Raw genomic sequence first — 56,796 nt, 5'->3', positions numbered from 1 at the left:
GGGATGCAATCAGCGACGCCAGGGTGCGTAGGTAGGGATGAGGGTGCTTGACGCCAAGGGGGTTGCCCCTCTGGGGAGACAGGTCATGGACGCGATGAAGCGGTGCTCGGGATGCGCGGAGGAGATGAGGGCGGAAGCGGCGAAGTGCCCTCGCTGCGGGACGCGAGGGGAGCGGCTTCACCGGGGTGTGGAAGGACGGGCGCTGACGGGCGTGTGCGCGATGCTGGCTCGCGAGCTGGGCATCGACGTGGCGCTGGTCCGCGTGGCGCTCGTCATCGCCACCCTGTTCTCCGGCGGCACGCTGCCCCTCGTCTATCTGCTCCTCTGGGGCTTCACTCCTTCGTCTCCGGTGGGGCAGGCCCCGCTGCAGCGCACGATGGAGTGGCTGTCGGGACTCGGGCAGTCGGAAGCTTCTCGGGTCGAGCGCCGGGTTTGAGGGCGCGGATTCACGGGCCCGCGGCCACGGTAGACACGGCTCGCGGGCCCCTCGGCTCGGCGCGGGTCCCCCCGTCAGCGGACGGGGCCCCCCACGCCGGCCGTCCCGCTCCCTTGCGGCACATGGCGCTGGTGCACACCCTTCGGCTCATTTCGGTCCGCACCGAAACGTTCGTCCTCGGGGACCCGTAGAAGCTCCTCACCGCTTCGCACTCCATCCCGGAATGCACGGCGGTTCGAGGACTCCGGATGTCACCCCCTCTGGACCCCATCGCCGCCGCGACCCACCCGGACCCGTACCCCTTCTACGCGGACCTCGTCTCCCGACGACCCCTGTACTGGGATGACTCCCTTCGCCTGTGGATCGCCTCCAGCTCCGAGGCCGTTCAGGCGGTGCTCACCCACCCCTCCTGTCGCGTCCGTCCTGTCTCCGAACCGGTTCCTCGCGCCCTGCTCGGGTCGGCTCCCGGCGAGGTGTTCCGACGCCTTGCTCGCATGAACGACGGCTCCTCTCACGCCTTCGCACGGCGCGCCCTCGTCGCGCTGCTGCGCACGTGGGCGCCGCCTCGGGTCATCGAGGTCTCCGGGCGCTGGACCCGACAGCTTTCGCTTTCGGCTCCGAGTCACACGCTGACCTTTCTGCTCCCGGTGTACGTGCTCGGTGAGCTGCTGGGGCTTTCCTCCGAGTCGCTCCCCCAGGTCGCCTCCTGGACGCGGGACTTCGTGCGCTGCATCGTTCCCGGCGCCCACCCGGACACCCTGGGGCCCGCGACCTTGGCCGCGCGGTCTCTGCTCTCGGTGTTTCGCTCCGCGCTGGAGGCCCAGCTCGCACCGGGCTCGTCCGGCGGCCCCCTGGCTGTGCTGGCCCATGAGACGGCCTCGCTGGGGCCCCAGGACTCCTCGGAGGTGGTGGTCGCCAATGCCATCGGTCTGCTCTTGCAGACGCATGACGCCACGGCGGGGTTGCTGGGGCAGGCCCTTCGCGCCCTGTTCACGGACTCCTCGCTGCTCATGGAGGTGCGGGACGACGTGTCGCTGCTTCCTTCGTTTCTCGACGAGGTGCTCCGGTTCGAATCCCCCGTCCAGAACACCCGACGGTTCCTGGCCGATGACGCCGTTGTCGCCGGACAGGCCATGGCCTCCGGGGATGCCGTGCTCGTCGTCCTCGCCGCCGCCAACCGTGACCCCGCCCTTCATCCGGAACCGCAGCGGTTCGACCTCCACCGGACACATCCCCGGGCGCTTGCTTTCGGCGCGGGCGCTCATGCCTGCCCTGGTGATGGGCTCGCGAAGTCCATGGCTCATGGCGCCCTCCTGACGCTGCTCTCTTCGGACCTTCGCGCGCTTCGGGCGGCCGTCCTCGGGGCTGCGTGGATGCCCTCGCTCAACTCTCGCATCCCCGTGTTCGCCGCTGCTGTCCTCCCGGAGGCTCAACCATGATTGCCGTCATCTTCGAGGCCCGGCTCAGCGCTGACGGACAGCGTGAGTACCTGGACCTGGCCGACCAGCTCCGGCCGCTGCTGGCTCGCATCGACGGCTTCATCTCCATCGAGCGCTTCCAGAGTCTGTCCTCGCCAGACCGGCTGCTCTCCCTCTCGTTCTGGCGGGACGAGGCCGCCGTCCAGCAATGGCGACAGCTCGAGGCCCACCGCGCCGCCCAGGCCCGGGGCCGGGAGTCCGTCTTCGCCGACTACCGCCTGCGCGTCGCCACGGTCCTTCGCGACTACGGACCCCACGAGCGCGAGCAGGCCCCCGACGACAGCCGACGGGCTCACGGCTGACACCCGGATTGCTCACGGAGCGACGGTCCACACACCTTCCGGGTGCCAACGGCTCCAGCCTGTTATTCGTGGGCTCACGGACACTTTTCGCCAGGAGCCCCGCGCGTGAGCACCCAGAACGTTCGCATCGAGAAGGACACCTTCGGCCCCATCGAAGTCCCCGCCGACCGCCTCTGGGGCGCGCAGACCCAGCGCAGCCTCCAGAACTTCGCCATCTCCACCGAGCGCATGCCCCCCGGCCTCATCCGCGCGCTCGTCCTCGTCAAGAAGGCCGCGGCCCTCGTCAACGTGGAGAACGGCGGCCTGGCTCGCGAGAAGGGCGATGCCATCGTCCGCGCCGCCGATGAAGTCCTCGACGGCAAACACGACGCCGAGTTCCCCTTGTCCGTCTGGCAGACCGGCAGCGGCACCCAGACGAACATGAACACCAACGAGGTGCTCGCCAACCGCGCCTCGGAGCTGCTCGGCGGAGAGCGCGGCGAGGGCCGCAAGGTCCACGCCAACGACGACGTCAACAAGGGCCAGAGCTCCAACGACGTCTTCCCCACCGCCATGAGCGTGGCCGCCGCCACCTCCATCGTCGAGTACGTCCTCCCCGAACTGAAGGCCCTGCGCGATGTCCTCGCCGACAAGTCCCGCGCCTTCATGGACGTCGTGAAGATTGGCCGCACCCACCTCCAGGACGCCACGCCCCTCACCCTGGGCCAGGAGCTGAGCGGCTACGTCGCCCAGCTGGACCTCGCGCGCTCGCACCTGGAGCGGACGCTGCCGCACCTGCATGAGCTCGCGCTGGGTGGCACCGCCGTCGGCACGGGCCTCAACGCTCCCAAGGGTTATGCCGAGCGCGTCGCGAAGGAGATTGCCCGCCTCACCGGCCTCGGCTTCGTCACCGCCCCCAACAAGTTCGAGGCGCTGGCCGCCAACGACGCGCTCGTCCAGGCCCACGGCGCCCTCAAGGGCCTGGCCGCCGTCCTCTTCAAGGTCGCCAACGACATCCGCTGGCTGTCCTCGGGCCCCCGCTCCGGCCTGGGCGAAATCACCATCCCGGAGAACGAGCCGGGCAGCTCCATCATGCCGGGCAAGGTGAACCCCACCCAGAGCGAAGCCCTCACCATGCTCTGCGCCCAGGTCATGGGCAACGACGTCGCCGTCTCCATCGGCGGCGCCTCCGGCAACTTCGAGCTCAACGTCTTCAAGCCCCTCATCATCCACAACGTCCTGCAGAGCTGCCGGCTGCTCGCGGACGGCATGCGCAGCTTCCGGCTCAACTGCGCCGTCGGCATCGAACCCAACCGCGCCCGCATCCAGGAGAACCTGGAGCGCAGCCTCATGCTCGTCACCGCCCTCAACCCGCACATCGGCTACGACAACGCCGCGAAAATCGCCAAGCAGGCCCACAAGGAAGGCAAGACGCTCAAGGAGGTCGCCGTGGCGCTGGGCCTGCTCACCTCCGAGCAGTTCGACCAATGGGTCCGCCCGGAGAAGATGACCGGCCTGTAGGCCGCCCGTGTCCTACACCCCGCCTGGACGCCCCACCGAGGGGCATCCGGGGGGCCATCCCCGTCCCAACCGTGGGCCAGCTCACGCTGCGGGAAGAACGAGCGGGCGCGAGGGCGACAGGACGATTAGGGTAGGAAAGCCATGAACGTCCCTTTCGTCATTGAGACCACGCACCGCGGCGAGCGGGCGTATGACCTGTACAGCCGGCTCCTCAAGGACCGCATCATCATGCTGGGCACGCCCGTCAACGACGACGTGGCCAACATCATCGTCGCCCAGCTGCTCTTCCTCGAGTCCGAGGACCCCGACAAGGGCATCAACCTCTACATCAACTCGCCCGGTGGCTCCGTCACGGCCGGCCTCGCCATCTATGACACCATGCAGTACGTGAAGTGTCCGGTGTCCACCATCTGCGTGGGACAGGCCGCCTCCATGGGCGCCCTCCTGCTGCTGGCCGGTGCCAAGGGCAAGCGCTACGCCCTGCCCAACAGCCGCATCATGATTCACCAGCCGCTCGGCGGCGCTCAGGGCCAGGCCACGGACATCGACATCCAGGCCAAGGAAATCCTCCGCCTGCGCAGCTACATCAACGGCCTCATCGTCAAGCACACGGGCCACACCGTCGAGCGCATCGAGAAGGACACCGAGCGCGACTACTTCATGAGCGCCGAGGATGCCCGGCAGTACGGCCTCATCGACGAAGTCGTGGAGAAGCAGCGCATCATCTCTCCGTCCCCGTCCGCGAAGTAGCGTCGCACCGCCCCCGCTCTCATGGCGGAGCGGGGGCCGGGTGGGTGCTTCGAGCCCGCCCGTTGATTCCGCCCCCCGCCGCGCGCAGGTCCTCCGCTGGTGCACCGAGCAGGCGCGAAACCCGCGCGCCGCCGTGCCCGCTCCCTTGGCTGCGAGTGTCCTGGCCGATGCCCAAACTTGGACACATGTCCTGGCCCTGCTCGCGCACCCTCCGTCGACTCCTGCTGCCCGCCGCCATCCTGCTTGGAGTGGGCTGCGTGGGGCCCACCGGTCGCCCGCCCGTTCCCCCCTCCTCGGCCTCCGTGCAGGCGGAGCTGGGCGAGCGCGACGTCATCCAGGCCGGTGAGGAATACGCCCGCAACAACAGCTTCGTCCTGGCCCAGGCCGGCGAGGCCGTGGAGATCCGCCCCAACCTCTGGCGCATCCGCTTCGGCTTGAAGGACAAGCCCGGCCGGGGCGTGGAGCTGGAGTTCGACGAGATTGCCCGCCGGGTGACGCGCGCCCAGGAGATTGAAATCCTCCCGGGTTCCACCACCACCCCCGACAACGTCCCCGGACGGGGAGAGGACGTGCCCTCCGGCGGTCAGGGGCGAGGACCCGTCCCCTGACGCGGCCGGAGCCGGCCGCTACGGCAGCGCGGTGATGCGATTCAACGCCGGGGCGGGCAAGGGGCTCGCCGCGCTGCTGTGCGCCTTCAGGTAGGCCTCCATCGCGTCGCTGTCCACGGCGCCACCCAGCCGGTTCGTCCCCTCGGGGAGCACCTCGACGCCATCACCCCCACTCGCGAGGTAGTTGTTCGCGGTGACGCGGTACTCCGCCGTCAGGCTCACTGGCACGCCGTTGATCCGGATGGACGCCGGGTCGACGCGGTTTCCGATGGGCGCCGACGCGCTGAACGCATAGGTGAAGCCCGCCGACGGAAGCAGCATGATGGTGGCTCCCGACGGCTGCCACTGCCCCTCCAGCAGTTGCTCGATTTGCGCGCCCGTCAGCGTCAGGGTGACCAGGCTGTTGCCGAACGGCTGCGTGGTGAAGGCCTCGCCGTAGGTGACCTCTCCCTGGCCGATGTCCGCGCGCAGGCCGCCCGAGTTCATGAAGGCCACCTGCGCCCCACCCAGGTTCGCGGGCTTCGTCGCCTCCAACTGAGAGTCCGCGACGACGAAGCCCAGGGTGGACTGGCCCGCGGAGTCCGTCTGTGACCTGAGCGTCTGCGCCACCCAGCCGATGACCCGGTTGGCCCGCTGCTCGACGAGCCCCTGGTACTTCGTCACCAGCTCCTTCACCGCGCCGACCTCCTGCACGTCGCGAGTGACGATGACGTTGTTCGCTCGCGCCCCCACGACGTCGCCCGTCGCCTTGCTCAACGTCAGGTCGATGTCCGTGACGAGCCGCCCCATCGACGAGGCGCTCGTGACGACCTTGCCATCGATGACGCAGTTGTAGGCCTGATGCGTGTGGCCGCTGACGATGACATCCACCGCGTCGTTGAGGCCCTTGGCGATGCCCACGATGGCACCTGAGATGAGGCCGTCCGCACCCGCGCCCTTGCATTCGTTCACCAGCGAGCCCGGGGCCGGATTGCCGCCCTGGTGCACCACCACGATGATGGCTTCGATGCCCTGCTGCCGCAGCTCCGGCACCAGCGCGTTCACCGTCTGCACTTCGTCCTTGAAGGTGAGCCCCGCCACGCCCGTGGGGATGACGGCTTCCGGCGTGTTCTCCAACGTCATGCCGATGAAGGCCACCTTCACGCCCTCGAACTCGCGCACGTCGTAGCGGGGGAACAGCGTGCGGTCCACGCCCGTGGCCACGTTGGCCGCCAGGTACTTGAACTTCGCGCCCGGGAAGCCATCCCCGTCCAGGCAGCCATCCACCGGGTGGCAGCCGCCCGACTGCATGCGCAACAGCTCCGTGCTGCCCTCGTCGAACTCGTGGTTGCCCACCGCGACCAGGTCCAGGCCAATCAGGTTCATCGCCTCGATGGTGGGCTCGTCGTGGAAGAGCGCCGACACCAGCGGCGAGGCGCCGATGAGGTCTCCCGCCGCCACCACCACCGTGTTCGGATTGGTGGCCCGCAGGGCCGCGATGTGCCGGGCGAAGTACGTCACGCCGCCCGCGTTCACCCGCACCGGCCCACCGTCGGGGGCCACGCCCGCCAGAATCTGGCTCGCGGGCTCCTCGAGCTGCCCGTGGAAGTCATTGAACGCGAGCACCTGCACGCTCACCGTGGTGGGACCCGCGTCGAGCTTCCCCGCGTCGGGCGTCCCCGCGTCGGACGTCCCCGCATCGGACGTCCCCGCGTCGGATGTCCCCGCGTCGGATGTCCCCGCGTCGGGTGTCCCCGCGTCCGGAGGCGGCTGCAGGACGGGGTGCTGCTCGCAGCGCTTGTCGTCGCAGACCCACTCCTTTCCCTCGGCCGGTGTGCCGTTGTCTTCACGGCAGTCGGCGGCGTCCTGGCACTCGTCACCTCCGCAGCCGCCATGGGCGAAGAGGAACATGCCGGTGACAAACGCTCCGGCGAGCAGGAAGACGCTGGGGCGCGCTCCCGGAAGTGACGAGCGCGGTGTGGCTTGAGGCATCGACGGAACTCCAACGAACGGGGAGGGGGAGCCTACTCAGGTTCGTGGAGGATGGCGCGCCCTTCATGGCGGCACGGTGAAGCTCGCGCCTCGACTTCGTCTCGACACGGGGTTGCGACTCATCGCCCTGCTTCAAGGAGCGGGTGGCGGCGCCTCGCCGCCGCACAGCAGCAACTCCGCGGGCCCCCCGGTGCGGCCCACGAGGACGGCGACCTGTCCGTGGGCGCGGCCGAAGCGCTCCGCCTCCGCGCGGGGCAGGCCCGGCACGAAGAGGCTCTGCTCGGACCAGCTCCCGTCCTCCGCCTCACCGATGGCGGGCGCCACCACCCAGCCGCCCGCGATGAGCTGGGAGGTCAGCCGCTCCTGCGCGCGCTGGTTCTCGTCCTTGCCCCGAGGGCGCGAACCCGGATTCCAGGCTGTCAGGAAGGCCCACTCCCGATGCCCCCGTGCCGCCAGGGCGGCGTCGAGGGCGGGGTGCAGCCTTCCAACTCGCAGCACCTGCTCCACGCCTTCCGTGGAACCATGGGGGCGAATGACATACCGCGTCGCCCGGTAGGCTCCCAGCAACCGCTCCTGGTCGAGCTGTCTCATCGCCTCATTCTCGCGTTGCCGACACCCCGCTGTCAGCCCCGGGGGCGACAGGTTCTGGCAAAAAGGTGTCTGGATATTCCCGGTGAATGTTCAGAACCCCTCAACGTCGGGAGCCCTCGCAACGTTCCAATGAGGGGGCGTTTGGACGTGGGGCGGATCCAGATGATGCGTCGTGCCGTGGTCGTCGCCGCGCTGTGCGGGGGCTTGGGGGGGACCGGCTGTGTTTCGGTGAGTCATGTCCAGACAGCCGACACGCTGGGCGCGGGCAAGTTCCAGTTCGCCATCGAGCCGGGCGTCGGGGGCGCCGCCGTCATTGGTGAGAGCGGGGCGGCTGGCGTCTACTATCCACACATCGACCTCGCGGCGCGCTTCGGCGTGACGGAGCGCTTGGACCTGGGCGTGCGCTTCGGCTCGTCGCTGGCCGAACTCCAGTCGAAGTTCCTGCTCACCACCCCCGATGACCCGAACCTGGCCATCTCCCTGGCGCCCTCGGTGATGGGCGTCTTCCTGGGGAACGTCGACGACGCCATTGGCAGCTACGTCAACGTGGCGGTGCCCCTGCTGGTGGGCTTCAAGACGGCGGGTGGCTCGGAGCTGGTGCTGGGGCCTCGCGTGTCCGCGACGCGAATCGCCGCGGGCAGCTCCACCGAAAACGCGGCGGTAAATCTCCTGAGCGTGGGGGCCTCGGTGGGCTACGCGCTGCGCGTCACCGAGGGTTTCCGCCTGATGCCCGAGGTGGGCATCTCCGTCCCCATCGTCGGTGAGTTCAACACCACGGATTCCAGCTCGGAGCTGGGCGCGGGCTTCGAGGGAGGCTTTGTCCAGTTCAAGCTGGGCTTCCTCTTCGGCCGGGGTCGTTCCATCCGGCGCGACGTGCGGGACTACAACACCGCCGACTCGAGCGACGTCGACATCTGACGTGGCTTCCCTTCGGGCCCGGGCAACGGCTGTCCTGGGCTCGGCGGGTGGATGATGGTCCTTGTCTCTGGGTGTGGGGCGCGCGCCCGTCCCTCTTCCGCTAACCTGCCCGACTCCGGGCGTGCAGGGTCCGGTCAGAAAGAGGCTCGACATGGACTCGGTGGATGCGCGGCTGGAGCGACTGGAGCGCCGCTGTCGGCGGTTGCAGGGACTCACCTTCTCGGCGCTCGCGCTGGCGGGGGTGGGGCTGGGCACCGCGGCGTTGAAGCCCGCGCCGACGCTGGGGGGAGAGCTGGTGGCCTCGCGCCTGGTGCTCAACGATGCCCAGGGCCAGCGCCGGGCCTCGCTGGGGCTGGATGACTCGGGTGCTGCGGGGCTGGTGCTCCATGACGGCGCGGGACGTCCGCGCGCCTTGCTGGGCGTGGCGGTGGATGGCTCGCCCCGGCTGCGCTTCTCCACGGCCGGCGGCGAGTCCCTGGCCGAACTCACCGTGTACTCGGATGAAGCGCCGCGCCTGACGCTGTCCAAGCCCGGTGGCGTGGACCTGTTCGCGGTGGGGCTCCAGGTGGACGGCTCCTCGCGGCTGGAGCTGGCGGACGCGGACGGGCGGCCTCGCGCGATTCTGGGCGCGGATGAGCACGGCTCGCCGGGGCTGATGCTGGTGGACCGCCGGGGTCAGCCTCGCGTGGAGCTGAAGGTGAGCCCCGCCGACGGCGCCAGCCTGCGCGTGGAGGGCCGCGACGGCGAGGTCTTCCAGGCGCCCGCCGTCCTGCAGTGACGCCACGTCACTGCTGGGGCGGAACGATTCTGTAGCCGCGTTGCAGGAGCGGGGCGAGGCGGTCGGAGATGTCCCAGGACTCCACCACCTTGCCGTCGCGCATCCGGTAGAGCGAGTGGCCGTTCAGCGCGAGGGGACGGGGCTTGCCCGTGTCGTCCGGGTGCTTCACGTCCGTGCCCTCGGCCTTCCAGTGCACCAGCACCATGTCTCCGTCCGCCACCACGTGGAGGACGTCGAAGCGCAGGTCCGGGAAGGCCTGGAACGTTGCCTCGGCCTGCTGGCGCACGGCGGCCGGGCCCACCACGTCCGTGGGCGCTCCCGTGGAGTGGTCCACGTAGTCCTCGGAGAACAGCTCCGCGACGCGGTCCAGCTTGCGCAGGTTGTAGAGCTCCTCGGTGAGCCGTCGCGCCTGCTGGCGGTTCTGCTCCTCCAGCGCGGCGGCGCGCTCCACCGGAGACACGGACGCACACGCGGACAGCATTCCGAGCACGCAGAGCCACATCGTCGTCGCGGGGCTTTTCATGGCCTGGGAAGCTGCGCAGCGCCGCCCAGGCCGTCAGCCCCCCGAGGTCCCCGAGTGTTCACCGCACGTCAGGGCGACAGGTGCCCCAGGCCGATGGGCGAGGCGAGGCAGCTGTCCGGAATGCCGAAGGCATCCACCAGCGCCACCGCGTCCGGACGCAGCTCCGTGCAGAGCTTCACGACCTCCTTGCGGATGGCCAGGGCCTTGTTGCCCTCCATGAGCCCGTTCTCCTGGAACCAGCCGCTCGACGACTCCAGGCACGACAGGCCATAGAGGTCGCACAGCCGTCCCAGGACGACCTTGAGCCCCTCGTCCTTCACCGCCGCCACGCCGTGGAGGAACTGCTCCAGCACCACCCGCTCGATGTGCGCGTGCGCCAGCGCGACCAGGTGTGCCTGGACCTGGTTGAAGGCGCTGAACGCCTCCACGCCCGCGGACATCCGCTTGCGCAGCCGCTTCGCCACCGAGGCCAGCAGGTCCTCCTCGCGGTAGCGCAGGAGCCGGAGCTGGAAGTCGCCGTCGCGCAGGTGCTCGCTGCCGGTGCGCCGCGTCGCGATGGGGTTTCGGTCCGCCACCGACGTCGCCCTGTCGGCGATGAGCTTGAGCACCGCGAAGACGCGGTCATCCTCGAAGCGCTGCCGGTAGTCCGTCAGCAGGCTCTTGGCGACCAGTTGCATCAGCACCGTGTTGTCGCCCTCGAACGTCGTGAAGATGTCCGTGTCCGCCTTCAATCCTGGCAGCCGGTTGGCTTCCAGATAACCCTGGCCTCCGCACGCCTCGCGCGCCTCCTGGAGCACCGCCGTCACGTTCCACGAGGCATACGCCTTGAGACCCGCCGCCAGGGCCTCCACCTCCATGGAATCCTCCTCCGTGCGCTTCACGTAGCGCTCCACCAGGTACTCCAGCGCGAAGTCGAGCGCGTACGTCTTCGCCAGCGGCCTCAGCAGGCGCAGCTGGTGCGTCTGGTGGTCGAGCAGCCGGACTTCCGTTGCGCCCGGAGGACCGAACTGCCGGCGCAAGTCCGCGTAGCGCACGGCGATGGTCAGCCCGCTCTTGGCCCCGCTCAGCGACGCGCACGCCACGCTCACCCGCCCCGCGACGAGCGTGCCCAGCATGGTGAAGAAGCGACGCCCGTCGCTGGAGATGGAGCTGGTGTACTCGCCGTCGGCGCTCACCTGGCCGAAGCGGTCCAGCAGGTTCTCCCGAGGCACCCGCACGTGGTCGAACCAGATGCGGCCGTTGTCCACGCCGTTGAGCCCCATCTTCCGGCCGCAGTCCTCGATGCGCACTCCGGGAAGCAGCCTGCCGCGCTCATCGCGCAGGGGCACCAGGAGGGCGTGAACGCCCAGGCCCTTGCCGCCCACCTCCAACTGCGCGAACACCGTGGCGATGCGGCCGTGGACCGCGGCGTTGCCAATCCACTCCTTGCGCGCGGAGTCCGACGGCGTGTGGACGAGGAAGTTCCCGGCCTCCGCGTCGTAGCGCGCCACCGTCTCCACGTCGCGCACGTTGGAGCCGTGGCCCAGCTCGCTCATGGCGAAGCAGCCGGGCAATTCCAGCGTGGCGACCTTCGGCAGGTACTCGCGGTGGTGCCGCTCCGTGCCGAGGAAGAGGATGCTCGCGCCGAACAGGCCGAAGTGGACACCCGCCTTCACCACGAGGCTCATGTCGAAGAACGCCAGCGTCTCGAACGCGGCGATGAAGGCGCCCAGGTCCGCGCCCGCCTCGTCACCTTCCGGGAAGGCGATGCGGCCCAGTCCCTCGTCCGCCAGTTGCTTGAGCCAGTCGAAGACCTGCTCGCGCTGCTTCGCCGTGTCCTGCGTGGGCTGCTGGCGGAAGGCCGGGTCCTCCAGCCACGTGCGCACCTTCGAGCGGACCTCTGGGTACTTGCGGTCCAGCACCGCGCGCAGTGCCTCCGGGGCGAAGGACGTGGGCTCCGTGGGGCCGACGCGGCGTGGCTCGTGCGCGGCGGAGGGGACGAGGGCGCGCACGGCGTCCCGGCTGGAGACACCCAGCACCGCCTCCACGGAGGCCAGCGCGCGCACCAGTTCGGGGACGGACGGGGGCAGCTCCTTCGTGCCGGAGACCAGCTCGGCCAGCTTCGCGCCCAGCTCCGCGAGGCTGTCCTGGGGACTGAGGGCCAGTCGCGTGGCGGCGGCGCGGATGTGCTCGCGCACCAGCGCCAGCTCGTTGGAGGTGGGCGGCAGCAGCGGGTCCAACCAGCGCGCGAGCACGGAGGTGGAGCGCAGGTCCAGCCAGGGCTGGGCGCGGGCCGCGTTGCCGAGCATCCGTATCTCCGCGGGTGTCAGCTCTCCGTCCGTCCAGGCCACGTACAGCATGGGCACCAGCGGCGCGAGGCGCGGCAGCGACAGCAGCTCCTTCGCGGTTGGACGAATCTCTTCCACCATAAGTCGACACTCCAGCAGGCGAGGGAACGGGCGCAGTGTGGACAGCATGGCGCCGGGCGGCAATGGGAGAGAGCACTCGGCTGTCGGGCAGGTGGGCGGGCCCTGCATGCCGGGGCCGGAGAGTGTCCCTAGCTTGCCACGTCATGGACGAGCCCCAGGACCTCACGGAGACGGAGATTCTGCCCCAGCCGGGCGCCCACGGCTTTGACGGCGCCAGGGAGCGCGGCAGGCACGAGATGCATGGCCCCTTCGTGCTGCCCCCCGGGTCCCAGGGCTTCTCGTTCTCCCTGTATCAGTCCACCGGCGCCGCGTTGATGCCGGGGCACCGGCTGGAGTTGCTCGACAACGGCGCGGTGTTCGACCGGATGCTGGAGGACATCCGCGCGGCGCGGGAGAGTGTCCACATCCTCGTCTACATCTGGCGGCCGTGTGACGTGTCGGACCGCATCATCGAGGCGCTGGTGGAGCGCTCCCGCGCGGGTGTCGCGTGCCGCGTGGTGGTGGACCCGGTGGGCAGCGAGGAGCTCAGCGGCGACAAGGACTTCGACCAGAAGGTGGAGAAGGTGCTCAGCGAGGCTGGGGTGGAGGTTCACTACTACCGGCTGCTCGCGGGCAAGGTGATGGGGCGCCTGTTGGGGCGCACGCACCAGAAGCTGGTCATCATCGACGGACGCATCGCGTACACGGGTGGCTTCGGCTTCTGGAAGGTCTGGGAGGGCAACGGTCAGTCGCCCGAGGAGTGGCGCGACACGAGCGTCCGTGTCGAGGGCCCCGCCGCGCGCGAGATGCAGCTCTCCTTCTCGCGTTACTGGCAGGAGTCGGGCGGCGGACTGCTGCCTCCGAGCACCTTCCCGGAGCCCGCGCTGGTGGGTGACTCCGAGGCGTGCTTCGTGGAGAGCTCGGGCAAGCTGGGCATCACGGATGCGGAGCGCATGGTGCGCATGGTCATCGCCGCCGCGCGTGAGCGCCTGTGGATCGCCAACGCGTACTTCTCTCCGCCCAACGAGATTCTGGAGCAGTTGGAGGAGAAGTGCCGACAGGGCGTGGAGCTTCGCATCCTGGGTCCCGGACCCATCCATGACGTGAAGGTCATCCGTGCCTCGCAGCGCTCCACGTACGAGCGACTGCTGGACGCGGGCGCGCGCATCTACGAGTACCAACCGTCGATGATGCACGCGAAGACGATGCTCGTGGATGACTGGCTCGCCGTGGTGGGCTCCACCAACATGGACTCGCTGTCGCTCAACAAGTTGGGCGAGGGCTCGCTCGTCATCAACGACGCGGAGTTCGTGCGCAAGATGGAGCGCTGCTGGGCGAAGGACCTGCGTGTCTCCAAGGAAATCTCGCTGGAGAACGGGGGCCGCACCAACCCGTGGCGACGGTTGGCTCGCAGGGCCACGCAGCTCGTGGGCCATGACCGCTGACGGTCAGCGCGGGTTCGTCACGCCGACCTGACGACAGGACTCGAGCACCGGACAGGTGGAGCACCGGGGCCGCGAGCCGGTGCACACGTGTTTTCCGAAGGGCACCAGCAGGCGATTGAGCTCCACCCAGTACCTGCGCGGGAGCTGCGTCTCCAGGGCCGCCATCGTCGCCTCGGGTGAGTTGGCCTTCACGTAGCCCCAGCGGTTCGTCACGCGGTGCACGTGGATGTCCACGCTGATGGCTTCGTGGCCGCATGCGATGCCGAGCGCCAGGTGCGCGCACTTGGGGCCCACACCCTTGAAGGACTGGAGCACCTGGGCGTCACAGGGCAGCTTTCCGCCGAACTCGTCCCGGGTGCGCACGGCGATGGCGTGGAGCTGGTGTGCCTTGGCCTCGTGGAAGGTGACGGGGCGGATGAGGGCGTCGAGGTCGTCGGGGCGCATGCTCGCGAGCGCTTCGGGGGTGGAGGCGCGCTGGAGCAACGCGAGCGCGGCGGGCAGGCTCACTTCATCGAGGGTGCGGATGGAGAGGATGCAGGCGACGAGCTGCTCGAAGAGGCTGTCGTGGCCGCGTGCCGCGAGCGCGAACATCGCCGCGTCAGCGAAGCCGCGCACCGCTTCGCGCACTCGCGCCAGCACGTCGTCGATGTCGAAGGGAACTTTGTCGGCGCGCGGCTCGGGTTCGGTGACCACGCCTGTGTTGTCCGGACGTGCTCGCACGGTTCGCGTGCTGGTCTGGGACGGGGCCTGACGGCTTGTCGCGCGGCGATTCCGGGGTGTCGTCGCCATCCCTCTCCTCCCTGGGTTTCGAGGGAAGATGAGGACCTTCACGGGAGCGGGTCCGCGGGTGCCTCCTGCCCGGTGGCAGGGCAGGGGAGCGCGTCAGCCGGGCGGCTTCGTCAGGTCCAGCGCGTACCAGTGGTCGCAGCCGAAGTGCCCGGTTCTTCCCAGGGGCGCGCACAGCGGAGTGAAGCCCAGGCGCCGGTAGAGCTTCTGGGCCTGGGTCATCGAGGCGAGGGTCTCCAGGTAGCAGCGGTGGAAGAACGCCTCGCGCGCGAAGTCGAGGCAGCGGCGCACCATGCGCTCGCCCACTCCCAAGCCCCGGGCCTCGGGCAGGAAGTACATCTTGCGCAGCTCGCACACGCTGGGGTCGCCGCCTTCCAGTGGCGCGATGCCACCTCCTCCCAGGATGCGGCCCGCTCGCTCCACCACGAAGTAGGCGTGGCGGGGGTGCGCGTAGGCGGCGGACATGGTGTCGACCTCCGCGTCATGCAGCGCGAAGCCGGGGCCATCCGCGCCGAACTCCGGCATCACCGCGCGGATGATGGAGGCGATGTGCTTGTCGTCCTGGGGCTGAATGGGGCGCAGTCGCAGTTCGTCAGTACTCATGCGGGGCACACGGTTTCATGGATGCGGACCAAGGGCCAGAGAGACCCAGGGGGCTGACGGGTGCGTCGGGGTGCACGCACCTGTTGTGCACCCGGCTGCACAGGTGGCACACAGCCGGCGCACCCTGAAGTGGGGCCCCGGTTTCCTCCCCTGGGAGAACCCAGGCATTCTGGGTGGCATGTCCGTTGTAGAGGGGGAACCTCATGTACTGCCCTGACTGCCGACAGGAGCGCCTGGGTCAATTCAGCCGGTGCGCCTTGTGCGGTACGGCGATGACCTCGCGCCCCCGTTCCGAGCTGGAAGCGGAGCTTGCTCACGTCCACTTCCTCCTGTCCGAGCTGACTCGCTGGGATTCCTCCGAGGTTCCCTCCAACGTCCGGCGCTTCCTCTCCGAACGCTACGAGCGGCAGTCTCGAATCCTCCTATCCGTGCTCGCTGAGTCGCCCGCGCCTGTCGCGGGGACCGAGGCGCGTGCCGCTCGGGTGGAGGGCGTCGCGGACACTGGCGAGGCGCGGACGGTCGTGATGGCTTCGCCGGAGATGGCGGGCACGGGCGAGGCGGCTGCGCGGGCGAGCGCGATGCGCCACGCGGCTTCGGGCGAGGACGCGGTGCGGGCGGGCGTGGTGCGCCACACGGATGCGGACGTGGCGCATGCGGGTGTGAAGGGCTTCGCGACTTCGGGCGATGACGCGGCGCACGCAGGCGTGATGCGCCACACGGATGCGGATGTTGCGCAGGCGGGTGTGACGAGCTTCGCGGCTTCGGGCGAGGATGCGGTGCGGGCGGGCGTGGTGCGCCACTCGGATGCGGACGCGCTGCACTCAGGTGCGACGGGCTTCGCTGCATCAGGTGACGACGCGGCACGGGCGGGCGTGGTGCGCCACACGGGTGCGGACGCGCTGCAGTCAGGTGCGACGGGCTTCGCTGCACCGGGTGACGACGCGGCACGGCCGGGCGTGATGCGCCACTCGGGTGCGGATGTGGTGCAGGCGGGTGTGGTGCGCCACTCGGATGCGGATGTGGTGCCGTCAGGTGTGACCGGCTTCGCGGCTTCGGGTGATGACGCGGTGCGGACGGGCCTGGTGCGCCACGCGGATGCGGACGCGGTGCAGTCAGGTGTGACAGGGCTCACGGCTTCGGATGTGGCGCAGGCGAATGCGACGCGCCAGGCGGCTTCGGGCGAGGACGTGGCTCTGGCGGATGGGTTGCACCTCGCGGCCTCGGCGCTCTCGGATGAGGAACTGGCGCGTGCGGATGCGACGCCCCGCGCGACTTCGGATGCCGTGGAGTCCTCTGTCGCCTCTCCGCGGGACCCGGCTCGACTTCCTTCGGTGGTTTCGAGGGACGCCGCGGCGCGAGAGGCCGCAGCCGCCGCGAGTGCCGCGCGTGCGGCCTCGGGAGCCTCGGTGGTTTCGGGTGAGGAAGCGGCGCGGTTGCTGGCTGCTTCCGTGGAGGCGGCTCGTGCCTCGCGACGTGATGCGACGTCGGCGCCTCGCAACCAGGCTTCGGCCGCGCAGCAGGCCCGTCCCGGTGCTCCGAATCGGGTGAAGCCTCCAACGCAGCGAGAGCCCGGGGCGGAAGAGCTCCCTCTGCCCGAGAACCCCTCACAGCCTTCGTTCGAGGCGCCTCCGCCCCGGAGTGCGACGGCGCGACTCGTCGAGGAAACCTCCACGTGGAATCGCGTGTGGAGGCCGTTCCTCTACGAGAGCATCATGTGGTTCGTCGGTGCCTTCCTCATCCTCTCGGGTACCCTCTACTTCGTCTTCGAGAGCTGGGCCGGAATGTCTTCCGTCACCCGCTCGCTCACCGTCTTCGGCATGACCGTGGGCTACTCCGCTGGCTTCTCCGTCTGGGGCGCGTACCTCGCCCGTCGCGAGGCGCTGCGCAACCCGGGGCGCATCCTCGGAATCATCGGCTCCGCGTCCGCGCCGATCGCCGGCATCGCGCTGGGGCCCATGGAGTTCGGAGACGCGCTGCTGCTCGGGGGCGTCAACACGGTGATGCTCATCCCGCTGCTCCTCGGCTGGGCCGTGGGCGCGGCCTTCCTCGTGCGCAAACCGGCGGATGCGTTCGATGCGCCTTCGCGTCCCTTCGTCCAGGTGGCCCTCGTCGCGAGCACGCTGATGATGGGACTGGCGCCGCTGGCCGCGAAGCTCGGCGGCACCGCGCTGTGGCTGAACATCCTCCCGTGCGTCCTCTTCTTCCTCCTGTCCGCGCGACCCGTGGCCAGGCCGCGCGAAGGCGCCGAGCTCACCTTCGCCCTGGGCGCGCCCCTCTACCTGCTCCTCGTCTACGCCGTCCGCCTCCATGTGGCGCTCGTCGATGCCGGAACGCCGCCGGACGTGCGCGTCTATGCGCCCTTCCTCGCGTTCCTCCTCGCCGCCATGCAGCGCTTCCGCTCGCTGCCCGCCGAGCGCGCGGCGGATCCGCTCGCCCTGGGTGTGGCCTCGCTCCAGGTGATGTGTCTGGTGGCCGCCATCGGCGCGCCGCCGCCGACCTTGTTCGTCACCGCCGCCGTCACCACGTGGACCCTGGTGTCCCTGGCTCGCGGCGCCATCGGTCGCCTGCCGTGGGTGTACCCCGCCTATGCGGCGTCCTACTTCGCCTATGCCACCAGCGGGCAGCTCATCCCTGGCCCCGTGAAGCGCCTGATCGCCGCGCTCAAGGCCGCGCTCGGCTACCCCGACGCGGGCAAGCTGCCCTTGCAGTACGGCGCCCTGACGGCGATGCCGTTCATCCTCGCCGGCGTCGTGCTCGCGGTGTCGCGCCTGTGGCGCGGTGAGCGCACGGGCAATGCGCGGGACATCGCCTTCGCGGAGGTGCTCTTCCGCTCCACCGCCGTGGCCAGCGTCGTCTTCACCGTCTACGGCCTGGCGGGGCCCGACACGCGCCCGGGCTTCTGGAGCGTGCTCGGGCTGTCCCTCCTGTGCCTGGTCACGGGTCTGCTGGTGGAGCGCTTCTACCTGACCGTCGTGGGCGCGCTGCTGTCGCTGCTGGTGCCGGTGCTGGCCGCCGACGTGCTCTCGGTTCCGGCCGCTGCCGTCGTGTCCGGTCTGCTGTCGCTCGCGCTCGCGGGGGTCTGCACGGTGTGCACCGCGCGGACGCGCTCGTTGCTGGCGCCCATCGCGGGGCTCATCGGCACCGCGGGCTTCTGCATGGGCCTCGTGAGCAACTTCGGCTTCGTGGCCATGACGGGCGCGGTGCTGTGCGCGGTGAGCACGCTCGTCGTCGCGTGGGCGCTCCGGAGTGAGTACGCCATGGCCTATGCCGCCCTCCTGGCGGCGGCCCTCGTGCCGAAGTTCGCCATCCAGGTCTCGTCCACCGCGATGGCGTTCTCGCTGGTTTTCGTCGCGCTCGCCCTGGCGGTGCTGGCCGAGCGAGGACGGCTGCTGCGTCTGCTGGGTGGCGTCGCCGTCTTCTACGCGCTGTTCGGTTTCGTGGCGGGTGCCGTCGGCCAGGTGAGTGGACTGGGGCTGGTGGTGCTCCTGGCCGCGGCGGCCATCGCCGTGGTGTCGCGCACGTTCCCCCTCAGCCGGCCGCTGGCGGTGTTCATCGCCGCCTTCGCGCTGCTGCCCGACATCTCGAACTTCTATGCGCCCTGGAATGGAATGATGACGCCGGGGATGTCCCTGGGGTTGTTCCTCCTCTGGGGACTGGGTGCCTCGCTCTGCGCGGCGCGATGGGGGCGCGGCGCGAGCACCACGGTCGCCGGGCTGGTGGCGTGGATCTTCCCGCTGGTCGCCGTGGTGGAAGCGAGAAGCTCACAGGGCGGCATGTTCCTGCTCGGCGCGGCCTTCGTGGCCCTGCTCACCGCGCGGGCGATGCCGGCCGGGCTCAGCGTCGCGGTGGCGGCGCTGTATGCGACGATGGGCCTGTACTCGGAAGGCCCCGTGGTGTTGCTGGGGTTGTCCGCCGTGCTGGGGCTCCTGGCCGTGGCGGAGGAAATCCCGGCGGTGTTGGCCGTCGGCGCGGGAGGAAAGCGATTCGCGTGGGTGGCCACCCTGGCATCGGCCCTGGTGTTGGCCATCGTGGTGGTGCGCTGGGACGATGCGCATCCCGCGTGGATGGTCTCTGGCGCGATGCTGCTTCCGCTGCTGTGGACGCGCGCCACCCGGCAGCCCGTCTTCGCCAGCCTCGCGGTGCCGTATGCCTTCGTCGGCTTCCTGGCGATGGGCGGCACTCCGCCCACCTGGGCGTATGCGCTGCCGCTGGTGTCGCTCGCCGTGGCACGGGCCGTCGCGCATGTGCCCGCGTTCAGTTCCCTGCTGCTCCGCTCGAACGACGAGAAGGAGCGCGACGCGCTGTCGCTGTGGATGCAGTTGGCCCTCGCCTGCCTCACCCCGATGGTGATGATGGCGCCCTGGATGGGGCCGGTGCCCGTGTACCTCCTCACGGCGTCGCTGGCGTTGATGCCCGGGCCGCGTCCGTTCATGCGGGTGTGCGGCGCTTCGCTCCTGCTGCTCGTCATTCCGGAGGCGAGGCCCGTCGTCACCAGCATGCTGCTCGCACTGGCCCTGGCCGAGCACCATGCGCCCTCCGTTGTCTGGGCCTTCTTCCGGAGCCCGCCGGATGTCTACCTGCGTCGGGCCTCCGTCATCACCGCGCTGGCCATCGCGGTGATGCCGGTGCTGGATGACCCGTCGCCACCGCGACTGGCGGGGCTCGCGGCCGTGGTGGCGGCGTCCGCGTTCCTGCTGTCGCGCCGGTGGCTGCTGGTGCCCGCCGTCTGGGTGCTCGCGCTGGCGACGGCGGGACGGACCGAGGCGTATGACTTCCTGGAGTGGAGGCCGGAGACGGGGCTCGCCGTCATCGCGGTGGCGCTGGGCGCGGGCCTGTTGTCCGCCCTCTGCCAGTCCGGAGCGGTGCAACGCGCGCTCAGCGCGGTGGCGTTGAAGCTGACTCCCGGTCTGGAAGGCACCTGGAGCGAGCCGCTATGGGTGGGGAGCGCCGGAGCGCTCGCGCTGCTGCTCCTGGGACGACTGGCGGATGCGGGGCCGGGAGCGCTGGCGCCGCACGTGGCGGCGGGCGCGGTCCTCACGTCCCTGGTGCTGATGGTCGCTCGTGAGCGGTGGATGGCGAACGTGGCCACCGTGCTGCTCGCGGCCTCGCTGGTCGCCGCGGTGCCGGTGTTGTGGCTCCCCGCCGTCATCAGTGGCGCGGGCCTGGTGCTGTGCGTGGGGGGCATGGTGCTCGACTCGCGCGGGGTGCGCGTGGGCGCGGCCCTGCACCACGGCGGCTGGGTGCTGGCCCTGCTGTCGCTGGCCTCGCTGAGAGACCTGGAGCACCTGGCGACGCCGCTGTGCTTCCTCTTCGGTCTGGCCTCCGCGTGGACGGTGGTGTGGCGTCGGCGCGAGCGCGAGGTGGTCGGCTGGCTGGCCTCACTCGCGGCGGCGCACGGCGCGCTGATGCACCTGGGCGCGGTGTACTCGTCCGGGCGGGGCTCGGAGTTCATCCTCCCGCACTTCGGCGCGGCCAGTGCCGTGCTCGCCACGTTGGCGCTGTTCCTGGCGGGCGCGAAGCTCCGGCGGGGCGTGGGCCTGGGCTTCACCGTCGTCGCGCTCACCGAGGTCCTCCTCGGGTTGTCGTTCCTGGGCGCGACGGGAGATGCCTTGCGTGAAGCGCTGGTGGCCTGCATCGCGCTGGCGGTGCTGTTCGTCGCGCTGGTGCGCCACGCCGCCGTGGAGAAGGACGAGCCGGCGGCGTTCCTCGCCCAGGCCGTGCTCGCGCTGGGCTACCTGTCCGTGCGCCTGCTGGGCATGGGGACGAGCCCGAGCACCGGGGACAGTCTCGCGGCCCTCGTCGGGGGCGCCCTCTTCACGGGCCTCTACTTCTTCGTGCAGCGCGAGGGCTCTAGCCTGGCCGTCTTCCGCAGGCCCGCGTTGTGGGGCGCGTACCTCTTCCCGCTGGCGGGGTTGTTGTCAGCGCCCTGGGGCGAGCCGCTCCAGGTGGCGGCCCTGCTCGTGGGACACGCCGCGCACTTCGCCGCGCTGGCGTCGCATCCGACGCGTCGAGGGGTCGCCTCGCTCGCGTCGGTGGTGGCCTTCAACGTGGCGCTCTACCTCGTATGGCAGGGCACCGGCCAGGGCGAGCCGCAGTTCTACGTCATCCCCGCGGGGCTCTCGCTGCTCGCGTTGCTGCGCGTGTTCCGAGGCGCCATCGACGAGGACACCTACGCGCGGCTGCGCGCGCTGGCCGTCACCGTCATCTACGTGGCGGGAGCGTGGAAGCCGCTGATGTTCAGCGACGGCAGCGCGATGCTCCTGTGCGTGTTCCTCTGCGTGGTGGGCGTGGGCTTCGGCATCGCCCTGCGCATCCGCTCCTACGTGTACCTGGGCACCGCGTTCCTGGTGACGTGCATCGCGGCGAACCTCGTGCGCTTCGGCATGAGGGACCACCGCGTGGCCGCCGCATCGCTGTTCCTCCTGGGCCTCTTCGTCATCGGCTCCATGGTGATGCTCAGCGCCCACCGTGCCGCACTCCTCCAGAGGTACGCACGGGTTCGCGCACTGCTGTCCACCTGGGAGGGCTGACACTTCGAGTTCTTGGCGGCACCCCCAAAAACGTGGGATTGAATGCGGCGCCAACTTTCGGAAGGTCCTTCGGTTGTCCCGTCTTCGCCTGCTCGCCACCGTTCCGCTGTGCGCTCTCATCGGCTGTGCCACCGTGCAGTCGCGCGAAGTGGGGACCGCCCTGGAGGTCCCGTCACACGCGGCGGTGGCACCCTCCGAGCAGGTCGTGACGGCACCCGCCGCCGAGGGTGTGGGGGCGGTGACACCGGGTGAGTCCGCGGCCGAGGCTTCCGCTCAGGCGCCCACGACGGTGAAGAGCGGTGAGTCGGCGACGCCGGAAGCCGCCGAGGGAGCGCCGCACACAGAGGTGGCGCCGCGAGTCGTGTCCACCGTCGTCCTCGAGGAGAAGGAGCGCCCCCTGGTGACGGGTGTCATCGCGGCCGCGCTGGAGGCTGTCGCCCTCGTCGTGCGCCCCGCCACCGACATGGAGGGCTTCTGGGATGCGTACCGCACGCCGATGCAACTGGCGCGGCTCATCGTGTCTCGCTCCATGCAGCTCGTCGGTGAGCGCAACCTCGCGAAGGTCAGCCGGGGCATGCCGAACGACTGCTCTGGCTTCGTGCGTCTGGCCTATCTCTCCGCCGGCATTGACCTGGTCGCGCATGGCTTCCTCGCGGGAGAGAACGCCGTGTCCGCCATCTTCCGTCGCGCCACGGACGGCAAGCGGCTGCACCACCGCGCGCCGCGTCCCGGAGACCTCGTGTTCTTCCGCGAGACGTATGACCGCAACCGCGACGGCCGTCGCAATGACGGGATGACCCATGTCGGCGTGGTGGAGGGTGTGGCAGAAGATGGCACCGTCACCTTCATCCACCGAGGCAGCAAGGGTGTGGCCCGCAGTCGGATGAACCTGTCGCACCCGGAGAAGCATCAGCTCGCGCAGGGTGGCCCCGTGGTGAATGACTTCCTCCGGCCCGCGACGAAGGGTGCGCGCGCGTACCTCACCGGCGAACTCTTCGTGGCCTTCGCGTCTCCCGACGGACTGTAGTTTTCCAGTCGTCAACTCACACCCCGCGTGGCTTTGAAGCTCCGTGCGGTTGATGCGTCATGACGGCATGAGAATCGTGCTGCTTATCGGTGGGTTGCTGCTCGCGTCGGGCTGTCACCTCCATGCGCGCCCGCCGAACCGCCCCTCGCTCCCGCGGCCTCCTCCGCCCTCGCGTCCGTCCTCCATGTCCTACAATGAGGCGGTGGACCGGGGCTTCGGTGAGTGTCGCTCGCGCCGCTATGACTGCCGCCTCAAGGAGGCGCACCGGACGGGCAACGACATCTGGAAGGTGAAGTTCTTCGCCGCCGCTCCCGGTGCGCGAGGCCACCTGCATCTGGAGTACGACGCCTTCTCCCGCAACCTGCTCAGGGTGGACGAGAAGGTGAAGGCCCGGCGCGATGACCGGGACGATGACGATGACTGGGATGACGACGACCACCGTCATGGCCATGGCAAGGGCAAGAAGAAGGGCCACGCGCGGCGCGACGACTGAGCACCACCGGTGGGGCCGGGGGTGACACGCCTCCCGGGTTTCAGCCGCCCTTCTTGTTCAACTTCTGGATGGCCCGGTTCGCCTCGTCCTGGCCGCAGTCGCCGCCCTTGGTGCTGCCCAGCTCGGCGAGTCGGATGAGGGCGGGGACAGCGTCCGTGTTGCCCAGCACACCCAGCCGCTTCGCGGCGGCCCTGCGCACGCCGCACTCCTTCGCCTCCAGGGCCTTGGAGTAGGCCACCACCAGGTCCACCTCGGCAGCGAGCTCCGAGGAGTCCAGGTAGCGAAGCGCCCCCCACTGCTTCAGCGAGTATTCGTCCTCGACGAGGGACTCGAAGTGAGGGCGCACCCGTTCCTTCGGGAGGGTGGCCAGCAGTTTGCGCACGGGTTCGTCGATGTCGCCGCGGCCGAAGTCCTCCGCGAGCCCATCCAGCACGGAGTCCTCCACCTCCGCGCGCCCGTCCACGTCCAGCGTGGCGAGCAGCACCCGCTCCTTGTCGTGGTTGCGCAGCGCGTGGTGGGTCGCCGCGAGCGCGCGCCGCACCGAGGGCTGTTTCTGCTCCTCGTTCGACGTCGCGTTCAGCAGCGCCAGCGCTTCGTTACTCTTTCCAGCCTTCAGCAGCGACATGGCGCGCACGGCGGGGCTGTTCAGATGCACCACCAGGGCCACGCCGCCGCCCAGGAGCACCACCGCTCCGAGCACCGCAGCCGCCTGACGCGGCTTCGCGCGCGCGAGCACCACCGTCCTGCCGAGTCCCTCCTTCAGCTTCGGGGGGATTTTCAGGGCCGCGCCGAGTCGGGACAGGCCCGCGCCCAGCGTGCTCGTCGCCGTGCGCAGGGAGCTTCCGAGAGAGCGCACCCGCTGGGAGATGGGGGCCAGCGCCGCGCGCGTCCGTTGGACCGCGGGGGCCAGTCGCACCATGAGGGCGTTCTGCTTCTCGAAACGTCCGCCGAAGGGAGGCCCCTCGGCCGCCTGCTGGCAGCGGTAGAGCTGGAGCTGTTCCTCGCGGCCGGGGAGGGTGATGGAGCCGCACGGCTCGACGTCCGCTCCTGCGCGATTGCGCGCCAGGTTCACCGCCTCCGTGAAGGTCACCTGTCCCGCGGCGGCGACGTGCTCCACCGTCTCCACCACCTCCATGGGCTCGCCCAGCACGGTGTCGGCGGTCAGCAGCACCTCGCCGGCATGCAGACACACGCGCACGTGCAGCCGCTCCTCATTGGGCAGCGACTGGTTGTGGCGCCACAGCCGGTCCTGCATGGCCATGCCGCACAACACGCCGGCGGTGGGCGAGCGGAACACCACCAGCAGGGCATCGCCGCGCTTCTGCACGAGGCGTCCCTCGTGCTCTCGCACCAGGGGCATCAGCAGCCGGTCATGCGTCTCCAGCATCCGCGCGTTCTCTTCGTGCGTCTGCCGGCTGGTGCGCTCGGTGAAGCCCTGGATGTCGGTGAGCATCACCGTCAGGTTCTGAGGCTTCACCGTCGACGTGCTGCCAGACAGCGAGGGCCGCGTGCCGAAGGACGCCGTGCCCGTGCGCATCGCCATCGGCGCGGACGCCGCGCTGTCGGGGCCCGTCGAGGACTCCAGGCCGAACGCGGCGGTGCCTCGACTCGAGCGGCTCGGAAGCGGAGCTGATGCTTCTTCCGCGCCGAAGACGGACGTCCCGCTGGGGCCCGTGCTCGTGGCTTCTCCCGCGCCGAAGACCGACGTGCCGGACGGAGTGGTGCTGGTGGTGGGCGCGCTGACGTAGGCGGGCGTGCCCAGTCCGGGTGTGAAGGCGGACAGCGACGAGTGCGCGGCGGCCAGCGCATCCGCCAGCTCATGCGCGCTCTGGGGCCGCTTGGCCGGGTTCTTCTCCAGGAGGCGCATCACCAGCGACAGCAGGCCGATGTAGCGCGACAGGGAAGGCGCAGCCCTGTCCAACGGGAGCGGGGCGTGGGAGGCGTGCTGTGCGAGGAAGTGGCGCGCCTGCGGCCCATCGAAGGGGAGCCGTCCGGACAGCACGCGGTAGGTCAGCACGCCAAAGGTGTACAGGTCGCTGCGCGTGTCCACCTTCGCGCCCACCGCCTGCTCCGGCGACAGGTACTCCGGGGTGCCGAGCACCACGCCAACCTGACTGACGTTGCTCTGCGCGTCCGGCTCCACCAGTCGAGCGATTCCGAAGTCCAGGAGCCGGGCCTGCTCGCCGCGCACGCCGGGGGAGATGAAGACGTTCTCCGGCTTCAGGTCCCGGTGGATGATGCCCTTCTCGTGGATGGCGGAGAGGCCCTCCGCGAGCTGGTGGAGCAGCGGCAGCGCGCGTCCCGGCGGCATGGCGCCCCGGGTGAGCACGTCGTAGAGGCTCTCTCCTTCCACGAACTCCATCACCAGGCACGCGTGGTCGCCGGACTCACCGAAGTCGACGATGTGCACCACGGCGGGGTGCTCGACGGCGGAGAGGAGGCGGGCCTCGCGCTTGAAGCGCTCGGCCATGCCGGGCTGGGCGTTGAGGTCGTGGTGAAGGACCTTGATGGCCACCTTGCGGCCCAGGGAGACCTGTTCACCCAGGTACACTTCGCCCATTCCGCCCGAACCCAGGGGACGGAGTACTCGGAAGCGACCGTCGAGGACGAGGGAGTCGGGAGCCAGCACGCCGGGCGCATATTGTCCGACTTCAGTCCGGCGCGCATGACGAACAACACATGCGGCCCTGGGGTCCCCCAGCCCCGTTGGTTGCCCCCCGGGCGGGGGATTGTCATAAATTTCGGGCGCTTGGACCCCGTGGTAGTTTCCAGGCTCCCGCGATGGCCAACGAGAGCGACTCCCCCAAGCCCACCGCGGCGCCCGATGCGCGCGCCGCCGCACCCGAGCTGCGCCTGCTGGACCGCAGGGCGTTCGTGGGCTTCCCGGCCCTGGAAGTCGTGCCGGGCCTGCGCATCTCCGACTTCGCGCTCCAGATTCCGGACGTCAGCTTCCCGTTCAACGTCAGCGCCGGTGCCACGCGTTATCAGCGCAAGAAGTTGCACTTCGGCTTCCTGGAGCTGTCCGTCGACGCGGACCTGGTGACGCGGCGGGTGGCGGAGCTGGCAGGGCGACTCGCGGGCCTGGAGGAGGTGCGGCTGCACTTCCGTCCCGGGTACCTGGAAGGACAGGGCCGACTGCCCGCGCCGGAGCGCACGCCCTTCACGTTCAAGGTGGCCTTCGACGCGGACGGGGAGAAGCTCGCCGTCTATCTCTACGACGTCCGCCTCTACGGGTTCTCTTCCACGCCGTCGGTGCAGGTGCCTGGGCTCCTGTCCGCGGCCGTGGGCGCGCTGGCGCTGGTGCCGGACGTGGAGGTGCGCGGGGCCTCCGGCTTCTCCACCCGCGTGCTGCCCGCGCTGTGTCAGCTCGCGGCGGTGAGCCGTGGGTACAAGATGCCGTCGCTGGACACCGCGCGCCTGTCCGCCGCGGAGGTGTCCAGCTCGGGGCTGCGTTTGCGCTTCGCGGCCGGGGGCCTGCCTCCGCCGTCCGCGCCGGACGAGGAGCTGCTCCTCACGCTGGAGGGCGCGCGGGCCTTCGCGGACGCGGAGGGGCTCGTCGCCCAGGGCCGGCTGGCCGAGGCGCGACAGCAGTACCTCCAGGCCGGGGACGCGCAGGACGCGCACCCCTTCGCGGCCGAGCGCCTGCTCTCGCTGCTGGTGGCGGACCCGCAGGCGCATGAGCTGGCGCTGGACGTGGCCGCCACGCTGCAGCGTCGTCGAGACCGCAGTCCCGCCGCGCTGTGGGGCGAGGCCGTGGTGCGCGAGCGTCGGGGCGAGGGTGCCCGCGCCGCCGAGCGCTACCTGGCGCTGTGCGCGCTGGCCCGTCGCACCTCGGAGGAGGCCGCGGCCTTCTTCTCCGCCGAGGCGGCGGCGCGTTGCTCGCGAGACACCGCGCCCCAGGTGGCGGTGAAGGCGCTGCACGAGCTGCTGGGCCTGAAGCCGGACCACCTGCCTTCGCTCAAGGCGCTGGCGCGCGCGTCGGACCAGGCCCGGGACAAGGCGGGCGCGGTGCGGGCGTACCGTCGGCTGGCGGCGCTCGCTCGCGACCCGCATGAGGCCGCGGACGCGCACGTGCATCTCGCTCGACTGTGCGCGCAGACGGAGGACGACATCGCGGGGGCGCGCCTGCATTGCGAGGCGGCGCTGCGACTGTCGCCGGACCAGTCGGATGCGCTGCTGTTGCTGGGCGAGCTGTGTCACCGGGGCGGCGAGCACCTGCGCGCGCTGAAGGCGTTGGACCGGCTGCGTGAAGTGTCCATGGCCCGGCACGAGCTGGACCGCGTGGGCCACGCGGACCTGATGGCCGGTCGCGTGTGGGAAGAGGGCCTGAAGCAGCCGGAGAACGCGCTCCTGCGCTACCGCGAGGCGGTGTCGCTGCTGCCCGGCGAGGCGGAGCCGCTGTTCGCCGCCGCGCGCGTGGCGGAAGGACTGGGCCGGTTGCAGGAGGCGCTCGCGGGCTACCAGCAGGCGCTGGAGCTCGCGGGGCCGGCGCCGCGCTCGGAAGGCGTCCGCCATGCCGCGCACGCCAGCCACCATGCGCTGGCGCGGCTGTACCGCTCCCGACTGGGAGACCCGGCGCGTGCGCGCGAGCACCTGGAGTCCGCGCTGTCGCTGGACCCGCGCGACGCGGTGGCGCTCGAGGAGCTGATTCCGTACTTCCGCATCACCGGGAAGTCGCTGGAGCTGGCCGACGCGCTGGAGAAGTCCGCCGCGCTCCAGGACGAGCCGGCGAAGCGCGCCGCGTCCTGGGCCGAGGCGGGTGAGCTGTATCGCGGCCGACTCCAGCAGCCGGAGAAGGCGGAGAAACTGCTGCTGCTCGCGCTGGAGGCCGACGCCGACCACCGTCCCGCGCTGGAGTCGCTGCTGGCGCTGGCCGAGGCGCGGCGTGACGGGCCGCTTCTGACGCGGTGCCTGTCCGCGCTGGCGCGACTGGCGCCGGACGTGAAGGAGCGCGCGCAGAAGTACCGCCGCCTCGCGGTGGCCGCGCGCGACCTGGCCTTCGACCTGGACCTGGCGGTGCACTCCCTCCAGGAAGTGCTGCGCGCGGAGCCGGATGACCTGCCCGCGCTGGGCGAGTTGTGCGCCCTGCAGCGCAAGCGCGCGGACATGGCCGGGCTGGCCGTGGCGTTGGAGGAGCGCGCGCGGGTGGCGGAGGCGCAGGGCGACAAGCGGCTCGCCGCCGCGGCGCTGCGAGAGCTGGCGGGTGTGCTGGAGGCCCGCCTGGGTCGGGTGGGTGACGCGCTGGTGGCGCTGGAGAAGGCGGCGCGGCTGGCCCCGGACTCCGCCGTGCTGCTGGACCTGGCGGACCTGTCGCTGCGCTGCGAGCGCCCCGAGCACGCCCGACGCGCGCTGGAGTCGCTCTTGTCCACGCTGCCGCGCACCGCGGCGCCGGAGAAGCTGGCGGACGTGCGCGCCCGGCTGGGTCGCGCGTGCGAGATGCTGGGCGACCGCGAGGGCGCCATCGCCGCGTACGCGCAGGCGCTGCCGCTGCGCCGGCTGGATGACGCGCTGGCCGCGCGGCTGGAGTCGCTCTACACGGAGGCGGGCGAGACGCAGGCGCTGGCGGAGCTGTGGGCGGGCCGTGCCCAGGCGCTGATGGGCGCCGACCGCGCCGAGGAAGCCGCGCCGCTGTTCCTCCAGAGCGCCCGTGCCTTGCTGGAGCGGGGCGAGAAGGCCGCCGCGTTGCTGCGCCTGACTGCCGCGCTGGAGGCCAGTCCCCAGGGGCCGCTGGCGGCCGAGGTGCTGGAGTCGCTGGCCGAGCTGGAGCTGGAGCGGGGCGAGAAGCTGGAAGCCGCCCGGCTGTACGCGCGCCGCGCCGCGCTGGTGCCGGAGGACCGCTCCGGCGCGAAGCTGCTCTACCGCGCCTCGCTGCTGGCGGCGGGAACCAGTCGGGAAGAGGCGTTCCTCGCCGAGGCCCTGGAGCGCGACGCGTCCTTCGCGCCCGCGCGCCAGCGACGCGGTGAGCTGAAGCTGCCCACCGACGCGCGCTCCGCGCTGGAGGACTTCGAGGCGGTGCTTGCGCTGCCTCCGGTGGACGCGGACGCGCCCCGGGAAGCGGAGCGGGTGGCGCTCACGCGCAAGGCCGCCAGCGCCGCCGTGCGCGCGGGCCGGACGGACTCCGCGCGTCGCCTGCTGTCCGAGTACTGCATCCGGGCTCCCGAGGACCTCGACGCCCGCGTGGAGCTGGTCAACCTGCACCGCAAGGCCGGCGCTCGCGAGGCGCTGGCGGACCTGCTGGTGGAGCTGTGGCCGCGCCTGTCCGGCGAGCCCCGGCGCGCGGCCCGTCGCGAGCTGGCGGAGCTGTCCCTCGTGCTCGGTCGTGCCGGCGCGGCGGTGGACTCGCTGCGCAGCCTGCGACTGGAGGAGCCGCAGGACACCTGGGCGGCGCAGGCGCTGCTGGACTTGCTGCCGCCTCCGGGCACGGGCTCCTCGGACGAGGAAGCCGAGCGCCTGGAGTTGCTGGGCGCGCTGGTGGCGTCCGCGACGGGCGAGGACCGCTCGGAGCTGCTCGCGCGTCGCGCCGTGCTCCATCGCGCCACGGGCCGGATTTCCGCCGCGCGCGAGGACTTCTCCGAGGCCGCGAAGCTGGCCCGCCGTCCCGCGGCCCTGCTGCTCGCGCTGGCGGAGCTGGCGCGTGAGTCCGGAGACGAGGCCGGGGAGCTGGAAGTGTGGCGTCGCGCCGTGGTCGCCGATGCCCAATTGGGCACGCGCGCTCGGGAGCGGCTGCTCGCCCTGGCCACCGTGCTGGCGGAGAAGGATGAGCGGGGGCTCGCGCGCGAGGCGCTGGTCTCCGCGGTGGCGCTGTCCCCGTCGGACGCCGAGCGCTGTGACGCCTTCTTCACCCTGGCCGACCTGGCCCACCGCGACGAGCGCCCGGACGAGGAAGCCGCCGCGCTCGCCGAGGCCGCTCGCCAGGGCCCCACGCCCCGCCGCGTCGAGGCCCTGCTCGCTCGCGCCACGCTGCTGGAGACGCGAGGAGAGCTGGCGGAGGCACGCGGGAGCCTTCAGGCCGCGCTGGCGCTGGCCCCGCGTCACGCGCGGGCCACCGTCTCCTTGCAGCGCGCGCTGCGGGCCCTGGAGGACTGGGCGGCGCTGGCGGAGCTGCTCGCGGCCGAGGCGCCTCATGCTCCGCCGTCCGAGTCCGCGGCGATGTACGCGGAGCTGGCGTCGCTCTACCTGGAGCGCCTGGAGCAGCCGGCCCCCGCGGAGGCGGCGCTGCGACAGTCGCTGCGGTTCGCTCCCGGCGACTCGGACGTGCGACGCCGGTTGGTGTCGCTGGTGGCCGGGCGCGGAGAGCTGCGCGAGGCCGCGGCCCTGCTGGAGACCGCCGCCGAGAGCGCCACGACGTCCGAGGCGGCCACGCTCCTGCGCGAGGGCGCCGCGTACGCGCGGGATGCCCAGGACCTGGACCGCGCGCTGAAGCTGGCACGCAAGGCGCACTCCCTGGTGCCGGCGCGCGGCGCGGAGCTGGCGTCGCTGGCGGAGCTGCTCTACCTGCGCGGCGCGGTGCTGGAGGCCCTGCCGCTCCAAGAGACGCTGGCCTCGACGGCGGACTTCACCGCGAGCGCCGACGAGGCCGAGGCCACCTGGCTGCGGCTGGCGGAGCTGGCGGAGAGCGCGGGCGAGACGAAGCGCGCGGTGGGGGCGTACCGGAAGCTGCTCGTCGAGCGGCCGCTGTGCGAGCCCGCGGTGCAGCGGCTCTCCGCGCTGCTGGAGAAGGACGACCCGCGCGGCGCGTTCGAGGTGCTCGTCACCCACGCGCGCGCCCTGGCGCCTTCCGAGGACACGGTGCGGCGGCTCGTGGTGCTCGCGGAGAAGGCGCGTGCCGCGCTCGCCGACGCGGGTGTGGCGGCGTCGCTGCTGTCGCGCGCGGCGGAGATGGCGACGATGCCGTTGCCGCTGCGCCTCCAGCTCGCCTCGCTCTACCGCGAGACGGGTCGCTCGCTGGAGCTGCTCGCGGAGCTGCGCCATGTGGCCGCGCTCAGCCTCCAGGTGGGCGACGTGGCCGCGACGCTCGCGGCCCATGAAGAAGAGGCGAGTCTCGCGGAGGCCACGGGCCGCGCGGACGACGCGCTCCGGGCACTGGCGGACGCGCGAGATTTGCTGGAGTCGCGCGGGCGCGCCCCCGAGGCCGCCGCGTGCGAGCGTCGGCGCGCGGAATTGCTGCGCGATGTGAAGCTGGACCTGGCTGCGGCGGAGAGCGCGCTGGACCGCGCCTTCTCGCTGGCGGAGGACCTGGGCACGGCGCGGCTGGGCGCGGCGCTGGCGGAGCGCCGGGACGATGCCGACGCGGAGGCCCTCTGGCTGGAGCGCGCGCTGCCCCTGCTGGACGACGCGAAGGAAGCGGCGGCGCTGCGACTGCGGCTGGCGAAGCTGCACCTGGGCGTGCTCGCGGATACGGAAGAGGCGGAGCGCTTCCTGCGCGGAGCGCTGCGGCAGGACCGTTCGCTGGATGAAGCCGAGACGCTGCTGGCCCGCCTCCTGGAGCGGGACGGGCGGCTGGCGGAGCTGGCGGCCTGGTACGAGGAGTGCGCCGAGGGTGAGCCGGACACGGAGCGCCGCGCGGCACTGCTCCAGCGCGCGGCCGTGCTGTACCGCGACAGGGCGGGGCGCCCGGACGCGGCGGCGGCGGCCTTCATCGCCGCACGGTCCGCTCGCCCGGATGACCTGGACCTCACCGCGCAGGCGGCGGAGCTGCTGCACGAGGTGAAGCGTCACGCGGACGCGGCCGAGTTCGACGCCGTGCTGCTGGAGGCCGACCCCTTCCGCGAGCCTGTCTTCTCGCGGCACCGCGCCTTCCTGGAGGAGAACGAGGACCCGCAGTCGCTCGCGGAGTTGATGCTGCGCCGGGCCCAGCGCCAGTCGGATGCTGACGCCGCGGACAGCTACCTCGCCGCCGCCCGGGCCTTCCGCGCGGCGGGTGCCCGCGAGCGCGCGCTGCTGTGCGAGGACCGGGCCTTCGAGTTGAGCCCCGCGAGCGCGGAGGCCTTCGAGCGCGTGCGCGAGCGCGCGGCCGGAGACGTGCGCCGGCTGTCGGAGTTGCTGGCCGTGCGCGCCGCGGCCCTGCCTCCCGAGGAAGCGCTGCCGCTCTTGCGCGAGCGCGCCACCCGCTTGCTGGACGCGGGCGAGGCGCTGCTGGCCGCCGAGGCGTTCGACGTGTACCTGGGCTCCTCGGGTGACGACGTGGAGGCGCTGTCCGCGCGCGCCGAGCTCGCGGCCCAGAGTGGAGGCCCCGCCGCCGCGCGACCGTATGACCGACGCCTGCTGTCGGCCGGTGGCGAGACGCTGCCCGTGACGGTGCGCGCGCGGACGTGGCTGCGGCTGGGCCATGCCTCGCTGGGCGCGAACGCGTACCACGACGCGGCGGATGCCTTCGAGTCGGTGGTGTCGCTGGAGCCGGAAGGCGAGCGCGGCCGCGAGGCGCTGTCGCTGCTGGCGGAAGTCCACTCGCGCACGGGCAACGCACCGGGTCTGTACCGGGCCTCGTTGCAACTGGCCCGGCGGGCGGAAGACACGGCGACGGCGGAGGTGTTGTACCGCCGCGCGGCGGACCTCTTCGACGACCCGAAGGACGCCATCGACGCGCTGCTGCCGCTGGCGCGACTGCGTCCGGCGGATGCCTCCGTCATCGACCGCGCGGTGGCGGGCCTGCGCGCGCTGGGGCGCCACGGGGACCTGCTGGCGGTGTACGAGTCCGGCGCCGAGGCCGCTGGCGGAGTGCGCGCCGCCGAGTTGTTGCTGGCCGCCGCCACCGTGGCCGCCGAGTCGCTCGCGGACGTGGACGCGGCCTGGGAACTCACCCAGCGCGCGGCCGAGGCCGCCCCCGAGGATGTCACGGCGCTGCGCGCCCTCGTGACGGGGCTGCGCGAGCGGAGCGAGACGACGCGGCTGCTGGAGGCGCTGGAGAAACTGGTGCCCCACCTGGAGGATGCCGACGAGGCGTCCGTCCTGCGGCTGGAGCTGGCCACGCTGCTCCGCGACTCGGACCAGGTGCCGCGGGCCCGCGAGTCGCTCGAAGCCGTCGTCGAGCGTGGCGCCTCGGGCGCGGGCTATGCCGTCGCGCTGGAGGAGTTGGAGAAGCTGCTGCGTGATGAGCCCGCGCGCCGGGCCGAGGTGCAGGTGGCTCGCGCGGAGCTGGTCTCCGGTCGCGAGCGGCTGGTGCTCCTCTTGTCCTCCGCTCGGGCCTTCGAGAGCGCGGGGCGGCTGCGGGACGCGCTGAAGGCGGCGAAGGCCGCCGTGGCGACCGAGCCGGACGTGGACGCGGCGATGCGCGTCGCCCACCTGCATCGCGCCCTGGGTGAGGCGCCCCGGGCCGCCAAGGCGCTGCTCCAGGCGGCGCGGCTCGCCTCGCCGGAGGAGCGTCCGCCGCTGCTGCTGGAGGCCGCGGACCTCTGGGAGAAGGCGGGCGAGCACGGTGAAGCGCTGGAGGTCATCGAGCGCATCGCCACCGAAGCGCCGGACATCCTCGCGCCCGCGGAGCTGGCGGAGCGCTTCGGCCGGCTGGGTGCCTTCACTCGCGCGCTCCAGGTGGGCTTCGCGCCCGCCATGGCCGCCGGAGAGCTGACGGATGCGCTGGCCATGGCCGCGCAGGCCGGCGACACGGCGCGCACGCGCGAGGCGCTGTGGGCCCTGGTGGCTCAGCCGGACGCGGATGCGGCCCATGCCTCCGCCCTCGCGGACGGCCTGCGCGCCGAGCGCGACGCGGAAGGACTGCTGGAGCTGGCGGCCCTCTCCGTCACGCGTGACGAGCCCTTCGCCGTCGCCCTGCGTGACGAAGTGCTTCGCGCGGCGGATGCCCCGGCGCTCCAGCGCCTGCGCGCCCTGGACGAGCTGTCGTCCGATGCGAACTTCGGCACCCGGCTCACCCTGTTGTTGCCGGGGCTGGAGAAGCACCCGGAGGCGCTCTCGGAAGCGGTGCTCGGCCGTGTGCGCGCCCTGTCTGATGCCGCGCGCGTGGAAGCGCTGGCCATGGCGGCGGAGGGATGGACGTCGCGCCGCAAGCCGCTGCTGCGCGAGCGTCACACGCTGGAGTTCGGGCTGGGCCGCTTCGACGCCGCCGCGCGCTCGCTGGCGCGGCTCATCGAGGTGGAGGAGGACGCCCGCGTCCTGGCCGCGCTGCACCTGGAGCACGGCGAGCTGTTGCTGAGCCCGCTGGACCAGCCCGACGCGGCTCGCGCGGCCTTCGAGCGCGCGCTGGACACCGATGGCACCAGCCTGCCCGCGCTGCGCAACCTGCTGGCGCTGGTGGACGAGTCGAAGGAGCCCGCTGTCTTCGTGTCGCTCGCGGAGCGGCTGACGGTGGAGGAGGGGCCCGACGCGGCCACGCCCCATCGCGAGCGACTGGCGGATGCCTACGAGGTCCTGGGCCAGGTGGCGGACGCCGTCGCGCAGTTGGAGGCGCTGCCGGAGACGGAGGAGCGGCTCGCTCGCCGCGCGAGGCTGGCGGAGCAGCGCGGTCTCACGGGCGAGGCCCTGGGGCTGCGTGAGCGGCTCACCGACGAGCCCGGCGTGCTGGAGTCCATCCTCCGCGGCTATCTGGACGCGCAGCTCGTGTCTCCCGCGGCCCGGCTCGCCGAGCGCCTCTTCGACGCGGGGGTCCTGTCTCCAGAGGTCCTCCGCCTCGCATGTGAGCGGCTCTCTCCGGTGATTGAAGGCGCGCCGTTCGCCGTGCGCGTCTGGCCGGAGCTGCTGCGCGCGGCGCCGCTGGACGTGGATGGTTGGACGCTCTTCGCGGAGGCCCTGCGGCTCCTGGATCGTCAGGACGCCGCCGAGCGCGCGGACGGTGTCGGCGCGGCCTTGTCCTCCAGCACGGCGACGGTGCCCGCGGCATCCGTGTCCGCGCTGCCGGTGCCCACGGGCTTCGAGCATGCGCTGCCCGCGGACTCGCTGCAGGTGACGGCCGAGCGCTTCCCCCGACTCTTCGCCGCGCTGCGTCCCCTGCTGTCGTCGCTGGGAGCCAGCGGCCTGCGGGTGTACGTGGACCCCTCGGGTGGTGTTGAGGGGTACCTGGTCAGCTCGGAGGCGCTGGTGCTGGGCGCGGGCGCGCTGTCGTGCTTCGGCTCGGTGGAGCTGGGCTACCTGTCCGCGCTGGCCCTCGTGCTGGGCGAGGACGGCGTGAAGCTGTCTCGTCCTGGAGAGGTGCCCGGCTTCGAGGCCGCGGCGGTTGCGGCCTTCCGAGCGGTGCCCGCCTCGCTCGCCGCGGGGCGCGTCCTGGCGCGGCTGGATGCGGAGGTGCGCGGGAGTGACCCAGCGCGGGTGGATGTGGGCGCGGTGCTCGGACGTGGAGGCGCCTTCCGTGCCGTGGCCCTTTGCGTGCTCGACGTCGGGTAGCCGTGTAGCCTCCGCGCCGTATGCGCCTGAAGCACATTGCCCTCTCCGTCCTCCCCGCCGCCGCCGTCGTGACGGCCATGGCCTGTTATTCGGACCCCGTGTACCCGGGCAATCAGCTCCTGGGCACCTTCCAGTTCGAGGCACGGCTGGACCCGGCGAACACCACCTGCGACGCGGCGATGCCGGAGTTCGCGCAGCTCGACGACGGCGGCGTGTTCCGCTTCGAGGGCACGTTCTCCAAGAACGACGACGGTGGCACCGGCTGGTTCACCGTGCAGGGCTTCGACCGCGAAGCGAAGTACGAGGGGCAGCTTGTCGACTCCGCGCTCCGTGCAACGGCGCCGCGCGCTTCGTGCGGCACCGGCTGCAAGGACTCGCAAATCGAGGAGTCGCTGAAGGTGACCATCTTCAGTGACAGCCAGGCGCGCGTGCTCAACCGGGACTGCAACGCGTTCGACGGCGGTGTCCCCGACGGCAGCCCGCCTGCTCCCACGGAGAACGGCTACGACGTGTCCCTGGCGTGTGGTTCGCTGACAGATGTCTTCCTGCCGGGCTCCTGTACGTGTACTCCCGCGACGTGCAAGACGGCGTACAAGGTGCAGGGAGTGCGGAGGGACTGATGGCGAAGCGAGCGGTGGTGTTGATTTCGGGTGGCCTGGATTCCACGACGTGCGTGGCCATGGCGAAGGCGAAGGGCTTCGAGCCGGTGTGTCTCGCCGTGGCGTACGGGCAGCGACACGTGGTGGAGCTGGAGCGGGCGCGGGACGTCGCGAGCGCCCTGGGCGTGAAGGACTTCCGCGTGGTGAGCATCGACCTGCGGCAGATTGGCGGCTCGGCGCTCACCGCGGACATCGACGTGCCGAAGGACCGGCCGGCCGATGAGATGAGCCACGGCATCCCCGTGACGTACGTGCCCGCGCGCAACGCGCTGTTCCTCTCGCTGGCGTTGGGGCTCGCGGAGGTGGTGGGCTCCACGGACATCTACATCGGCGTCAACGCGGTGGACTACAGCGGCTATCCAGATTGCCGCCCGGAGTTCATCCGCTCGTTCGAGGCGATGGCGAACCTGGCGACGAAGGCGGGCGTCGAGGGCGCGAGCTTCACGGTCCACGCGCCGCTGTCCGGACTGACGAAGGCGGACATCATCCGCGAGGGCACGCGGCTGGGCGTGGACTACGGGATGACGCACTCCTGCTACGACCCCGATGCACAGGGGCTCGCCTGTGGACGCTGTGACAGCTGTCTGTTGCGCAAGAAGGGCTTCGAGGAAGCGGGAGTCCCGGACCCGACGCGCTACACGGTGGGGGCATGAGCATGACGACGCGGCTGGGGTGGGTGGTGGTGCTGGGGCTGTGTGTGAGCGGCACGGCGCTGGCCCAGGACGGTGGCGCGGCGAAGCCCACGGGCGACGCGGCGAAGCCCACGAAGGCCAAGGGCGCGAAGGCGGGTGACATCGCGCCGCTCGTGGACGCGACGAAGGTGGTGGAGGACCTGGCGCTGGACCTCCGCTACGCGACGGCGGACAACTTCCTGAAGAAGCAGGTGTACCCGGACACGGCGCGCTGCCTGCTGCTGCCGGAGTCGGCGCGCAAGCTGAAGGCGGCGGCGGACGTGCTGCGGCCCAAGGGCTACCGGCTCAAGGTCTACGACTGCTACCGGCCCCGGGCCGTGCAGTGGGAGATGTGGAAGATCATGCCCGTGCCCGGCTACGTGGCGGACCCTCGCAAGGGCTCCAACCACAACCGGGGTGGTGCGGTGGACCTGACGATGGTGACGCTGGAGGGCAAGGAGGTGGAGATGCCCACCGCCTTCGACACCTTCACGCCGGAGGCTCACCACGGCTATGCCGGTGGCAGCGAGGCGTCGCGCAAGCACCGCGAGGTGTTGCGAGAGGCAATGGAGGGCGCTGGCTTCGCGCCCAACCGCATGGAGTGGTGGCACTATGACCTGCCGGACGCGAAGTCCCGGCCGGTGCTGGACGTGCCCTTCGCTCCGGTGAAGTAGCGCGAGAGTCCAAGGCCCCGGCTCCATGATGGAACCGTGATGCAGCCGGGCTCCACCTGCGGCACGCTGGGCTGAATCCGAAGGGAAGGCTCCGCCCGGTGTCCGCGTTGGTCCCACGATGAAGACCGCTCTCTTGCGCTCCCTGTGCGGTGTCCTCCTGTGTCTCGCCACGTCGGCGTGGGCACAGGCGGGCACGGTGGCGGGCTCGGTCCTCCAGGCGCGGAGCCAGCAGCCTCTCGCGGGGGTGAAGGTCTCCGCGACGTCCCCCGTGCTCCCGGCGCCGCGCACCGTGCTGACGGACGCGAAGGGCCACTACCAGCTCGCCCAGCTCCCGGCGGGTCTCTACGCGCTGCGCTTCGAGAAGGAGTCCTTCCAGTCCGTCACGCGCGCGGACGTGAAGGTGGCGTCGGGCCAGACGCTCACCGTGCAGGTGGAGCTTGCGCCCGTGACGTCGTCCCCGCCCGCCGCCGCGACGAATGGCACCGCGTCCCACGCTTTCGCTCCGCTGGCTCCGTTCGCTCCCCCGCTGCGACTGGAGTCAGATGGTGTCGCGTGGATGGTCGTCCCCCGGGCCGGGGACATTCGCGACCGGGCTCCACCGTGGGCGCTGCCCCAGCTCTCGGTGCTCGGGCCCGACGGTACGAACCAGAGCCTCTTCGCTCCTGGCAGCAAGCCGCTGCGCGACTCGGACACGCGGGGCCATGGCGTCAATCCGACCATCGACACGGAGGAGGAGCGCATCTCCACGTATACGTTTCAGGTGAGCACGGCTTCGTACGCGCTGACACGAGGCTATCTGGAGCGCGACTCCCTGCCGGCGGAGGAGGCCGTGCGGGTGGAGGACTTCGTCAACAGCTTCGAAGTGGGCGAGGACGGCGACGTGGTGGGCCCGTTCGTCATCCACGTGGAAGGCTTCCCGTCGCCAAGTCGCAAGGGCTACCACGTGGTGCGAGTGAGCGTGCGCGCACGCGAGTCCTTCACCGACGTGGGCGTGCAACTGGAGTTCGACCGGAAGGCCGTGGCCCGCTACCGCCTGGTGGGGTACGAGAACCAGTCCGCCACGCCGGAGCCGTTCGACGATGACGCGGAGCCAGAGCCCGTGCCGCTGGCGGCGGGCGCGTCCGTCACCGCCATCTACGAGGTGAAGCTGATAGGGCCCGCCATCGCCTTCGGCACCCTGCGCGTCCTCTATGAAGAGGGCGAGAACACCATGTGGCGCCGCGTGCAGAAGCTGCTGCCCTCCAGCGTCCTGCGCTCGTCCTCCGCGCGCGTCGCCGCCTCCACGCGGCTGGTGTACGTGGCCGCCGCCTTCGCGGAGAAGCTGCGCGGCTCTTACTGGACGCGCACGCTCGACTGGCCGCGGCTGCACGCGCTCTGGCAGGACATCGGGGAGCCGCTGGTGAGCCGTCCGGACGTGGTGGAGTTGGGCGCGCTCATCAAGAAGGCGGGCGCGTTGGACCAGCGCAAGGACCGCTTCGGCCCCCCGGGCTCCCTCTCCACCATGGACCCCGACACGGGCCCGGGCCCCGGAAGGTAGCCGCGAGCATGCTCCGCAGGCTGCTGCCCATGCTCGTCGCGCTGCTGCTGGGCCTCGTCGGGCTCGGCTGGGGACTGGGCTACCTCCATCGCATCTTCGCCAACGAGCGGGAGGACGCCCGGCTCTCGCTCGACTCGCGGCGCGAGGCGCTGGAGCAGTATGCGCGCGCGTCGCTGACGCAGTCCCTGCACGACAAACTGGAGGCCGCGAAGCCCGCCCTCGAGGCCGCGGTGGCGGACCCGCTGGCTCCCGACACCGGCCTCTATCTGCGCGAGCGCGGCACCCAGGTGCTGCCCCGCCTCGCGCTTCATGACACCGGTGACGTCTCGCCGGCCCGCGAGCGGTATGCGCGGCTGCGCGCCGGCACGGAGGTGTCGGAGGACCCGGAAGACCCGTGGGCGGAGCGGCTCGTGAGGACGCGGGCGGTGGAGCTGGCGCTCGCGCGGGGAGACCGTCGCGCCTCCACGGTGGCGCTGATGGCCCTCTTGCAGCACCGCTCGCAATACGTGCTCGCCTCCACGCGGGACGTGCCGGGCCTGCTGGTGGTGCTGGAGTCGCTGGCGGAGCGCGGCGACCCGGTGCCGCAGCTCATGCAGGCGCTGGTGCGGGACGGCCTGGCGGACGGCAAGGGTGGCCGGCTGGATGGCCTCCAGCGGCTGCTGTTGTCCCGCCGCTCGCGCTTCACTCCGGTGGACTTCCAGTTCCTGCTGGAGCGGGTGGCCGCGCTCTCCACGAAGGTGGGCGCGCCGGTGGACGACTTCGAGTCGCGCGCTCGCGAGCTGACGGCCCGTCCGCTGCCCCTGCCGGCGTCCCTTCCGGGCCCGGCCCTGGTGCGCGCCGGCTGGTACCTGGAGCCGCGCGGTGGCAACCAGGTGCGAGGCGTGGCGGTGGATGCGTCGGAGCTGCTGGAGTCGCTCACGCGCGAGATGCGCGAGCGCGGGTTGCTGGACACCGAGGGCAAGGTGCGGCTGCTCGGGGACGCGGCGGTGCTGTCGCTGGACGCGCTGCCGTTGTCGGTGGCCACGCCCGAGTGGGCCCGGGCCCAGGCCGCGCTGGAGAGCCGCTACCGCTTGAAGACGGGCATGGTGGTGCTGTGCGCGGGGCTGGCCTTGGGCATCGCCGCGCTGGCCTTCCTCGCGCAGCACCGCAAGTACCGCTTCCTGGAGCTGAAGAGCGACTTCGTGGCCACGGTGTCGCACGAGCTGCGCACGCCGCTGGCCTCCATCCGCCTGCTCGCGGAGACCCTCGAGTGGCGGCTCGCCGAAGGCACGGACGCCCGGGACTATCCGGCGCGCATCGTTCGCGAGGCGGATGGGCTGGGCTTCCTGGTGGAGAACCTCCTGTCCTTCAACCGCATCGACAAGGGCCGCTGGGTGCCGAGGCTGGAGCCGGTGCGCCTGGACGAGCTGGTGTCGCTGCTGCGCAGGGACCTGGAAGCCTGGTCGAAAATCCCCGTGGAGCTGGAGGCGGAGGTGGGCGAGTTGGAGCTGCGCGCCGACGCCCAGCTCCTGCGCCTGTTGCTCTCCAACCTCGCGCGCAACGCCTGCGCCTACAACACCCGCGTCCCCGTGCGCCTGCGCGTGGAGGCGCTGCCGGGTGGACGCGTGCGCTTCTCCGACAACGGCGTGGGCATTGCTCCGGGAGACTGGGAGCGCGTCTTCGGCGAGTTCGTCCGCCTGCCCGGGCAGGGGCGCGAAGTCCCCGGCAGTGGCCTGGGGCTCGCGCTGTGTCGCCGCATCATGCGCTTGCACTCCGGTACCCTTCGCGTGGTGGCCTCCAGTTCCGAGGGCACCACCTTCGAGCTCTCCTTTTCCCCCAACGCGACGCTATGAATCCCACCCAGCCCACCATCCTGCTCGTGGAGGATGACCCGAACCTGCGGCTCGCGCTGCGCGACAGCCTGGAGCATCAAGGAGGCTACGCCGTGGAAGAGGCGGCCTCCGTGCGCGAGGCCCGCGAGCACCTGGCCCGCGGTGCCTTCCAGCTCATCCTCCTGGACGTCATGTTGCCGGATGGCGACGGCTACACGCTGTGCCGGTCGCTGCGTGAGGAAGGTGTCACGTCGCCTGTGCTGATGCTCACCGCTCGCACGCTGGAGGATGACGTCGTGCGCGGCTTCGAGGCGGGCGCGCAGGACTACCTGGGCAAGCCCTACCGCCTGCGCGAGCTGCTGGCCCGGGTGGGCGCGCTGGTGCGCCGCGCGGGTGGCGGTGCTCCGGCGAAGCAGGTGCGCTTCGGCGGCTATCGGATGGACCTGGACCGCCGCAAGCTGGAGACGCCCGAGGGCGCGAACGTGGAGCTGACGCGCACGGAGTTCGACCTGCTGGCCTTCCTCGTGCGCGAGCGTGAGCGTGTGCTGCGCCGCGATGACATCCTCGACGCGGTGTGGGGCCGCGACATCGTCGTGGACCCGCACACCGTGGACAACTTCGTCTCCAGCCTGAAGAAGAAGCTGGGGTGGAACAGCGCCTCGCGCTTCGCCATCCAGACGGTGCGCGGCGTGGGCTACCGCATGGAAATCGAGGCGCCCTGACGCTCAGCGCAGCGGGTTGTTCGCCATCCGCCGCGACAGGCCTTCCAGCGCGGGGTGGTTGGACTCCCGCGTGCGAGCCCGCATCGACTGGATGAGGGCTCCCGTCTCCGGCGCATCCACGCGCATGAGGGCCTGGGTGAGGGCCTGCTGGACGTCTCCGGTGTAGTTCAGCCAGGCGTTGACCAGGGCCTCGGCGGCCACGCGGCGCACGTCACCTTCCTCCGGAGCGGCCTTGGGCTGGGACGTCTTCCACGCCCAGAAGGAGCCGATGTCGCCCAGCGCCACGGCGAGCCGCCGGGCCTCCGAGGGCGCCGGGGTGCGCGCGAGGGCATCCGCCAGCGCCTGGGCGACCACCAGCCTGCGACACTGGCCCATGGCCTCGCGCACCGTCTCTCCGCGGAAGCCCTCCTGGGGGGACAGCGTGATGAGCAGCGCCGCGGCCTCCGGGGACTCCAGCTTCGCCAGGGCCACCGCCGCCGCGCGGCGCGCGGGCCTCCGCGTCTCCGCGCCTTCCAGCAGGGTCTTCCACAGCGGCAGGAGTCGCGCGTCCCGCAGGTCCCCGGTGGCCTCCACCATGCCCACCTGGAGGGCCAGCTTCGCCGAGTCGCGCGCGGGTTGAGTCGCCAGGCCCGCGTCGAAGACCAGTCGCTCCACCATGGGCCACAGCGCCTGCGCGCCCAACTGTCGGAACAGCGGCGCGGCGGCGGCGAGGGTGCCCCGCTTGCGTGAGTCCAGCACCTCCACCTGGGGGATGACCGCTTCCAGGCGCGCGAAGGCCTCGGGCGTCTGCTGCCGCGCGCGGGCCACTTCTTCTCGCAGCTCGCCCAGTCCATCCACAGGGGACGTCTGGGCGCTGGAGGACGAGGTGAACAACAGCATCAACAGCGCGGCGCCCAGGCCGGCGGACAGTGTGTGAGTCATCGGCCGCTCTCCCACCACTTCGTTGAAGGCACTTCGCGCGCGCTGTTCGTCGCGCAATGAACCTCGCCACCTCCCAGGTGGTAGAGGTCCCAGGTGTCCGTCCAGTGCACCCGGATGCCGTGAGGAGCCAGCGCCTCTTCGAGCTGCACCTTGAAGATGTCCTTCCCGTCGATGACGAGCCCGTGCGGGTCCGGCGCGATGACGAGCGAGCGGGACACCGACAGGAGATTCACCGTCCCGGGTTGCAGCGCCGTCGCGCCGTTCGGTGCGTTCTGGAAGAGGAAGGGCACGCGGACAATCTCGTCGTCGGTGAGGCCCGTCGCTTCACGCAGGATGAGCAACTGCTCGTCGATTTCGAGCGCCGCCCGCGCGTTGGCGTCCATCACCCCGGCATGGTTCAACAGCTCCGACACCGTCGCTTCCGCGGGCCGGTCATACGGCCAGCGCATGCCTGTGAAGAGCTTCGCTTCGCCATGTCCCTGGGCCTGGGCGTTCTGCAACATGCGCCGCGCCTGGGCCGGGTCCGCCACCAGCGCAATCCAGCCGCGAGGCGTGTCGGCGGGAAGGAAGCTGAGCGTCTCGTCCACGTGGGCCACGGCGAGCCAGGACGTGTCCAGGTACACCGGCGGCTGCACGGCCTGGGCCTCCAGCATCTTCGTGAAGCTGGGGTCCGGCTGGAAGTCGGGCTCCGAGTCGGGACCCCGGCCGCGCAAGAGCCGCCCCAGGGGATACTTCACGCCGTCCTTCTCGTAGGGCGGGATGACCTCCGTGTTGCCCAGGGAGTTGAGCGTCTGGGATTCGGAGGACATGCCCGTCTGGTATTGCTGCACCGCCGCCTGGTTCCTGCCCCGGAGCCAGTAGACGATGCGGCCCGCCTCTCGGAGCGGGGCCTTGGTCGCGCCCCAGTTCACGTTGGCCGAACGGTAGTTGACCTGGATGGCGTGCTGGGCGCCGCCACCCTCGAGCCTGGGCATCGACATGTATGCGGGCTCGAAGTAGTCCTGCGCCCACAGGTCCTCCACCGCGAACTCGGAGAAGGCCGTCGGCTCCCCGGACTCGGCGAGGGCCCTGCCCAAATCGCCACGGAAGCGCGACGAGTCCTCGATATCCAACCGCGACACGTAGACGTTTCGCACCGGCGTCAGGTGATGGAACATCACCACTGGCGCGACGCGCAGGCGCACCGTGTCCTGGAACCGCTCCTGCGGCCGGTCCACGTGGTAGATGGACAGCACCACGTCCGCGTACCCGTCCCACTCCGCCGGGTCCCTCGCGATGTCGTTGGCCTCGATGGCGATGTTCACGCCCTCGCGCAGGTTCTTCGCTGACAGGGGCAGGACGTTGGCGATGCGGAACGAGACGAACTCACCCTCGATTTGCTTGAACAGGCGCACCTTGTCGCTCGCGGGCCCCGTCACGGAGATGCTCCCCACCGCGTAGCCCGGCGCGTCCGCCCAGCGCTCGACGCGCAGCCGCGCCAGGTCCAACAGGTCCTCGTCCCCATTCACCTCCGAGTCTCGCCCGTCGTTGCAGGCCGCCAGCGCGTCATCACTCAGGATGGAGGAGGACATGCTGAAGGCGCAGATCTCCTGGTCATCGTCGATGTTGGCCAGGAAGATGGCGCCCCGGTCGGCGGTCCACGCGTCCTCGCCCGCCTCGTCCTCCGCGTCCACCACGCCATCGCGGTTCACATCCGCGAGCAGATTCACATTCGGCTCGAAGGGCGCGGTGAGCCGGTCCGAGTTCTGGCTCGTGTCGTTGCCCGAGTCGAAGGCGGAGCACCCGCTGAACAGCACCAGCGAGAGCAGCACGCCCAGGGGCACGCAGGAGGTGACGCGCTGTTCGGGAGGTAGGCTCATGAAGGTCCGGGTCGATGGATGACCGTTCCGGTGCCGGGGGGCACCCATCCATCGTTTGCGTTCATACGACATGCATCCTGGCCTCGGGTTCAAGCAACATCGGGTGCGTCCCGGGGCGGCCTTCGCGAGGCAAGTGATGGTTGACATCGCGTCCGCTTCCGTCGAGGCGACCCCGGGGGAGGGCAGGCGAGCGAGGCCGAACGCGCTGTAACTTCGGGCACCTTCGTGGGTTCAGTTCCCGCCATGCGCCTTGTGTCTCTCTGCTCCCTGGTGGCCCTGCTGCTCTCATGTGCGAGCAGCCCACACCCTGTCCGAAGTGAGGCGCCGCCAGACTTCGGTCCGGGCGCGGAGGTGCACCTGCTTCAGCGGTGGGCCTTCGGTCCGTCGGAGCGTGACCTGGCCGAGGTCCGCGCGCTGGGCGTGCGGGGCTGGGTGGAGGCGCGACTCGCGCGGCGGGACGCGCCGGTGTCACCGGTGCTGGAAGCGAAGCTCCAGGAGCTGCCCACCCTGACGATGTCGATGACCCAGCTCGCCAGTGACTACCCCGGCAAGAAGGAGCGGGAGCAGGCGCTGCTGGATGGCCGGGAGCTGCTGCCACCCGCGCGTATTGGCCTGGAGCTGTCCGCCGCCAAAGTGCTCCGCGCGGTGGAGGGACCGAATCCACTGGAGGAGGTGCTGGTGGACTTCTGGTTCAACCACTTCAACGTGTCCGCGGACAAAGGAGCGGTGCGGTGGATGGTGACGTCATACGAGCGTGACGCCATTCGCCCGCATGTCCTCGGGCGCTTCAGGGACTTGCTGGGGGCGACGGCGCGCCACCCGGCGATGCTCTTCTATCTCGACAACTGGAGGAGCACGCGCGACGGGATGCCGAGGCCCGCACGGCGAATGGCGAAGCGCGACGTGGCGCCGACGATGGAGGAGGACGGCGACGACGAGGACCCCGCTGCGTCTGAGCCGAGGCCGGGCCTCAATGAGAACTACGCGCGGGAGCTGCTGGAGCTGCACACGCTCGGCGTGGACGGAGGCTATTCGCAGCAGGACGTGCGGGAGGTGGCGCGCAGCTTCACGGGCTGGAGCATCCGCCGTCCTCGTCGAGAGCCGGAGTTCTTCTTCCGACGACGCGCGCATGACACGGAGGCCAAGCAGGTCCTCGGACAGGTCATCCCCGCGCGCGGTGGCGAGGCGGATGGAGAGAAGGTGCTGGACCTGCTCGCGCGTCACCCGGCGACCGCGCGGCACCTGGCGACGAAGCTGGCGCGGCGCTTCGTCTCGGACACGCCGCCGCCCGCGTTGGTGGACCGGTTGGCGAAGGTGTTCCTCGACTCGGACGGGGACCTGCCCACGGTGTATCGCGCGCTCATCGACTCGCCGGAGTTCTGGGCTCCCGAGGCACGAGGGGCGAAGGTGAAGACGCCGTTCGAGTTCGTGGTGTCCGCGCTGCGTGCGACGAGGGCGCAAGTGGAGGTGCGTCCCCGGCTGGTGCAGGCGCTGGCGAGGATGGGTGAGCCGCTCTACCGCGCGCCCGCGCCCACGGGCTTTCCGGAAGGGGCGGCGCCGTGGGTGAACAGTGGCGCGCTGGTGGCTCGGCTCAACTTCAGTCTGGACCTGGTGTCGGGGCGGCTTCCCGGAGCGCGTGTGACACTTTCGTCACTCGCCACGCCAGCGACACCCACGGCGGAGGCCTGGGTGGACACATTGGGGCACACGCTGTTGGGGACAGCGCCCTCGGCGGAGACACGGGCCACGGTGCTCGCGGCGCTGTCTCGTCGCACCGAGGCCGCCAGCGCTGAAGGAGAACCAGGCCCTGTCGACGTGCAGCTCATCGCGGGGTTGCTGCTTGGCTCACCCGAGTTTCAACGGCAATAGCGTTGCGCTCGTCAGGCACCTGGTGCTGGCTTGCTAGATTTGCCTGTATTGCCGTAATTTTCGGCCTTGGCTTGGGTGTCTCACGGACCGCCCGGTCCCAATCGAGTCAGGAGCTTCCTTGTGAAGATGTTTCATCCGAGACGGTGCGCCGGAAGTACATCCATCGAGTCGCCTGCGGGGTGCCCGGATTCACGCGCTACCTTGCGTGTCGCGGTGATGTCCATCGTGGTGGGGCTGATGGGCTGTCAGGTCGGGGGGGGCGACGAAGAGGTCGCGGGCCGCGAGGAGGCAACCTCCACCGAGGTCCTGCTGGAGCGACATCCGCGAGACCTTCCGGTGGCCAGTGGCTATGTGGATGCACGAGGCGTCGAACACCACCTGAGCGCCAATGCCCCCACCGGTCGCACCGTGAGGGCGCAGGTGGACTACCCGGGCTGTGAGTTCGACTACGCCGATACCTCCAGGCCGTCCTACCGTGGCTACACCGTCACGGGGAGCAACGGCGTTCGCAGCGTCCGCGTATCATGGTTGCAGCCTGCCCCGGCCGACATCGTGCTGCTGCCGAGTGCGAGTGGCTCCTATGCGCGGACCCGGCTCACCCAGGCCCCGGGATGCGGGACGAACAGTGCGTACACGACGGCTCCGCTGAGCGTCACTTTTCTCGACAGCTACACGGATACCCTCACGGGTCTGGTCGTCAATCGATACGAGGTCTCGCACACCTTCCAGGTCAGTGATGTCGACTTCGAGCAATACGCCGGGTTCTCATCCACGTACCGGCTCATGACCGACTGTGGAGGCCTGGGCGCAGTATTTCCCCAGACCCAGTCAGATGTCTTCTCTCCCCAGTCATTGCTGGCCGCGGGGGATGATACTTCGCTGGCGGTGCGAGCCGACGCCAGTATCTGGGGCGCGGGCTACAGCGGACATGGCAGCCTGGGGAACGACTTCCCTCCGGACCACTCCGCGCAGAATCCGCTGCGAGTGTCGGTGTTGAGTTGCATGAAGACGGTGTCGACCTCGAACCTGAGCGTGATGGGGCTGCGTTCCGACGGCACGGTCTGGGGATGGGGCAACAACTTCTTTGGCCAGCTGGGCATCGGAACCGAATCCTCTGCCCACTACACTCCCACGCAGGTGCAGAACCTCACCAATGTCCGAATGGTTTCGGCAGGTCCCTTTCATTCCCTTGCGCTGCGCTGGGATGGAACCATCTGGGCTTGGGGGGCGGGTTACTATGGGAAGCTTGGGACTGGAACGGAGGACTCCACCAGTGTCCCTGTCCAGGCAACGGCCCCCACGGGGCTCATCTCGGTGTCGGCGGGAAGCAGGTTCAGCATGGCCTTGAGGTCCGATGGCACCGTCTGGACCTGGGGAATCGATGGCACGACGCCGCAGAGCAATCTCCCCGTGCAGAAGCCGGGACTGAGCGGTGTCATCTCCATTTCAGCCGGGAATGCTCACGCGTTCGCACTCAAGTCGGATGGCACGCTCTGGGCCTGGGGGAGTAACAGCAACGGTGAACTCGGTGATGGCACGACGGTCTACCGGAATACACCCACCATGATTCCAGGCCTCGTCGACATCGTCGCCATGTCAGCGGGGTCGCGTCATTCGCTCGCGCTCAAGGCGGATGGCACGGTCTGGGCTTGGGGGTTGAACGACAAGGGGCAGTTGGGGGATGGCACGGTCGTCACGCGGCTCTCACCGGTGCAGGTGTCCGGATTCGAGCGAGGGGTGGCGGTGAAGGCGGGCTTCGACCATTCCCTGGCCATGCGTGCCGATGGTGCTGTCTTCACCTGGGGCGCCAACACGCACGGACAGGCCGGCAACGGAACGGAGGGCAACCAACACCTCACCCCGATTCTCTCGTCCTTGCGTTGATGGATGCGTGAATCAGCGTGCCTCCCGCCCAGCCACCTACCCGAGGTGGCTGGGACCTCGATGCATGGCGCTCGTCTGGACCGACCCAGGGGGCGAGTTCCTCGTGAAAGAGGATAGACTTCCAGCCATGGACAGAGTCGCCCTCTTCTTCTGGCTGTGGGTGCTGTTCCTCGCGGTCAACGTGATGTGGGCGCTGGCGCAGGCGGTGGTGGCGAGTGCCTTCGGGGCTCGACCGCTCGCGGTGCGGATTGGTTATGGGCCCCAGTTGGTGGCGTGGCGCATGGCCGGTATTGGCTGGAGCCTGCATCCCATCACCCTGGGCAGCTCCGCGTCGTTCGTGCCGGAGCAAGACGACGCTTCTCCCGAGCCGCCGCTCAAGAGTCGGCTGCTCAAGCTGCCTCCGCCGCTGCACGCCCTGGCCCTGGCCGTCCCCTGGTACGTGCAGATTGGCGTTGCCATGGCGTGCCTGGGCCCCGCGGAGGGCTTCCATCAGTTCACCGAGGGCTTCCCCGCCGTGTTCAACGTCGCCGCGCTGCCGGGCCGCGTGGAGCGCTTCGTCGGGTTGCTGCGAGAGGGCGAACTGGTGCGCGCGTGGGGCATCATGAGCGCCCGGATGGCGGCCCTCAACCTGCTCCCCATTCCCTCGCTGGCGGGGGGCTACTTGATGCTCCTGCCCTGGCGCGACAAGTCCCCGACGTGGGTGCGCCCGGTCGCCGCCGTGTTGCTCGCTGTCTCGCTGGTCTGGGCCGCGTGGGTGGCGTCGCTCTTCGTCCGGGCGATTCTCTGAAGACCCGGTCGCGCTGGGTCCTCCGGGTGGGTCTGGAGGAAGGGAAGTGGGGACCCTGACTTGTGGCCGGGGATTCGGCACGGACGCTCGTAACCTCCGCCCGGGTCCGGTGTTGTGTCGCTTGAACGGCCCCGCGGAATGGACAGGGCCGCCTTTCACTCGCCGGAGCCGCGCAAGCCCATGAGTCCGCTGCTGTCTCGACGCCTCCTGCTGCGCGCCCTGGGGCTCTCGGGCGTGGGGCTGGCTTTCGCTCCAGCGCTGTCGGGCCGCGCGCTGGCCGCCCCGTCCTCACGGCGCACCCTGGTGACGGTGTTCCTGCGAGGCGGCGTGGATGGTCTCTCCCTGGTGCCTCCCGTGGATGACGCGGCCTATCACCGCGCGCGTCCCACGCTGGCGCTGCGCAGGACCGGGGAGGGCGCCGCGCTGCCGCTGTCGGGCCCCTTCGGATTGCATCCCCGGCTGGAGGCCTTGCTGCCCCTTTGGAACGAGGGCCACCTTGCGGTGCTGCACGGGGTGGGGCTGCCCACGCCGGTGCGCTCGCACTTCGACGCGCAGGACTTCGTCGAGTCGGGGACGCCGGGCCGCAAGTCGACGCCCGATGGGTGGCTCAACCGCGCCCTCGGTGTCGAGGAGTCCGCCGCGCCGCTGCGAGCCGTGGCCCTGCAAGCCACGTTGCCCCGCGCGTTGTTCGGTGACGCGGGCGCGCTGGCGATGGGACGGCTGGAGGAGTTCCGCCTCCGCGTGGGCAAGCGAGGCGCCGAGGCGACGCGCGGCTTCGCGGCGCTCTACGCGGGCGCGGTGGACGAAGCGTTGCGCACCACGGGCCAGGGCGCCTTCGACGCGCTCTCCCAACTGGACGCGGAGCACCTGTCACGACTGCCGCCGACGTCGGGCGTGGAGTATCCGCGCGGCCCGCTGGGACAGCGACTGGGGGACATCGCGCGGCTCATCCGAGGCGACGTGGGCCTGGAGGTCGCCGCGACGGAGATGGGCGGCTGGGACACGCACGCGGCGCAGGGCGCGGCCACGGGCACCTTCGCCAACCGGTGCGCGGAGCTGGCGGGCGCGCTGGCCGCCTTCGCGCGGGACGTGGGGCCGCTGCTGGAGCGGGTGACGGTGGTGGTGCTGACGGAGTTCGGCCGCACGGTGCGGGAGAACGGCAGCCGGGGGACGGACCACGGCGTGGGCAGCGCGATGCTGGTGCTCGGTGGCGGCGTGAAGGGTGGCCAGGTCCACGGCCGCTTCGAGTCGCTCACCCCGGACCGGCTCCAGGACGGGCGGGACGTGCCCGCGTGGACGGACGTGCGCGCGCCGCTGGCCGAGGTGCTGCGCGCCTGCCGCCCTGGCGTGGACTTGACCCGGGTGTTCCCCGGCTTCACGCCCGGCGCGCCGCTGGGACTCTTCGCGTAGCGCGGCTCGAGTTCGTGCAGACTGGAGGGGCCATGGTCCGGCCTCGTCGCGTGCTCGTCATCCTCGTCTCCATCTTCGCGGTCGCCTACCTCGCCCTGTGCCTGGCGGCCTTCGTGCTCCAGCGCCCGTTGATATACCCGGCGCCCAAGGCCCCCATCCCGCTGCCGGCCGAGCTCGGCTTCCGGCACCTGCCACTGCCAGGAGACACGTTCGTGGACGTGCTCCATCTCCCCGCGCCGCCCGGCGCCCCGACAGTGGTGCACTTCCATGGCAATGGAGAGCAGCTGTTGGGTCAGCTCGACCTGGGCACGGTGCTGAACCAGAACGGGCTGGGCTTCCTGGCCGTCGAGTACCCGGGATATGGCGCGTCGCCCGGACAGCCCACGGAGCAGGGCATCTACGCGGCGGCGGAGGCGGCGCTGGCGATGCTGCGAGCGCAGGGGGTGACGCCGGAGCACACCGTGCTCAGTGGCCGCAGCCTCGGCACGGGCGTGGCGGTGGAGATGGCGCGCCGGGGACACGGCTCGCGCATCATGCTGGTGGCGCCCTACACCTCTCTCACGGAGATTGCGGCGCAGGTCTTTCCCTTCCTCCCCGCGTCCCTGCTGGTGAGGGACCGCTATGACTCCGCGTCGAAGGCGCCGGACATCACCTTGCCGGTGCTCATCATCCACGGAGAGCAGGACACGCTCATCCCGGTGGAGATGGGGCGCAGGCTGGGCGCGCGCTTTCCCAGCGCCACCGTGGAGACGGTGCCCGGGGCGGGCCACAACGACGTGTTGGAGAAGTCAGGCCCCGACCTCGTGCGGCGCATGGCCGTGTTCGCCCTGGGCGGAACCTGAGCAACGCCCCGAGGCGCGTGAGTCCACCGCGCCCCGAGGTGTTTCGTCAGTGGACCTGTGAAGGGGACTCGGTGTCGACGGACACTTCGCGCATCAGCTCCGCGGTCTCCTCCGCCTTGAGCTGCTTCACCAGGTCCGCCTGCGCCACCATGCCGCAGACGGTGCCGTCGTCGTCGAGCACCACCATGCGGCGGACCTGGTTCTGCTCCATCAACTCCAGGCAGTCCTCCAGGCTGGTGTCTCGATACACCGTCGCCGCGGGCATGCTCATCGCATCGCTCACGTTGAGCATGTAGGGGTCCTTCCCCTTCGCGATGATGCGACAGGTGATGTCGCGGTCGGTGATGACGCCGATGGGCTTGTTGTCCACGTCGATGACCGGCAGGGCTCCGCAGTCACACTCCACCATCCACCGCGCGGCCTGCTCGATGCCGGTGTCGGGCAGGCAGGTGACGGGGTTCTCGGACATGACTTCTTCGACGTTCATGGGGCCTCCCGGGGCGAGTGTCTCTCCGCCTCAAGGTGGGCCTCTCCTTGGAAGGCGACAGCGTGAGACCCGGGTGTTCGCCGTTCGGTCGGCCCGGGATGCGGGGGCGCGGTTCGAGGACCGGACAGCGGTGGGGCAAGGGTCCGAGCCGATGAAGGGCCCCGGACTCCTTGTCCCTCAGTCGCGCGGAAGCCGCTGCTCGTAGTCTGCTTCCAGGCGGGCGTGCGTGGACCAGAAGCCTCGGGGCGCATGGCCGGAGAGCTGGTCGTCGAGGATGCCCAGGTGGGTGTCCCAACCGCTGGCGACGCTGACCCGGTCCGCGCGCGTGGTGAGCCGTCGGTGCGTCAGGACGAGCAGCACCTCGGTGCCGCGCTCGCTCAGTTCGAACGACACCTCGGAGGGTGCGCCCGTCTGCTCGGCCCAGGTGTAGCTCAGCGCGTGGGGTGGCTCGTAGCGAGTGACGTGGCCGAGGTGCCGATGGCCGTTGCGCATGACCTCGTAGCGCTTCGGCAGGGGCTCATGGGAGAGCGTGGAGTGGAGGAAGTGCAGCTCGACGCGGCCTCCCACGCGCGGCTCCAGCTCTCCGGCGGCCAGCCACTTGCCGCGCTTCTCCGAGTCGGTGAGGAATGCCCACACGCGCTCGATGGGCCCGGGCAGCACGCGCTCGATGCGCACCGTCTGGGGCTCCGTGACGATTCCGTACTCAGCCACGGTGGGGCTCCAGCGCATCGGGTGTGGCGAGCGCGCGCGTCAGGGCGGTGAGCATGGCGGCCCAGCCCGCCTGGGTCCGGTCGGCGTACTCAGCCCACTTGGACGACATGACGTGGGTCAGCGTCAGCTCGCAGCCGGTGCCCTGGGGACGAAACTCCAGGCTCACCCGGCTGATGTCCTCCTCCGCCAGGTCATCCTCCCGGATGGCCCAGGTGAAGACGAGGCGGTGGGGGCGGTCGACCTCCAGGTACGTACCGATGTGGTCGATGTCCATGTTCCGGCGGCGCACGAGGAAGGAGAACGTGCCGCCCACGCGGGCATCAAGGTGGAGGTGGACGACCTGCTCGTCACGCACGCGCGGGCCGAACATCCACTGGCCCAGCAGCTTCGCGTCGACCCAGGCGTCGAAGACGCGCTCGACGGGTACGTCGAAGTGGCGCACGAGCTGGACCTGGATGGGGGCGTGGGGACTCACCGGGAGCGTCCTTTCTTGCGGGGGGAGGAAGGGGGCGTGGGCGCGTCCCCTCGGAGGAGGGCCTCCAGGACGTCGAGGCGCTCGCTCCAGAAACGCTCGTAGTACTGGAGCCAGTCCTTCACCTCCGAGAGCGGCTTCGCGTCCAGTCGGCAGACGTGCGTGCGGCCCTTCACCTCGCGGCGCACCAGCCCCGCGCGCTCCAGCACCTTGATGTGTTTGGACGCCGCGGCCAGGGACATCCGGAAGGGAGCCGCCAGCTCTCCGACGCTGCGCTCATGTACGGACAGGTTGCGCAGCATCGCCCGGCGCGTCGGGTCCGACAGCGCGTGGAAGGTGTTGTCGAGCTGGGCGAGACGTTGTTCAACCATGAGGTTGAATATAAGTCCGTGCGTGGGACTGTCAACCGACGAAGCCCGTGCCGCCGTGGGCCGGGGAGGCTGGTACGCTCGCCCGCGCCTTTCGTTTCCGGGAGAAGACCTCATGTCCGATGCCTCCCCGCCCGTCATCGGCATCATCGGTGGCAGCGGCCTGTACCAGATTGACGGTTTGAAGGACGTCGCCTGGAAGAAGGTGTCCTCTGCCTTTGGCGAGCCCTCCGACGAGCTGTGCTTCGGCACCCTGGAGGGGCAGCGCGTGGTCTTCCTGCCGCGCCATGGCCGGGGCCACCGCATCGCCCCGAGCGACATCAACTTCCGGGCGAACGTGGACGCGCTCAAGCGCAGCGGGGTGACGGACCTGCTCTCGCTGTCCGCGGTGGGCAGCCTGCGCGAGGACCTGCCGCCGGGCGTCTTCGTGGTGGTGGACCAGTTCATCGACCGGACCTTCGCGCGGGAGAAGAGCTTCTTCGGCACGGGGCTCGTCGCGCACGTGTCCATGGCGAAGCCGGTGTGCTCGCGACTGGGGGACGCGGTGATGGCCGCCTGCGAGAACCTGGGCGTGGCCGCGCGGCGGGGCGGCACCTATCTGGCCATGGAGGGGCCGCAGTTCTCCTCGCTCGCGGAGAGCCGCCTGTACCGGACGTGGGGCTGTGACGTCATCGGCATGACGAACATGCCGGAGGCGAAGCTCGCCCGGGAGGCGGAGCTTTGTTACGCGACCGTCGCGATGGTGACGGACTTCGACTGCTGGCATCCGGACCATGACGCCGTCACCGTGGACCAGGTCGTCTCCGTGCTCCTGGGCAACGCGGGCAAGGCGCGCGGTCTGGTGAAGCAGGTGACACCGCTGCTCGGTGGACATGAGGGGCCCTGTCGCCAGGGTTGTCAGCGCGCCCTGGACCACGCGGTCATCACCGCGCCCGAGGCTCGGGATGCCGCGCTCGCGCAAAAGCTGTCCGCCGTGGCCGGCCGGGTGTTGAACCGATGAAGGTCCAGGGCAGTCCCATGCGCACCATCTGGCTGGAGCCCGACGGGCAGGCGGTGGGCATCATCGACCAGACACGCCTTCCCCACGCCTTCGTCACCGCGCGGCTGGGCACGCTGGAGGAGGCCGCGCACGCCATCCGTGCGATGCGTGTGCGAGGCGCTCCGCTCATCGGCGCCACCGCCGCGTATGGCGTCTGGCTCGCGCTGCGCGAGGACGCTTCGGATGCGGCGCTGGCGCGGGCCCGCGAGGTCCTGGGCGCGACGCGTCCCACCGCCGTCAATCTGCACTGGGCGCTGGAGCAGATGCGCCAGTTGCTGGAGCCGCTGCCCGTCTCGGAGCGTCCGTCCGCCGCGAAGCAGCGCGCGGCCGAGCTGTGCGACGAGGACGTGGCCATCAACCGCGCCATGGGTGGGCACGGTCTGAAGTTGCTGGAGGCAGCCTGGGAGCGGAAGGGACGCCAGGGGCGGCTGGAGGTGCTCACCCACTGCAACGCGGGGTGGCTGGCGACGGTGGACTGGGGCACGGCGCTGTCGCCCATCTACCTGGCGCATGACGCCGGCCTGCCCGTGCATGTCTGGGTGGACGAGACGCGTCCGCGAAACCAGGGCGCGGGCCTGACGGCCTGGGAGCTGGGACAGCACGGTGTCCCGCACACCGTCATCGCCGACAACGTGGGAGGCCACCTGATGCAGCATGGACAGGTGGACCTGTGTCTGGTGGGCACGGACCGCACCACGGCGCACGGAGACGTGGCGAACAAGATTGGCACCTACCTGAAGGCGCTCGCGGCGAAGGACAATGGCGTGCCCTTCTACGTGGCGCTGCCTTCGCCCACCATCGACTGGAGCCTGCGAGACGGCGTGCGGGAGATTCCGATTGAGCAGCGCGACGGCACCGAGCTGAGCGATGTCACCGGGCGACTGGCCTCGGGTGAGGTGGCCACGGTGCGGGTGACGCCGGAGGGCAGTGCTTCCGCCAACTACGCCTTCGACGTGACGCCAGCGCGGCTGGTGACGGCGCTCATCACCGAGCGAGGCGTGTGCTCCGCCACCGAGGAGGGCCTGCGCTCGCTCTTCCCGGAGCGGGCGGGGAGGGCTTCGTGAGCAGTCGGGATGACCGCGCCTCGCGCGAGGCGATGATTACCACCTGCCGGAAGATGAACGCGGCCGGACTCAACCAGGGGACGTCCGGCAACCTGAGCCTGCGCGTGGCGGAGGGCTTCCTGCTGACGCCCACCGGCATGGACTACGACGTGCTGGAGCCGGAGGACATCGTCCTCATGCGCCTGGACGGGAGCCATGAGGGGCGCCGTCTTCCGTCGTCGGAGTGGCAGCTGCACCGGGACCTCCTGGTGGCGCGCCCGGAGGTGGGCGCGGTGCTGCATGCCCACTCCATGTTCTGCACCACGCTGGCCTGTCTGCGCCGGGGCATCCCCGCCTTCCACTACATGGTGTCCTCGGCGGGCGGCGTGGACGTGCGGTGCGCGGCCTATGCGACGTTCGGCACCGAGGAGCTGGCGCGACGCGTGCTGGAGGCGCTGGAGGGACGCAAGGCGTGCCTGATGGCGAACCACGGCATGCTCGCGCTGGGCGCGGGCCTGGCCCAGGCCTTCAAGCTGGCGGTGGAGGTGGAGACGCTCGCGGCCATGTACTGGCGGGCGCTCCAGGTGGGCGAGCCCGTGCTCCTCGACGATGAGGAGATGGCGCGCGTGCTGGAGAAGTTCAAGACGTACGGGCAGCAGTCGCCGCCCGGAGGTCGCTGAAGGCGCGCCTACGCCGCGCGCAGCGTGAGCACCGTCACCTCGGGCGGGACACCCAGACGGAAGGGCAGCCAGTGGCCGGTGCCGCCGGACACGTAGAGCTGGTGGTCCCCGCGCCGATAGCGGCCGAGCATGTACTGGAAGGCGAACCAGAAGGCGGGCACGCCGAAGAACGCCACCTGGCCGCCGTGGGTGTGGCCGGCGAGCGTGAGCCGGGCGCCGTGTTCGGCGGCGTGGTTGAAGAAGTCGGGATGGTGGGACAGGCAGAGGACGACTTCGTCCGAGGCGGTGTCCTGGAAGGCCTTCTCCGCGGACTGGCGCATGCGCTCGGCCTTCACGCGGTGGCTGCGGCCGGACATGGGGTAGTCCACGCCGACGATGCGCACGCGCTGGCCGCCGTGCTCGATGACGTGGGACGAGTCCACCAGCAGCCGCACCGGGCCGCCGCGCTCCTGGGATTGGGCGTAGGCGCCGAGGACCTCGTCCAGGCCGCGCCAGTGCTCGTGATTGCCGAGCACCGCCAGCATGCCGTGGCGGGCGCGGCAGGACTCCAGCGCGGCCATGGTGCCGTCGAGCTGGTCCAGGTCGTCGATGAGGTCACCCGTCATCACCTGGAGGTCGACCTGGGCCTCGTTCATCGCGGCCACCGTCTCGCGCAGGTAGTGGGTGTCGATGAAGGTGCCGACGTGGACGTCGGTGATTTGCCCGATGCGAAACCCGTCCAGCGCGGCGGGCAGGCCGGGCAGGCGCACCTCCACCGACTTCAGCGTGAAGCCCGTGGCTCCGCCCGCCAGGCCCACCGTGCTCGTCCCCGCCGCGAGCAACGGCACCGCGCGCCCCGCGTTCGTCAGCAGGCTGCGCCGGCTCATCCCACCCAGGGCGGGGGGGGGAGTGATG

The 56,796-nt window shown here is 70.8% G+C and carries 41 protein-coding genes; 27 read left to right on the top strand and 14 right to left on the bottom strand.

Annotation, left to right across the window (positions count from 1 at the left end):
• The first annotated feature begins 85 nt into the window (after nucleotides 1-85).
• The 6 genes from HR086_RS06425 to HR086_RS06400 all read left to right on the top strand — a co-directional run bounded on the left by HR086_RS06425 (nucleotide 86) and on the right by HR086_RS06400 (nucleotide 5,074).
• A complete protein-coding gene (locus HR086_RS06425) occupies nucleotides 86-436 on the top strand; it encodes a PspC domain-containing protein (RefSeq protein ID WP_246137195.1) in 351 nt (116 codons plus the stop codon).
• A 248-nt stretch (nucleotides 437-684) separates the two neighbouring features.
• On the top strand, nucleotides 685-1,875 hold the full coding sequence (locus HR086_RS06420) for a cytochrome P450 (protein ID WP_174465136.1): 1,191 nt from the start codon (nucleotides 685-687) through the stop codon (nucleotides 1,873-1,875).
• Nucleotides 1,872-2,216: an antibiotic biosynthesis monooxygenase gene (locus tag HR086_RS49385; protein ID WP_141642949.1), complete on the top strand. Its 345-nt coding sequence runs from the start codon at nucleotides 1,872-1,874 to the stop codon at nucleotides 2,214-2,216. The genes HR086_RS06420 and HR086_RS49385 overlap by 4 nt, the downstream gene beginning before the upstream one ends.
• A 105-nt stretch (nucleotides 2,217-2,321) precedes the next feature.
• A complete protein-coding gene (gene fumC, locus HR086_RS06410) occupies nucleotides 2,322-3,716 on the top strand; it encodes a class II fumarate hydratase (protein ID WP_174457886.1) in 1,395 nt (464 codons plus the stop codon).
• A gap of 141 nt (nucleotides 3,717-3,857) precedes the next feature.
• On the top strand, nucleotides 3,858-4,466 hold the full coding sequence (clpP, locus tag HR086_RS06405) for an ATP-dependent Clp endopeptidase proteolytic subunit ClpP (protein ID WP_141642951.1): 609 nt from the start codon (nucleotides 3,858-3,860) through the stop codon (nucleotides 4,464-4,466).
• A gap of 185 nt (nucleotides 4,467-4,651) precedes the next feature.
• A complete protein-coding gene (locus HR086_RS06400; RefSeq protein ID WP_174465135.1) occupies nucleotides 4,652-5,074 on the top strand; it encodes a hypothetical protein in 423 nt (140 codons plus the stop codon).
• An 18-nt stretch (nucleotides 5,075-5,092) separates the two neighbouring features.
• Here the strand turns inward: HR086_RS06400 and HR086_RS06395 are convergent, their stop codons facing one another.
• Both HR086_RS06395 and HR086_RS06390 read right to left on the bottom strand, forming a co-directional pair.
• On the bottom strand, nucleotides 5,093-7,045 hold the full coding sequence (locus HR086_RS06395; protein WP_174465134.1) for a bifunctional UDP-sugar hydrolase/5'-nucleotidase: 1,953 nt from the start codon (nucleotides 7,043-7,045) through the stop codon (nucleotides 5,093-5,095).
• A 132-nt stretch (nucleotides 7,046-7,177) separates the two neighbouring features.
• A complete protein-coding gene (locus HR086_RS06390; protein WP_141642953.1) occupies nucleotides 7,178-7,636 on the bottom strand; it encodes a DUF3293 domain-containing protein in 459 nt (152 codons plus the stop codon).
• Nucleotides 7,637-7,798: 162 nt separating this feature from the next.
• On the opposite strand from HR086_RS06390, the gene HR086_RS06385 reads away from it, so the two are divergent.
• Both HR086_RS06385 and HR086_RS06380 read left to right on the top strand, forming a co-directional pair.
• Nucleotides 7,799-8,554: a hypothetical protein gene (locus HR086_RS06385; RefSeq protein WP_174465133.1), complete on the top strand. Its 756-nt coding sequence runs from the start codon at nucleotides 7,799-7,801 to the stop codon at nucleotides 8,552-8,554.
• A gap of 151 nt (nucleotides 8,555-8,705) precedes the next feature.
• Nucleotides 8,706-9,332: a hypothetical protein gene (locus HR086_RS06380; RefSeq protein ID WP_174457890.1), complete on the top strand. Its 627-nt coding sequence runs from the start codon at nucleotides 8,706-8,708 to the stop codon at nucleotides 9,330-9,332.
• Between the two features lie 7 nt (nucleotides 9,333-9,339).
• Here HR086_RS06380 and HR086_RS06375 read toward each other — a convergent pair whose 3' ends face one another.
• Both HR086_RS06375 and HR086_RS06370 read right to left on the bottom strand, forming a co-directional pair.
• A complete protein-coding gene (locus HR086_RS06375) occupies nucleotides 9,340-9,855 on the bottom strand; it encodes an ester cyclase (protein ID WP_174465132.1) in 516 nt (171 codons plus the stop codon).
• Nucleotides 9,856-9,923: 68 nt separating this feature from the next.
• The gene (locus HR086_RS06370) at nucleotides 9,924-12,263 is read right to left on the bottom strand and encodes an acyl-CoA dehydrogenase (protein WP_174465131.1); all 2,340 of its coding nucleotides are present in this window, start codon (nucleotides 12,261-12,263) and stop codon (nucleotides 9,924-9,926) included.
• 143 nt (nucleotides 12,264-12,406) lie between these two features.
• Between HR086_RS06370 and HR086_RS06365 the strand changes: the two genes are divergently transcribed.
• Nucleotides 12,407-13,687 carry a phosphatidylserine/phosphatidylglycerophosphate/cardiolipin synthase family protein gene (locus tag HR086_RS06365; protein ID WP_174465130.1) on the top strand — a complete coding sequence of 427 codons (1,281 nt, stop codon included), beginning with the start codon at nucleotides 12,407-12,409 and terminating at the stop codon, nucleotides 13,685-13,687.
• A 3-nt stretch (nucleotides 13,688-13,690) separates the two neighbouring features.
• On the opposite strand, the gene nth is transcribed toward HR086_RS06365, so the two are convergent.
• Together nth and HR086_RS06355 are read right to left on the bottom strand one after the other, a co-directional pair.
• Nucleotides 13,691-14,380 carry an endonuclease III gene (gene nth / locus HR086_RS06360; RefSeq protein ID WP_373564262.1) on the bottom strand — a complete coding sequence of 230 codons (690 nt, stop codon included), beginning with the start codon at nucleotides 14,378-14,380 and terminating at the stop codon, nucleotides 13,691-13,693.
• Between the two features lie 189 nt (nucleotides 14,381-14,569).
• Nucleotides 14,570-15,076 carry a GNAT family N-acetyltransferase gene (locus HR086_RS06355; protein ID WP_141642960.1) on the bottom strand — a complete coding sequence of 169 codons (507 nt, stop codon included), beginning with the start codon at nucleotides 15,074-15,076 and terminating at the stop codon, nucleotides 14,570-14,572.
• Nucleotides 15,077-15,279: 203 nt separating this feature from the next.
• Here HR086_RS06355 and HR086_RS06350 point away from each other — a divergent pair, with 203 nt between their 5' ends.
• From HR086_RS06350 to HR086_RS06340, 3 genes are all read left to right on the top strand, one after another.
• Nucleotides 15,280-21,606 (top strand): hypothetical protein, encoded by a 6,327-nt coding sequence (locus HR086_RS06350; protein ID WP_174465128.1) that lies wholly within the window; start codon nucleotides 15,280-15,282, stop codon nucleotides 21,604-21,606.
• Between the two features lie 73 nt (nucleotides 21,607-21,679).
• Entirely contained in the window at nucleotides 21,680-22,633 is a 954-nt protein-coding gene (locus tag HR086_RS06345) for an NlpC/P60 family protein (protein ID WP_217441700.1), read from the top strand.
• Nucleotides 22,634-22,817: 184 nt separating this feature from the next.
• The gene (locus HR086_RS06340; protein ID WP_246137197.1) at nucleotides 22,818-23,126 is read left to right on the top strand and encodes a hypothetical protein; all 309 of its coding nucleotides are present in this window, start codon (nucleotides 22,818-22,820) and stop codon (nucleotides 23,124-23,126) included.
• 40 nt (nucleotides 23,127-23,166) lie between these two features.
• Here HR086_RS06340 and HR086_RS06335 read toward each other — a convergent pair whose 3' ends face one another.
• Nucleotides 23,167-25,755 carry a protein kinase gene (locus tag HR086_RS06335; protein WP_174465127.1) on the bottom strand — a complete coding sequence of 863 codons (2,589 nt, stop codon included), beginning with the start codon at nucleotides 25,753-25,755 and terminating at the stop codon, nucleotides 23,167-23,169.
• A 152-nt stretch (nucleotides 25,756-25,907) separates the two neighbouring features.
• Between HR086_RS06335 and HR086_RS06330 the strand changes: the two genes are divergently transcribed.
• From HR086_RS06330 to HR086_RS06300, 7 genes are all read left to right on the top strand, one after another.
• Nucleotides 25,908-35,456: a flagellar hook-length control protein FliK gene (locus tag HR086_RS06330; protein ID WP_174465126.1), complete on the top strand. Its 9,549-nt coding sequence runs from the start codon at nucleotides 25,908-25,910 to the stop codon at nucleotides 35,454-35,456.
• Nucleotides 35,457-35,476: 20 nt separating this feature from the next.
• Nucleotides 35,477-36,076 (top strand): hypothetical protein, encoded by a 600-nt coding sequence (locus HR086_RS06325; RefSeq protein WP_174457897.1) that lies wholly within the window; start codon nucleotides 35,477-35,479, stop codon nucleotides 36,074-36,076.
• Entirely contained in the window at nucleotides 36,076-36,768 is a 693-nt protein-coding gene (queC, locus tag HR086_RS06320; RefSeq protein ID WP_174465125.1) for a 7-cyano-7-deazaguanine synthase QueC, read from the top strand. Before HR086_RS06325 ends, queC begins: the two co-directional genes overlap by 1 nt.
• Before the next feature lie 2 nt (nucleotides 36,769-36,770).
• On the top strand, nucleotides 36,771-37,460 hold the full coding sequence (gene ddpX / locus HR086_RS06315) for a D-alanyl-D-alanine dipeptidase (RefSeq protein ID WP_174465137.1): 690 nt from the start codon (nucleotides 36,771-36,773) through the stop codon (nucleotides 37,458-37,460).
• A 118-nt stretch (nucleotides 37,461-37,578) separates the two neighbouring features.
• Nucleotides 37,579-38,997: a von Willebrand factor type A domain-containing protein gene (locus HR086_RS06310; RefSeq protein ID WP_174465124.1), complete on the top strand. Its 1,419-nt coding sequence runs from the start codon at nucleotides 37,579-37,581 to the stop codon at nucleotides 38,995-38,997.
• An 8-nt stretch (nucleotides 38,998-39,005) separates the two neighbouring features.
• On the top strand, nucleotides 39,006-40,829 hold the full coding sequence (locus HR086_RS06305; protein WP_174465123.1) for a HAMP domain-containing sensor histidine kinase: 1,824 nt from the start codon (nucleotides 39,006-39,008) through the stop codon (nucleotides 40,827-40,829).
• The gene (locus HR086_RS06300; protein WP_141642968.1) at nucleotides 40,826-41,530 is read left to right on the top strand and encodes a response regulator transcription factor; all 705 of its coding nucleotides are present in this window, start codon (nucleotides 40,826-40,828) and stop codon (nucleotides 41,528-41,530) included. Before HR086_RS06305 ends, HR086_RS06300 begins: the two co-directional genes overlap by 4 nt.
• Before the next feature lie 3 nt (nucleotides 41,531-41,533).
• On the opposite strand, the gene HR086_RS06295 is transcribed toward HR086_RS06300, so the two are convergent.
• Both HR086_RS06295 and HR086_RS06290 read right to left on the bottom strand, forming a co-directional pair.
• On the bottom strand, nucleotides 41,534-42,451 hold the full coding sequence (locus tag HR086_RS06295) for a hypothetical protein (protein WP_174465122.1): 918 nt from the start codon (nucleotides 42,449-42,451) through the stop codon (nucleotides 41,534-41,536).
• The gene (locus tag HR086_RS06290) at nucleotides 42,448-44,310 is read right to left on the bottom strand and encodes a protein-arginine deiminase family protein (RefSeq protein WP_174465121.1); all 1,863 of its coding nucleotides are present in this window, start codon (nucleotides 44,308-44,310) and stop codon (nucleotides 42,448-42,450) included. The genes HR086_RS06295 and HR086_RS06290 overlap by 4 nt, the downstream gene beginning before the upstream one ends.
• A gap of 243 nt (nucleotides 44,311-44,553) precedes the next feature.
• Here HR086_RS06290 and HR086_RS06285 point away from each other — a divergent pair, with 243 nt between their 5' ends.
• From HR086_RS06285 to HR086_RS06265, 5 genes are all read left to right on the top strand, one after another.
• Nucleotides 44,554-46,179, top strand: a complete 1,626-nt coding sequence (locus HR086_RS06285; RefSeq protein WP_174465120.1) for a DUF1800 domain-containing protein — start codon at nucleotides 44,554-44,556, stop codon at nucleotides 46,177-46,179.
• 201 nt (nucleotides 46,180-46,380) lie between these two features.
• The gene (locus HR086_RS06280) at nucleotides 46,381-48,063 is read left to right on the top strand and encodes a hypothetical protein (protein ID WP_174465119.1); all 1,683 of its coding nucleotides are present in this window, start codon (nucleotides 46,381-46,383) and stop codon (nucleotides 48,061-48,063) included.
• 127 nt (nucleotides 48,064-48,190) lie between these two features.
• Entirely contained in the window at nucleotides 48,191-48,850 is a 660-nt protein-coding gene (locus HR086_RS06275) for a site-2 protease family protein (RefSeq protein WP_141642973.1), read from the top strand.
• A gap of 180 nt (nucleotides 48,851-49,030) precedes the next feature.
• The gene (locus HR086_RS06270; RefSeq protein WP_174461053.1) at nucleotides 49,031-50,260 is read left to right on the top strand and encodes a DUF1501 domain-containing protein; all 1,230 of its coding nucleotides are present in this window, start codon (nucleotides 49,031-49,033) and stop codon (nucleotides 50,258-50,260) included.
• A 32-nt stretch (nucleotides 50,261-50,292) separates the two neighbouring features.
• Nucleotides 50,293-51,102, top strand: coding sequence for an alpha/beta hydrolase (locus HR086_RS06265; RefSeq protein ID WP_174461054.1), 810 nt, complete (start codon nucleotides 50,293-50,295; stop codon nucleotides 51,100-51,102).
• 46 nt (nucleotides 51,103-51,148) lie between these two features.
• Here HR086_RS06265 and HR086_RS06260 read toward each other — a convergent pair whose 3' ends face one another.
• The 4 genes from HR086_RS06260 to HR086_RS06245 all read right to left on the bottom strand — a co-directional run bounded on the left by HR086_RS06260 (nucleotide 51,149) and on the right by HR086_RS06245 (nucleotide 53,143).
• The gene (locus HR086_RS06260) at nucleotides 51,149-51,589 is read right to left on the bottom strand and encodes a CBS domain-containing protein (protein WP_217439553.1); all 441 of its coding nucleotides are present in this window, start codon (nucleotides 51,587-51,589) and stop codon (nucleotides 51,149-51,151) included.
• Between the two features lie 177 nt (nucleotides 51,590-51,766).
• Nucleotides 51,767-52,300 carry an SRPBCC family protein gene (locus tag HR086_RS06255; RefSeq protein ID WP_174465118.1) on the bottom strand — a complete coding sequence of 178 codons (534 nt, stop codon included), beginning with the start codon at nucleotides 52,298-52,300 and terminating at the stop codon, nucleotides 51,767-51,769.
• Complete coding sequence (locus HR086_RS06250) at nucleotides 52,293-52,775, bottom strand: SRPBCC family protein (RefSeq protein ID WP_174465117.1); 483 nt, start codon at nucleotides 52,773-52,775, stop codon at nucleotides 52,293-52,295. The genes HR086_RS06255 and HR086_RS06250 overlap by 8 nt, the downstream gene beginning before the upstream one ends.
• A complete protein-coding gene (locus tag HR086_RS06245; protein WP_174465116.1) occupies nucleotides 52,772-53,143 on the bottom strand; it encodes a helix-turn-helix transcriptional regulator in 372 nt (123 codons plus the stop codon). Before HR086_RS06245 ends, HR086_RS06250 begins: the two co-directional genes overlap by 4 nt.
• 112 nt (nucleotides 53,144-53,255) lie before the next feature.
• Here HR086_RS06245 and HR086_RS06240 point away from each other — a divergent pair, with 112 nt between their 5' ends.
• From HR086_RS06240 to HR086_RS06230, 3 genes are read left to right on the top strand one after another with little or no spacing between them, the layout of a single operon-like run.
• Nucleotides 53,256-54,140, top strand: coding sequence for an S-methyl-5'-thioadenosine phosphorylase (locus HR086_RS06240; RefSeq protein ID WP_174465115.1), 885 nt, complete (start codon nucleotides 53,256-53,258; stop codon nucleotides 54,138-54,140).
• A complete protein-coding gene (gene mtnA, locus HR086_RS06235; protein WP_174465114.1) occupies nucleotides 54,137-55,243 on the top strand; it encodes an S-methyl-5-thioribose-1-phosphate isomerase in 1,107 nt (368 codons plus the stop codon). Before HR086_RS06240 ends, mtnA begins: the two co-directional genes overlap by 4 nt.
• Nucleotides 55,244-55,275: 32 nt before the next feature.
• Nucleotides 55,276-55,902, top strand: coding sequence for a class II aldolase/adducin family protein (locus HR086_RS06230; RefSeq protein ID WP_174461212.1), 627 nt, complete (start codon nucleotides 55,276-55,278; stop codon nucleotides 55,900-55,902).
• A gap of 8 nt (nucleotides 55,903-55,910) precedes the next feature.
• Here the strand turns inward: HR086_RS06230 and HR086_RS06225 are convergent.
• Nucleotides 55,911-56,796 (bottom strand): metallophosphoesterase (locus tag HR086_RS06225; RefSeq protein ID WP_174465113.1); only part of this gene is annotated, 886 nt, incomplete at its 5' end.

The sequence above is a fragment of the Myxococcus sp. CA039A genome (assembly GCF_013336645.1).
GTDB lineage: Bacteria > Myxococcota > Myxococcia > Myxococcales > Myxococcaceae > Myxococcus > Myxococcus llanfairpwllgwyngyllgogerychwyrndrobwllllantysiliogogogochensis.
The sequence above is the reverse complement of the archived record's forward strand: the minus strand, read 5'-3'. Positions and strand labels throughout refer to the sequence as shown.

What these genes read in the sequence shown, in the direction of transcription:
- HR086_RS06340 (WP_246137197.1), top strand. Translation starts at nt 22,818, where the DNA reads ATGTCCTACAATGAGGCGGTGGACCGGGGCTTCGGTGAGTGTCGCTCG.
- HR086_RS06240 (WP_174465115.1), top strand. Translation starts at nt 53,256, where the DNA reads ATGTCCGATGCCTCCCCGCCCGTCATCGGCATCATCGGTGGCAGCGGC.
- HR086_RS49385 (WP_141642949.1), top strand. Translation starts at nt 1,872, where the DNA reads ATGATTGCCGTCATCTTCGAGGCCCGGCTCAGCGCTGACGGACAGCGT.
- HR086_RS06385 (WP_174465133.1), top strand. Translation starts at nt 7,799, where the DNA reads ATGATGCGTCGTGCCGTGGTCGTCGCCGCGCTGTGCGGGGGCTTGGGG.
- HR086_RS06265 (WP_174461054.1), top strand. Translation starts at nt 50,293, where the DNA reads ATGGTCCGGCCTCGTCGCGTGCTCGTCATCCTCGTCTCCATCTTCGCG.
- HR086_RS06390 (WP_141642953.1), bottom strand. Translation starts at nt 7,636, where the DNA reads ATGAGACAGCTCGACCAGGAGCGGTTGCTGGGAGCCTACCGGGCGACG.
- mtnA (WP_174465114.1), top strand. Translation starts at nt 54,137, where the DNA reads ATGAAGGTCCAGGGCAGTCCCATGCGCACCATCTGGCTGGAGCCCGAC.
- HR086_RS06325 (WP_174457897.1), top strand. Translation starts at nt 35,477, where the DNA reads ATGCGCCTGAAGCACATTGCCCTCTCCGTCCTCCCCGCCGCCGCCGTC.
- HR086_RS06285 (WP_174465120.1), top strand. Translation starts at nt 44,554, where the DNA reads ATGCGCCTTGTGTCTCTCTGCTCCCTGGTGGCCCTGCTGCTCTCATGT.
- HR086_RS06290 (WP_174465121.1), bottom strand. Translation starts at nt 44,310, where the DNA reads ATGAGCCTACCTCCCGAACAGCGCGTCACCTCCTGCGTGCCCCTGGGC.
- HR086_RS06330 (WP_174465126.1), top strand. Translation starts at nt 25,908, where the DNA reads ATGGCCAACGAGAGCGACTCCCCCAAGCCCACCGCGGCGCCCGATGCG.
- HR086_RS06400 (WP_174465135.1), top strand. Translation starts at nt 4,652, where the DNA reads ATGTCCTGGCCCTGCTCGCGCACCCTCCGTCGACTCCTGCTGCCCGCC.
- HR086_RS06420 (WP_174465136.1), top strand. Translation starts at nt 685, where the DNA reads ATGTCACCCCCTCTGGACCCCATCGCCGCCGCGACCCACCCGGACCCG.
- HR086_RS06310 (WP_174465124.1), top strand. Translation starts at nt 37,579, where the DNA reads ATGAAGACCGCTCTCTTGCGCTCCCTGTGCGGTGTCCTCCTGTGTCTC.
- HR086_RS06365 (WP_174465130.1), top strand. Translation starts at nt 12,407, where the DNA reads ATGGACGAGCCCCAGGACCTCACGGAGACGGAGATTCTGCCCCAGCCG.
- HR086_RS06370 (WP_174465131.1), bottom strand. Translation starts at nt 12,263, where the DNA reads ATGGTGGAAGAGATTCGTCCAACCGCGAAGGAGCTGCTGTCGCTGCCG.
- HR086_RS06305 (WP_174465123.1), top strand. Translation starts at nt 39,006, where the DNA reads ATGCTCCGCAGGCTGCTGCCCATGCTCGTCGCGCTGCTGCTGGGCCTC.
- queC (WP_174465125.1), top strand. Translation starts at nt 36,076, where the DNA reads ATGGCGAAGCGAGCGGTGGTGTTGATTTCGGGTGGCCTGGATTCCACG.
- clpP (WP_141642951.1), top strand. Translation starts at nt 3,858, where the DNA reads ATGAACGTCCCTTTCGTCATTGAGACCACGCACCGCGGCGAGCGGGCG.
- HR086_RS06275 (WP_141642973.1), top strand. Translation starts at nt 48,191, where the DNA reads ATGGACAGAGTCGCCCTCTTCTTCTGGCTGTGGGTGCTGTTCCTCGCG.
- HR086_RS06300 (WP_141642968.1), top strand. Translation starts at nt 40,826, where the DNA reads ATGAATCCCACCCAGCCCACCATCCTGCTCGTGGAGGATGACCCGAAC.
- HR086_RS06230 (WP_174461212.1), top strand. Translation starts at nt 55,276, where the DNA reads ATGATTACCACCTGCCGGAAGATGAACGCGGCCGGACTCAACCAGGGG.
- HR086_RS06395 (WP_174465134.1), bottom strand. Translation starts at nt 7,045, where the DNA reads ATGCCTCAAGCCACACCGCGCTCGTCACTTCCGGGAGCGCGCCCCAGC.
- HR086_RS06425 (WP_246137195.1), top strand. Translation starts at nt 86, where the DNA reads ATGGACGCGATGAAGCGGTGCTCGGGATGCGCGGAGGAGATGAGGGCG.
- HR086_RS06270 (WP_174461053.1), top strand. Translation starts at nt 49,031, where the DNA reads ATGAGTCCGCTGCTGTCTCGACGCCTCCTGCTGCGCGCCCTGGGGCTC.
- HR086_RS06350 (WP_174465128.1), top strand. Translation starts at nt 15,280, where the DNA reads ATGTACTGCCCTGACTGCCGACAGGAGCGCCTGGGTCAATTCAGCCGG.
- ddpX (WP_174465137.1), top strand. Translation starts at nt 36,771, where the DNA reads ATGACGACGCGGCTGGGGTGGGTGGTGGTGCTGGGGCTGTGTGTGAGC.
- HR086_RS06295 (WP_174465122.1), bottom strand. Translation starts at nt 42,451, where the DNA reads ATGACTCACACACTGTCCGCCGGCCTGGGCGCCGCGCTGTTGATGCTG.
- HR086_RS06260 (WP_217439553.1), bottom strand. Translation starts at nt 51,589, where the DNA reads ATGAACGTCGAAGAAGTCATGTCCGAGAACCCCGTCACCTGCCTGCCC.
- HR086_RS06375 (WP_174465132.1), bottom strand. Translation starts at nt 9,855, where the DNA reads ATGAAAAGCCCCGCGACGACGATGTGGCTCTGCGTGCTCGGAATGCTG.
- HR086_RS06355 (WP_141642960.1), bottom strand. Translation starts at nt 15,076, where the DNA reads ATGAGTACTGACGAACTGCGACTGCGCCCCATTCAGCCCCAGGACGAC.
- HR086_RS06245 (WP_174465116.1), bottom strand. Translation starts at nt 53,143, where the DNA reads ATGGTTGAACAACGTCTCGCCCAGCTCGACAACACCTTCCACGCGCTG.
- HR086_RS06380 (WP_174457890.1), top strand. Translation starts at nt 8,706, where the DNA reads ATGGACTCGGTGGATGCGCGGCTGGAGCGACTGGAGCGCCGCTGTCGG.